Source organism: Pseudomonas sp. ANT_H12B, assembly GCF_008369325.1.
Taxonomy (GTDB): Bacteria; Pseudomonadota; Gammaproteobacteria; order Pseudomonadales; family Pseudomonadaceae; genus Aquipseudomonas.
Genome location: NZ_VOBI01000020.1, coordinates 1 through 56860 on the forward strand (window position 1 = coordinate 1; position 56860 = coordinate 56860).

The following is a 56860-nucleotide window of genomic DNA, read 5'->3' on the forward strand; positions in this document are numbered from 1 at the left end:
AATCACCATGCTGGCTGCACGATGTTTGAACTCGCGGGAAAAGACTCTTCTTTCTTTCATGGAACCTCCAAATTGGCGAAATCATATCGCCCTTAAGAGGTGTCCGGAATTATTAGGCCAGTTCAGCTTGCCCGCGATAGCGGACAGTCAGCCGATACAAATGGTGGATCTGCCGGCCTCTTCGTCGGAACGCCGCCCGGAGCGAGCCCGCTCCCACAAGGTTTTGTATTCAAGCTGAAAACCTGTACAGAATACAACGGCGCTAACGGCTAAAAAGCCGTGCCACGTACGTCTCCTCAAAAATCACAGTGCAAAATAGTATCGATTCAAGTGCGATGGATGATTTGTCTCATCCGCAATTGAAGGCTGTAATCAGTGCACATTCTTCCTGCCATGGAAGACACAAAAACAATAACTGTCCTTCTGTTACCCACGGGGTGCAGAAAAGGAGTGCACGATGCAACCTTCTGTAAAAGCTCTGCTTGCCCTCACTTGCATGACCCTCAGTAGCGTCAGCCTTGGCGCCCAGACCCTGACCATCGCCACCGTCAATAACAGCGACATGATCCGCATGCAAAAGCTCTCGAAAACCTTCGAGGCCGAGCACCCGGACATCAAGCTCAATTGGGTGGTGCTCGAAGAAAACGTCCTGCGTCAACGCCTGACCACCGACATCGCCACTCAAGGTGGCCAGTTCGATGTGCTGACCATAGGCATGTACGAAGCCGCACTCTGGGGCGCAAAAGGCTGGCTTGAGCCGATGAAGGATTTGCCGGCCAGTTACGCCCTCGACGACGTCTTCCCTTCGGTACGCGAAGGCCTGTCGGTCAAGGGTTCGCTCTACGCGCTGCCGTTCTACGCCGAAAGCTCCATCACCTATTACCGCACCGACCTGTTCAAGGACGCAGGGCTGACCATGCCCGAACGCCCGACCTGGACTCAGATCGCCGAATTCGCCAGCAAACTCACCAATAAGGACAAAGAACAGTACGGCATTTGCCTGCGCGGAAAGGCCGGCTGGGGCGAGAACATGGCGCTGATCACCACCGTCGCCAATGCCTATGGCGCGCGCTGGTTTGATGAGCAGTGGAAGCCTGAATTCACCGGTCCCGAATGGAAAAACGCGCTGAACTTCTACGTCAAGACCATGAAAGATTCCGGCCCCCCGGGTGCTTCCAGCAACGGTTTCAACGAAAACCTCGCACTGTTCAACAGTGGCAAATGTGCGATCTGGGTCGATGCCAGCGTCGCCGGCTCCTTCGTCACCGACAAGACTCAAAGCAAGGTCAGCGAGCATGTCGGCTTCACTTACGCACCGCACGAGACCACCGACATGGGCTCGGCCTGGTTGTATTCCTGGGCGCTGGCGATCCCGACCAGCTCCAAAGCCAAGGACGCAGCGAAAACCTTCAGTGCCTGGGCCACTTCCAAGGAATACGGGGCGTTGGTTGCCGAGAAAGACGGCATTGCCAACGTGCCGCCCGGTACCCGCGCATCGACGTACAGCGATGCGTACATGAAGGCTGCGCCGTTCGCCAAAGTGACCCTTGAGTCGCTGAAAGCCGCGGACCCGAGCAAACCGACCCTGAAACCCGTGCCTTACATCGGCATCCAGTTGGTGACCATTCCCGAGTTCCAGGGCATCGGTACGCAGGTCGGCAAATCGTTCTCGGCAGCGCTGATCGGCCAGACCACGGTTGACCAGGCCCTGGCCGCTGCCCAGCAAACCACTGAACGTGAGATGAAGCGTGCCGGTTATCCCAAGTAACCCCGCAACCTGCTCCCGCCTTCTGTGGGAGGGGGCTTGCCCGCGATGACGGCCTCCCATTCAACATTGTGGGTGACTGACACACCGCCATCGCGGGCAAGCCTTCTCCCACAGATCTTCATAGGTCTGCATGAATCGGTTCTTTCGCCATGAATATTTCAACTGCCAAAGCTCAAATGGACATCCCCCAGCCGGTGCGTAAAAGCCGGTTGTCCAACCCCGGCTGGTTTCTGGTCAGCCCTTCGGTCGCCATGTTGCTGCTGTGGATGATCGTGCCGCTGGGCATGACCCTCTACTTCTCGGTGATCCGCTACAACCTGCTCAACCCCGGCGAGAACGAGTTCGTGGGGCTGGAGAACTTCACCTATTTCCTCACCGACTCGGGTTTCATGCCCGGGGCCACCAACACCCTGTTGCTGGTGGGCAGCGTGCTGCTGATCAGCGTGGTGCTCGGGGTGTTGATCAGTGCGCTGCTGGAGGCCAGTGAGTTCCTCGGTCGCGGCATCGTGCGGGTCATGCTGATTTCGCCGTTTTTCATCATGCCCACCGTCGGTGCGCTGATCTGGAAGAACCTGATTTTCCACCCGGTGTCGGGGATTCTTGCCTACGTCTGGAAGCTCTTCGGCGCACAACCGGTGGACTGGCTGGCGCATTACCCGTTGCTGTCGATCATCATCATTGTGTCCTGGCAATGGCTGCCGTTCGCGATCCTGATCCTGATGACCGCCATGCAGTCCCTCGACCAGGAACAGAAAGAAGCCGCGCGCCTCGACGGTGCCGGGCCGGTCGCGATCTTCTGGCACCTGACCCTGCCGCACCTGGCGCGGCCGATTGCGGTGGTGGTGATGATCGAAACCATCTTCCTGCTCTCGGTGTTCGCCGAAATCTTCACCACCACCAACGGCGGCCCCGGATACGCGTCGACCAACCTCGCGTACCTGATCTACAACCAGGCGCTGGTGCAGTTCGACGTCGGCATGGCGTCCGCCGGTGGCTTGATTGCGGTGGTGATCGCCAACATCGCGGCCATCGTGCTGGTACGGATGATCGGCAAAAACCTGACAGACAAAGCCTGAGGCCTGCGCCATGACCCTTCAACAATCCCGCCGCCTGCAAAGCCTGCTGCTCGGCACCCTGGCCTGGGCCATCGCGACCCTGATCTTCTTCCCGATCTTCTGGATGGTGCTGACCAGTTTCAAAACCGAAATCGATGCGTTCGCCACGCCGCCGCAGTTCCTCTTCACGCCGACGCTGGAGAACTACCTGCACATCAACGAGCGCAGCGACTACTTCAGCTTCGCCTGGAACTCGGTAGTGATTTCGTTCAGCGCCACGGCCCTGTGCCTGCTGATCGCGGTGCCGGCGGCGTACTCGATGGCGTTCTACGAAACCCAGCGCACCAAAGGCACGCTGCTGTGGATGCTCTCCACCAAGATGCTGCCGCCAGTGGGCGTGCTGATGCCGATCTACCTGCTGGCCCAGAGTTTTGGCCTGCTCGATACGCGCATCGCGCTGATCGTGATCTACACCCTGGTCAACCTGCCGATCGTGGTCTGGATGATTTACACCTACTTCAAGGACATCCCCAAAGACATCCTCGAAGCCGCACGCCTGGACGGCGCCACACTGTGGCAGGAAATGGTCCGGGTGCTGCTGCCGATCGCCAAGGGTGGTCTGGCTTCCACTGTGCTGCTGTCGCTGATCCTGTGCTGGAACGAAGCGTTCTGGTCCTTGAACCTGACCTCGTCGAAAGCCGCTCCGTTGACCGCATTGATCGCCTCCTACTCAAGTCCCGAAGGTCTGTTCTGGGCCAAGTTGTCGGCGGTGTCGACGCTGGCCTGCGCACCGATCCTGATCTTCGGCTGGATCAGCCAGAAACAACTGGTCCGCGGCCTGTCATTTGGTGCTGTGAAATGATTTACCCAAATCCCTGATCTGACACAAAACCCTGTGGGAGCGGGCTTGCCCGCGATGACGTCGGCACATTCAACGTGGATGTCGGCGGTTAAATCGCCATCGCGGGCAAGCCCCCCCCACAAAAAGCTCGCCGGGCGTAATGAATTAACTCAAGCGGAGGCCCATCACCATGGCCAACCTGAAAATCAAGAATCTGCAAAAAGGCTTCGAGGGCTTTTCCATCATCAAAGGCATCGACCTGGAAGTGAATGACAAGGAATTCGTGGTGTTCGTCGGCCCGTCGGGCTGCGGAAAATCCACGTTGCTGCGCCTGATTGCCGGCCTGGAAGAAGTCAGCGGCGGCACCATCGAACTTGATGGCCGCGACATCACCGAAGTCAGCCCGGCCAAGCGTGACCTGGCAATGGTGTTCCAGACCTATGCCTTGTACCCGCACATGAGTGTGCGTAAGAACATGTCGTTCGCCCTCGATCTGGCGGGCGTACCGAAAGCCGAAGTCGAGAAGAAAGTCGGCGAAGCGGCGCGTATTCTCGAGCTCGGGCCGATGCTGGAACGCAAACCGAAGCAACTCTCGGGCGGCCAACGCCAACGTGTGGCCATCGGCCGCGCCATCGTGCGCAACCCGAAAATCTTCCTGTTCGACGAACCGCTGTCCAACCTCGACGCCGCCCTGCGGGTGCAGATGCGTCTGGAACTGTTGCGGCTGCACAAAGAACTGCAAGCCACCATGATTTACGTGACCCACGACCAGGTCGAAGCCATGACCATGGCCGACAAAGTGGTCGTACTCAATGGCGGCAAAGTCGAACAAGTCGGCTCCCCGCTGGACCTGTATCACCAGCCTGCCAATCTGTTCGTAGCCGGATTTTTGGGCACGCCAAAAATGGGCTTCCTCAAGGGTAAAGTCACCCGCGTCGAAAGCCAGAGCTGCGAAGTGCTGCTGGACGCCGGCACCCGCATCACCCTGCCCTTGAGCGGTGCCAACCTGAGCGTCGGTGGCGCGGTCACCCTGGGGATTCGCCCGGAACACCTCAATCTCGCACAACCCGACGACTGCACATTGCAAGTCACCGCCGACGTCAGCGAACGCCTGGGCAGCGACACCTTCTGCCACGTGGTGACCTCCTCCGGTGAGGCACTGACCATGCGCGTGCGCGGTGACCTGGCGAGCCGTTTTGGCGAGACCTTGAGCCTGCACCTGGACGCCGAACACTGCCATTTATTCGATGCCGACGGCGTGGCGCTGACCCGCCCGTTGCGCGTTGCGGCCTGATTTTAGAGAGCCTGTGATGAAACTCAATAAATACAACCTCAACCGCCTCGCCCCCGAGGTGGTGCTGCCCGCCTACGCGCTGAGCGATACGCGCCAAGGCATCGCGCACATCGGCATCGGCGGTTTCCATCGGGCGCATCAGGCCTACTACACCGATGCGCTGATGAATACCGGCGAAGGCCTGGACTGGGCCATTTGCGGCGTCGGCCTGCGCGCCGAAGACCGCCGCGCCCGGGACGATCTCAAAGAGCAGGATTACCTCTTCACTCTGTTCGAACTGGGTGATACCGACGACACCGAAGTCCGGGTGATCGGCGCGATCCGCGACATGCTGCTGGCCGAAGACGGCGCGCAGACGCTGATCGACAAACTCGCCAGCCCTGAGATCCGCATCGTTTCGCTGACCATTACCGAAGGCGGCTATTGCATCGACGACAGCAACGGCGAGTTCATGGCCCAGCTGCCGCAGATCCAGCACGACCTGGCGCACCCGAACACACCAAAAACCGTGTTCGGTTTCCTCTGCGCGGCGCTGGCTAAACGCCGCGCCGCCGGTACGCCAGCGTTCACCTTGATGTCCTGCGATAACCTGCCGCACAACGGCGCGGTCACTCGCAAAGCGTTACTGGCTTTCGCCGCTCTGCGCGATGCCGATCTGCGGGACTGGATCGCCACTAACGTGAGTTTCCCCAACGCGATGGTCGATCGCATCACGCCGATGACCAGCACCCAACACAAGCTGCAACTGCACGACAAACACGCCATCGACGACGCCTGGCCGGTGGTGTGCGAACCCTTTGTGCAATGGGTGTTGGAAGACAAGTTCGTTAACGGTCGTCCAGCCTGGGAAAAGGTCGGCGTGCAGTTCACTGACGACGTCACGCCTTATGAAGAGATGAAGATCAAACTGCTCAACGGCAGTCACCTCGCACTCACTTATCTGGGGTTTTTGAAGGGTTACCGCTTCGTTCACGAAACCATGAACGACCCGCTGTTCGTGCGCTACATGCGTGCTTACATGGACCTGGACGTGACCCCGCAGTTGTCACCCGTGCCGGGGATTGACCTGACCGAGTACAAAAACACGCTGGAGACGCGCTTCTCCAACCAGGCGATTGCCGATCAGCTGGAGCGCGTGTGTTCGGACGGTTCGTCGAAGTTTCCGAAGTTTACGGTGCCGACGATTAACCGCTTGATTGCCGACGGTCGGGAGACCAAGCGTGCGGCGCTGGTTGTAGCGGCGTGGGCGTTGTACTTGAAAGGCGTCGATGAGAATGGCGATACCTACACCATTCCAGATCCGCGGGCGGCGTTCTGTCAGGCGCTGGTGGCGGATGATGCGTTGATCACGCAACGGTTGCTGGCGGTTGAGGAGGTTTTTGGTACGGCGATCCCGCATTCGCCCGAGTTTGTGGCGGCGTTTGAGTGGTGCTGTAACAGCTTGCGTGATGTCGGCGTAACAACAACCCTCGAACGAGTACTCGTCAACTGATCGTTCCCGATCTTCGGCAGGTGTATCCATGACAAACCAACATTTATTCCTCGGCATCGACTGCGGCACCCAAGGCACCAAAGCCATCGTCCTCGACGCCGTCAGCGGTCAGGTGCTGGGCCAGGGTGCCGCCGCGCACAGCCTGATCAGCGGTGCCAATGGTCGTCGCGAACAAGACACCAATCAATGGCTGGAAGCCTTTACCCTCGCCACCCGCCGTGCGCTGATCGCGGCGAATGTCGACGGTCAGCAGATCCTCGGCATCGGCGTCTCCGGCCAGCAACATGGCCTGGTGCTGCTCGATGATCAGGGTCAGGTCCTGCGGCCGGCCAAGCTCTGGTGCGACACCGAATCCACTGCAGAGAACGACCGACTGCTGACTCATCTGGGCGGTGAAAAAGGCTCCCTGGAACGCCTCGGCGTGGTGATTGCGCCGGGCTACACCGTCTCCAAACTGCTTTGGACCAAAGAACAACACCCACACATTTTCGCTCGAATCGCCCGCATTCTGCTGCCCCATGACTACCTCAACCATTGGCTCACCGGCCGCAGTTGCAGCGAGTACGGTGACGCGTCGGGCACCGGCTATTTCAACGTACGCACCCGCCAGTGGGACCTGCAGTTGCTGCGCGACATCGATCCCACCGGGCGCCTGCAAACCGCGCTGCCGGAGCTGATCGATGCCCATCAAGCGGTCGGCACAATCTTGCCGAGTATCGCCTTGCACCTGGGTATCAACCCTCGGGCGCTGGTGTCCAGCGGCGGTGGCGACAACATGATGGGAGCCATTGGCACCGGCAATATAAAGCCCGGCGCGATCACCATGAGCCTCGGCTCCTCCGGGACGGTCTACGGCTATGCCGACCAACCGACAGTCAGCCCGGATGCATCAGTGGCGACGTTCTGTTCTTCCAGCGGCGGTTGGCTGCCACTGATCTGCACCATGAACCTGACCAATGCCACCGGGGTGATTCGCGAGTTGTTCGAACTGGATATCGAGCCGTTCAACGACCTCGTTGCGCAAGCGCCAATCGGTGCCGAAGGCGTGAGCATGCTGCCGTTTCTCAATGGTGAACGCGTGCCTGCCCTGCCCCATGCCACCGGCAGCCTGCTGGGGCTGAACATGACCAACCTGACCCGGGCCAATCTGTGTCGCGCGGTGGTGGAAGGCACGACCTTCGGTTTGCGTTATGGGCTGGACCTGTTGCGCCACAATGGCTTACAAAGCCTGCGCATCTGCCTGATTGGTGGCGGCTCGAAAAGTCAGGTGTGGCGGCAGATCGTCGCCGACATCATGAACACGCCGGTGATCTGTACCGAACAGAGCGAAGCCGCAGCCTTGGGCGCGGCGATTCAGGCCGCGTGGTGCACGTCCTGGGCAAATGGCCAGGAAGACAGTCTTGCGGATCTTTGCGAGCGCTGTGTGAAGCTCGATCTGGCCAGTGAAACCTTGCCGATTGCAGAAAATGTGGCGGCCTGTCAGCAGGCCTATGAACGCTATCAGCAGCATGTCGCAACCCTTTAAAGAGCGAACAACTATGTATCTGGTGTGTGGCGAAGCGCTGTTCGACTTCTTCAGTGAGGACGACGCCAGCGGCCTGGCTTCAAAAGTGAATTTCAAAGCGATTGCCGGCGGTTCGCCGTTCAACGTGGCAGTGGGTTTGCGTCGATTGGGCGTGGAGGCGGCATTGTTTGCCGGGCTGTCCACCGACTACCTTGGCCGGCGCTTGCAACAGGTGCTGCAGGACGAAGGCGTGCGAGCCGACTATCTGGTGGATTTTGCCGCGCCTACGACCCTGGCAATGGTCGCGGTGGGTGCCAATGGCTCGCCCCACTACAGCTTTCGGGGTGAAGGTTGCGCAGATCGACAGCTGAAACTGGAGCATCTGCCGGAGCTGGGGCCTGAGGTGCGCGGTTTGCATGTCGGGTCGTTTTCGCTGGTGGTGCAGCCGATTGCCGATACCCTTCTGGCGTTGGTACGCCGCGAGAGCGGTAAACGCCTGATCAGCCTTGACCCGAATGTACGTCTCAACCCTGAACCGAATATCGAACTGTGGCGTTCGCGGATAGCGACCCTCATCGAGCTTGCCGACCTGATCAAGGTCAGCGATGAGGATTTGAGCCTGTTGTATCCCGAGCAGGATCCGCAGCGAGTGATTGAAGGCTGGCTGCAGCATCGCTGTGAGTTAGTGTTCCTGACCCGTGGTGGCGAGGGTGCGACTGTGTTCAGTCGGGTTCACGGTTCGTGGTCGGTGCCGGCCTGTTCGGTGAAGATTGCCGACACCGTGGGGGCTGGCGATACGTTCCAGGCGGCGCTGATCACTTGGCTGACGGAGCAGCAGCTGGATTCGGTTGAGGGCTTGAAACGGCTGAGCCAGATGCAGATCGATGCGATGCTCAAGTTTGCAGTCAGTGCCGCGGCGTTGACATGCAGCAAAACCGGGCCGGATTTGCCCTATCGGCAGCAACTGGCCTAACTGATCGTTCCCACGCAGAGCGTGAGAACGATCAGTGTGGGAATCACCCAGTATTCATTGGCCGAAACTGTTCGACTAAGGGTTTTGGAGCATCCACGCGGCGCCCTCAAGCGCCACCGCAGCGACTACCGGCAGGCCGAAGGCAAAGGCGACGAGTCGACCCTGGTCAGCACCTCTGTCAGAAACCTCCTCACGACAAGCGGCATGCAGTCGGGTTAACCATCCCTTAACCGCGCGGTCCAAAACTTTACTGGACCGCACGCCCTCAGACTTCTCTGATGCCCAGTGCGGCAGGTTCGGCGCCTATACGTCGAGCTGACTTTTCGCCTGCACCGGAGACTCTTCATGAACACCCGCACATTGCTACTGACCACTGCCCTCGCCTGCACCGCGTTTGCCGGCCTCGCTCAAGCCAACGACTCCACATCCGCTCAAGCCGTGCCGTATCACTACGGTATGCCGTTGCATATAGCCAAGGTCGTTTCGCTCACCGAACCTACGACCCTGGACTGCAAAGTCATTACGGCTGAAATGAAGTACATCGACACCACGGGCAAACCTGCGGAAATCGCCTACAGAAAACTTTCTGACGCGTGCAGTTATCAAAACTGACTGAAACGTCTGAAATAACACCAGGCGGTATTGCGGTGAGGGATCTGGCGCTATGCTCTAGCGCCTCCCTTACTGCCGCAAGGATTCGCCATGCAGTTGTCGTTTCGCACCTTGTCGACCCTGACTTCTTTTCTGTGTTTTCTATTGGTGCTGGTCTGGGGTTTGACGCCCGACTGGTTGTTGTCGACTTGGAGCATTGAATACTCGTCAGCCACAGGTTTGGTCGCCAGGCGCATTGCGGTGCTGTTCGCGGCATTGGGCGTGATGTTTTTTCTGGTTCGAAACGAGTCGCCGTCAGTAACCCGCGACGCAATGAGCAGCGGTTTCATGATCGGTTGTTTTGGTCTGGCAGCAATGGGCATCGGCGAAATGTGCAGTGGCCATGCCGGTCCGGGCATTTTGCTTGCAGTGGTGGTCGAGCTGGCGCTGGGTCTGGCTTTTCTCCAGACCCAGCGCCTGTCGGTGGAACTCGAAACCGTGGGTTAAAGGGCTTTCCGGTCTGGATGCAGAGTTTGATTAACAGACCCCTCCATGTCGGAGCGCAGTCCAGCGATCAAGTCGTTGATTTCTCGGCAACCATTTAGCTGTTTGGCATTTATTCCGGTCACCATCAAATCGAGGTGATCGGTTTGACGATCGGAATATACCTTTACGGTCATCGACAGGTCCGGCGACAGCGTGCATTGACAACGTTTCGGCAGAAAACTGCTTTCAATGATGTTGCGAAGTTCCAAGGCAGAAAGAAACATGGTGACCCTCTCCTTTATATGAGACTGCCAATCAAACATCAACGCTGACTCAATGAAGTGCCCGGTCAGCTTAAGATCAGCTACAGCATAAAACATGCCTGGGATTTCGCCCTGCAGCTCATCGGTAAATCAACGGTTTAGCAAAATGGTGGGCAAATGGCCTCATGCAATTTGCAAGAAAGGCCAGGGATAGCCCGGCAAATTGCACACCCGCTACGGCGGGTTTGCATTAACCGCTGACGGCAATAAAAATGTTGCCAAACAATTCAGTATCCGCTGCCCCCACTCACAAGCAAGGAGGCATCATGGGTTCATTGACCTTAATCACTACCGTCCGGCTGTTGGTTGCCGGGCTATCGACGATTCAGCAATAGCCGGTTCAGGCCTCATGCCGCGGCGCCGTTCAATGCAGCGCGTTCCGCTACATGCCGCAAACTATCGAAATTGATATTGGCGCCTGAGTCGATCGCCACCAGGGTCTGACCACAGGCGCCGGTTTGTGCTACATATCTTTTGATTCCGGCGACGGCCAGAGCACCGGAGGGTTCGGTGATCGAGCGGGTGTCGTCGTAGATATTCTTGATCGCTGCGCACAGCTCGTCGTTGCTGACCGTCAACACTTCATCGACGCAAAACCGACAGACCTCAAAACCATAAGCACCAATCTGGGCCACAGCCACGCCATCGGCGAAAGTGCCTACGGACGGCAGGACCACGCGTTCGCCCGCTTTTAATGCAGCATACAAACAAGCGGAATGTTCCGATTCGACGCCGATGATGCGCACTTCAGGGCGCAGGTATTTGACGTACGCGGCGATGCCGGCGATCAAGCCACCGCCGCCCACCGGAACGAAAATCGCGTCCAGCGGCCCTTGGTGCTGGCGAAGGATTTCCATGCCCACCGTGCCCTGCCCCGCAATCACGTCCGGGTCATCGAACGGCGAAACAAAGGTTCGGCCGGTTTGCCGGGCCAGGTTCAGCGCATAGTCCAGAGCAAACGGAAAACTATCACCGTGCAGTACGGCATCGGCCCCTCGACTGCGCACGCCAAGCACCTTCAATTCCGGCGTTGTACACGGCATAACGATGGTTGCGGCAATTCCCAGTTCACGCGCCGCCAATGCCACGCCCTGGGCATGGTTGCCCGCCGATGCGGTGATCACGCCGCGAGCCTTTTGCTCATCGCTCAGTTGCACCAGCTTGTTGTAGGCGCCGCGAATCTTGAAGGAAAAGGTCGGTTGCAGATCTTCGCGCTTGAGCAGGATCTGATTGCCCAAGGCCTCGGACAGCGCCGGTGCCGCTTGCAACGGCGTGCGCACCGCCAGCTCGTACACAGGCGCGGCGAGGATCTTTTTCACGTAGTGCTCAAGCAAGGTCTGCTGGGCGTGGGTGCTGCTCATGGTCGTCTCCTGACATTGATCGAGCCCAGGAGACAGAAAATGAAAACCCGCCTCTAGGGCGGGTTGGGTGCTGCAGTCGTGAGCTAGCCCGCCAGATAAGGAATGGCGGTAATAATGCTTGGCTGGCAGCGCAATACGGTGGAAGTCATGGCTGGAAATTAGCCGGGCGCTGGTGGCAAGTCAATGGCCAATTTTCTTTGGAGCCTATAGGCTGGCGATTCTGCTCATCGTCCCAAGGAAGGAAACCATGAAGTCTGTCGCCCTGCCCCTCATTGCCCTGATCGCCTTTGCCGGCTACACCGTTTCGGTGATGCTGCGGGCTGAGCAGTCGTTGATCGATTTCGGCATCAGCCTGATGTCGCGACCGGATACTGCGCAGGTGGTGATTGATCTTTACTTGTTGGCAAGCCTGGCCGGAATCTGTATGTATCGCGATGCACGCAAGCGTGGGCAGTCGAGGTTGTCGGTTGCTCCCTACCTGTTGATTACCGCGATTTTTGTGTCCATCGGGCCGTTGTTGTATCTGGTTGTTCGCAGTTTGCAGGATAGGAAGTTGCGTGCTTGAGATCGCCTTCGCGAGCAAGCTCGCTCCCACATTGGATTTGTGGCGTACGCAAATCCCTTGTGGGAGCGAGCCTGCTCACGAAGGCGGCCTGACAGTCAACACATTCACTTCGCCAACCGCCTCAGCCCAAGCACCATCATTCCAGCCCCCATCATCATCGCCATCAAAAACAACGGATACGAAACCCACCACGGTGCGCCCGCTGTCATCATGCTGAACTCGGACATACCGCCAATACTTGCAATCAAATTCAGCGGCAAAAACACCACATTGATCAATGTCAGTTTGCGCAGCAGGTTGTTCATGCTGTTGTTCATCAAGTTGCCCCGAGCGTCAATCAGCCCGGAGAACACCGTGGAGTAGATTTCCGCCTGTTTGTAGCACTGGTTGTTTTCGATAATCAGGTCGTCGATCAAACCAATGGCCTCGGCGCTGAAGAGCTCCTTTCCAGCATGGTTGCGCAGCCGCGTCAGGACCGCGCCGTTGCTGTGAATCGCATTGATGTAATAGATCAGGCTTTCGCTGAGGTTGAACATCTGGATCAAGTGCTGGTTTTGCATCGACGCGTTGAATTTCTGTTGCAACTCCCGGGCAACCATCTTGATGACTTTCAGATGGCCCAAATAGTGATGGATGTTGTTGAACAGCAAGTCGAGTAACACATCCAGCGGCGAATTCAGCGGCTGCCGCAGGCCCAGACCGCTGAGCGGCGCGTCGTCGGTGGCGATCACTAGAAGGCGATGTTCGCAAAACAATAAGCCGCACGACGACACTTCAAAGGCCAGGCTGCCGGCGCCGGAGTAGTTTTCCGGGCGTTTCCAGATCAGGAACAAGTTGTCGGGATGGAACTCGATGCGCGACACCTCGTCCGGGTCCAGCGCCGAAGCCAAGGCGTGTTCATCAAGCTTGAAATGACTGTGCAGCAGATCCCGCTCGGCCGCATCGGGATTACTGAACAGCATCACGTCGGCATCGATCCGTTCGACCGATTGCAGCGCGCCTTGGGTCAGTTGAAAGCTCTTGATCATCCGCTGCTCACCAGGCCTGGCCGCGACGCTTGAGTTCCAGGCGGCGGACGAACTCTTCCAGCACCAGAGAATACAGATCGTCCTGCAAGTAAGCGTCTTCGATGCCGGCGTCCATGTTCGGGTTGTCGTTGACCTCGATCACCACCACTTTATCGCCGGACTGTTTGAGGTCGACGCCGTAGAGGCCGTCGCCGATCAGGTTGGCGGTCTTCACGGCCAATTCCACCACTGCGCGCGGTGCTTCGTGAACCGCCAGCGTGCGGCATTCTCCGTTGATGTCCTGACCCTTGGCCTTGTGGTTGTAGATCTGCCAGTGGCCCTTGGACATGAAGTACTGGCAGGCAAAGATCGGTTTGCGGTTGAGCACACCGATGCGCCAGTCGTACTCGGTGTAGAAAAATTCCTGGGCCAACAACAGCACCGAATGTTCGAACAGTTCGGCGGTGGCTTCGAGCAAGGCTTGCTGGCTTTCGACCTTGATCACCCCTCGGGAGAAACAGCCATCGGGGATCTTCAACACCAACGGAAAGCCCAGGCGCTCGCCGACCCGCTCGAAATCTTCCGGTCGCTCCTTGTAGAGGATTTCGGTGGCGGGCATGCCCAGTTGATGACTTTTGAGCAGGTCCGTCAGGTAGACCTTGTTGGTGCAGCGCAGGATTGAGGCCGGGTCATCCATCACCACCAACCCTTCGCTTTCAGCCTTTTTGGCGAAACGATAAGTGTGGTTGTCGACGCTGGTGGTCTCGCGAATCAGCAGACCGTCGTATTCGGCGATGCGTGCATAGTCTTTGCGCTCGATGAGCTCCACGTCGATGCCCAACGTTTTGCCGACCCTGACAAAGTTGTCCAGTGCCTTGGCATTCGACGGCGGCAATGCTTCCTGCGGATCGTGCAGAATCGCCAGGTCATAACGGGCCAATCGCCGGGAACGCGGCACGCGCCAAATCTTGCGACTGAAACTGTCGAGCGAGTTGGCAAACTGGTCTTCTTGGTCCTCGCGCAACTTATGCAGCGCACCTGACTTGATGCCTTCGATGTGCCAGCCGTTAGTTCTACGAAACTGAACTAACAAAATCGGACACGGGAACACCTCGAATAACTGGCGCGCCAGATCCTGCAACGGTTCGATATTAGTTTTGCCAAAATAAAGTGTCAGGGTAAAGCCTTCGGTATCACTGTAAAGATGATTACTGAGGGCTTTTTCCAGGGGTTTATCCAGATCGTCCAGAGCCAGGCCGTACAGGGATTTTTTGGTCAATTCGCTGATGGTTCGCACCGAAGGAATGACCTTGTGCCCCCGCGCTTCAGCCAGCAGCGAGCAGTAATAACCGTGCCCCAGGTACTTGTAGCTGCGGCACAGGTTGATCACCTGGACGCGTTTGCCCTGCTCGTTGGCACGAGCCTGCTCGAGGTATTCCTGAGCGCTGACGATGTCTTCACTGGGAAAATAAGAGGCCCAGTCTTCCTTGCGTTCGACGATGATAATCAACTGACTGGAGGTTCTATCCGAGCCACTGAAATAAGTTGCTGCCGGCAAAGTTTGCTCGGATACTTCGCGCCAATGACCTTGTACCGCTGACATAGTGATTGATCCGTTGGAGAACAAGACCTTTCCTATTAAGCACGAACTTTTTTGAAAGTCTCGTTTCGTTACGTAACTTTTACGGCGGTTATATGAATCTTGTCTTTCGGCTGGCGGTAGTTGAAGACTTACCCGCACTGTTGGCCCTTGAACAGCAATGTTTCACCACGGATCGGCTCACCAGTCGCAGTTTTCAATGGATGATCACCCGGGCTCACGGGCAGCTGTTGGTGGCCCAGCGTGGCGAGCAACTGGTCGGTTATGCCGTGGTGCTGTTTCACCGCGGCACTTCGCTAGCGCGCCTCTATTCGATTGCGATTGCCGCCGAGGCGCGCGGTAGCGGGTTGGGCAAACAGTTGTTGCAACGCATCGAATCCTGCGCCGTTGAGCACGATTGCGCCTACTTGCGGCTGGAAGTGCGCATCGACAATCCAGCGGCGATTGCGCTGTATGAGCGCAACGGTTACCAACGTTTCGCGTTGATTCATGACTATTACCAGGACCATGCCGATGCGCTGCGCCTGGAGAAACGCATCCTCGAGCACCGCGACTCACGCAACATCAAGGTGCCCTGGTACCCGCAGACCACCGATTTCACCTGCGGTCCGGCTTGCCTGTTAATGGCTATGGGGGCGTTGCAACAGGATCGAGTGCTGGAGCGCCGCGAGGAACTGCAAATCTGGCGCGAGGCAACGACCGTGTTCATGACTTCCGGCCACGGCGGCTGCAGCCCTCAAGGGCTGGCATTGGCGGCGTGGCGACGGGGGTTTCGAGTACGTCTGCAACTGAGTATGGCCGAGCCGTTGTTCCTCGATGGCGTGCGCGATGAGCATAAAAAAGACGTCATGCGGTTGGTGCACGAGGAGTTTACGACACAGCTACAAGAGACCGATGTGGAGCGAATGATCGGCGGCGCGCTGGACCTGCCTCGGCTACTGGACGAAGGTGGACAACCGCTGGTACTGATCAGCAGTTATCGCCTGACCCGTTCGAAGTCCCCGCACTGGGTGATCGTCACCGATTGCGATGAAGAGTTCGTCTACCTGCACGATCCGGATGTCGATCACAGCCAGCATCGGCAACCCATGGACTGCCAGCACTTGCCGGTCAGTCATGGGGAGTTTGAGAAAATGAGCGGCTTTGGACGGGGCAAATTGAAGGCGACAGTGATTGTGTATGCCCGATCTTCAAACTGATCGTTCCCATGCTCCGCGTGGGAATGATCAGTCGGGAGTGAGTCATTTCAATCCGATTTTGTACAACGCGCCGTCATCTTCATCGGTCAGCACATACAAATACCCATCCGGCCCCTGTCGCACATCGCGAATGCGCTTGTTCAGCTCACCCAGCAATCGCTCTTCGTGCACCACCTTGTCGCCATCAAATTGCAAGCGAATCAACTCCTGGCTCACCAGCGCGCCGATAAACACGTTGTGCTGCCAGGGCTTGAAGCGGTCATCGTCGTAAAAGGCCATGCCGCTGAGGCCGGGGGATTTTTCCCAGACGTGGTGCGGGGCGACGGTGCCTTCGGCGGTCTTGCCGTTGGCTTCCGGAATCGGCTGGCCTGAATAGTTGATGCCATGGGTTGCCATCGGCCAGCCGTAATTCTTGCCCCGCTCGATGATGTTGATTTCATCGCCACCCCGGGGACCGTGTTCGTTTTCCCAGAGAACGCCAGTCCAGGGATTGAGTGCCGCGCCTTGCGGATTGCGCTGACCGTAGGACCAGATCTCCGGACGTACCCCGGACTGACCGACAAAGGGGTTGTCGTCCGGCACCTTGCCGTCCGGGTAGATGCGCACGACCTTGCCTTGCAGTTTGTCAAGATCCTGGGCCGTCGGCCGGTCGTTGTTCTCGCCCAGGGTGATGAACAGATAGCCGTCGCGGTCGAATACCAGCCGTGAGCCGAAATGGTTACCGGCCGACAGCTTGGGCTCCTGACGGAAGATCACTTTGAAATCCTTGAGGGTCTTCAGGTCTTGCGACAAATGCCCACGGCCAACCGCCGTCCCGGCTTTGTCGCCCTTACCACCACCTTCGGCATAAGACAGATACACGGTGCGATCTTGCTTGAAGTCGGGTGACAGCACCACGTCCAGCAAACCACCCTGCCCCTTGGCCCAGACCTTGGGCACGCCATCAATTGGGTCTGACAGTTTGCCGTCGGCGCTGACGACTCGCAGGTTGCCGGGCCGTTCGGTGACCAGTATGCCTTTGCGATCGGGTAGGAACGCCAACGCCCAAGGGTGCTCCAGCCCCTTGGTAATCGTCGTGACCTCGAGGCTGCCCTGTTCGCTTTTCATTTCCTGGGTTGGCGCCGCAAAAACGGGCGCTGCAGCGGTGATCAGTGCGCTGGCGCAGAAGGTAACCAGAAGGGTTTTACGCAACATGCACGATTCCTTTTATCGTTCGAATGGCTGGCAAGAACGCTGTCCTGCCGTTCAACGGTTGCTGGTGTCCTCATCTCGATGAGGTGGATTGGGAATGAATTTCGGTTGACTGGCGGGAGGCGGTCGACCCTGGGGATAGCGGTTGCCGATGCCACCATTATCCAGTGTCGGCGGCCTCGGCACGGGCACGGTGTTCGGCCCGCGGATCGCTGGCGCGCCGGGTTGCGTGCCTTGCATGCTGTTGGGATTCGCCCGGCGTATCGGGCTGTTGTAAGGATTGTTCGAGTTGCCCGTCGGGCTCTGGGCCAATTGCAAGGAAGACGTTGGCGGTGCGGTGTCGGCCTGCGCCAGATTGTTCAGCAAGCCGCTCAGCGCCAATGCAATGCAGCCGAGCACAAATTTGTTCATGGGGAGCCTCTGGAAATCAGCGTGGATAGAATCTTCGATAGCACGCTACGCCCGGGGTTCGGATTTGTTAACTAAAACCTCCTTCACAAGATGTAACACCAGTTGACCACGCCGCCGATCCGCCCGCAGCACCGGGCCGCAGCACCGGGCCGCAACCCGCTGAAACTTTTGCGCAGCGTTACCGGTCACCTGAACATCACTCGCGAGTAGACGACCATGGCACGGGCAATCTGGAAAGGCGCAATCAGTTTCGGTCTGGTGCATATCCCTGTTGCGCTGGTCTCGGCGACGTCTTCTCAAGGGGTTGATTTTGACTGGCTCGACAGTCGCAGCATGGACCCGGTGGGTTACAAACGGGTCAACAAGGTCACGGGCAAAGAAGTCACCAAGGAGCACATCGTCAAAGGTGTGCAGTACGAAAAAGGCCGGTATGTGGTCCTCAGTGAAGAGGAGATCAAGTCGGCGCATCCGTTGTCCACTCAGACCATCGACATCTTTTCCTTCGTCGACAGTGAACAGATTCCTCTACAAAACATCGACACGCCCTACTACCTCGCACCGGATAAACGCGGTGGCAAGGTCTATGCGCTGTTGCGCGAAACCCTTAGCAAAACCAACAAGGTCGCCCTCGCCCACGTGGTCTTGCATACCCGCCAGCACCTGGCTGCGCTGATGCCGCTTGAGTCAGCAATGGTTTTGGTCATGCTGCGCTGGCCAGCAGAAGTACGCAGCCTCGACACGCTTGAGTTGGGTAGCGAGGTGACCAAACCTGTACTGGCCAAGGGTGAACTTGATATGGCCAAACGTCTGGTTCAAGACATGAGCGCCGACTGGAAGCCCGACGATTACCGCGACAGCTTTGAAGACAAGATCATGGCGCTGGTCGAGAAAAAGGCCAATGAAGGAAAAATCGAGGACGTGGAAACGGCGACGGGCGAAGAAGAGCGTAAAACGGCGGATGTTATTGATTTGACCGAGTTGCTCAAGCGTAGTCTTGGGGGCAAGGGGGCCGGTAAAGCCAAACCGGCTGCTAATAAAAAAGCCACGAAGACATCTCGTGGTTGATTGATCGTTTTGCGGTGTTTGTTACGGCCTCATCGCGGGCAAGCCCGCTCCCACAGGGTTCGGTGTGCTACATAGAACCTTGTGGGAGCGGGCTTGCCCGCGATGGCGTTATATGCCGCAAAGCAACATTCAGATCAGAACGAAAAACGCCAACAACCCGCAAAAAATCGCCCACTTTTCGATGTAATAAAGTTTACGGTTACGCTTCTTGAGCGCCTTGCCGCGCAGACGAATCTTGTAGACCTTGGCGAACAAGCGATTGATGCCACCGGTCTTGTCGCCCACATCGTTGGGCGCGCCCGCTGCCGACATCACATTGCGGCTGAACCAGCCATTGAACGCCGCGGCCCAGCGATACTTCATCGGCCGCTCGACATCGCAAAACAGAATGATGCGGTTTTGTTGAGTAGTGTTTTCGGCGTAATGAATGAAGGTTTCATCGAACATCACCGCTTCACCGTCGCGCCAGTGATAGTTCTCGCCATCGACGTTGATGTAGCAACCGGCATCGTTCGGTGTTTCCAGACCCAGGTGATAACGGTAGGAACCGGCGTACGGATCGCGGTGACGGACCAGTTTGGAACCCGGTGGCAGCTCGGCGAACATCGCCGCCTTGATCGAGCCGATGCTCTGCACCAGTTCGGTGGTGCGCGGGCAGAGTTTCATCGCCGAAGGGTGGCTGTCGCCGTACCACTTGAGATAGAAACGCTTCCAGCCAGTTTTGAAGAAGGAGTTGAAGCCAACGTCGTCGTACTGGTTCGACCGCTTGATCTCCCCTGTCCTGAGCAGGCTCTGTCCTTCGGCGCGAATTTCTTCCCAGTGGGCCTGCAACGGGCTCAAGTCGGGGAAATCGGCTGGATCGAGGTAAGGCTTGTTAGGGATTTTCGAGAACAGATAAAGGAAGCAATTGATCGGCGCCAGAAACGTCGAATGGTCGCTCAGTTGACGGCCCAGCTTGTGGCGCACCCGACCGCGCAGGTGGACATACGCGATGGATACAACATAAATAGTGGCAATGATGAGTTTCACAGAATTCGTCACATGTCAGAAGTGAACAAACTGCGCCCCCCGCAGGCCTTTTGGCCCAAGGGGCTTGTGCAGCGTCTGAAAACGAAACAGCGGTCCCGCTGGCACGTCCTTGAGCCTGTGCCGACAGTCGGCGTTTGGTCGATAGATGGCATTTTAATCACTGTTTGTAACCATTTGTTAGCTTTCAGATGTGAAAATCTGTCCTCTGATGCTGCCAAAGCGCCCGTACGGCCCTAACGCCCTATCGTTTAAAGAGCCAGACCAGTACAATCGCCGCCAAACATTACGCGCCCCCCTTGGTTGATGACGGGAATGAACCCGTCTCAGCGCACTTCGACTCGGGCCACGCGCTCCATATGCTGCTGTCCACTTATTGCCAGATGGACCTTCCGCTTCTGACCGGGATGCATTTCCTATGGTTTGAATACCGGAAACGGGTACTGAATCGGTACTGCCGCAACCCTAGCTACTCTGAATGCTTCGCAGGAAAAACCTTTGATCTCTACAGCTAACATCACGATGCAGTTCGGCGCCAAGCCGCTATTCGAAAACGTTTCGGTCAAATTCGCCGCGGGCAACCGCTACGGCCTGATCGGCGCCAACGGTTGCGGCAAGTCGACTTTCATGAAAATCCTCGGCGACGATCTTGAGCCGTCCGGCGGCCAGGTCATGCTCGAGCCGAACGTGCGTCTGGGTAAATTGCGCCAGGACCAGTTCGCTTACGAAGAATTCACCGTGATCGACACCGTGATCATGGGTCACGAAGAGCTGTGGAAGGTCAAGGCCGAGCGCGACCGTATCTACTCGCTGCCGGAAATGACCGAAGAAGACGGCATGGCCGTGGCCGAGCTGGAAACCGAGTTCGCCGAAATGGACGGCTACACCGCCGAATCCCGCGCTGGCGAATTGCTGCTGGGTCTGGGTATCGGCATCGAGCAGCACTTTGGCCCGATGAGCGAGGTGTCCCCTGGCTGGAAGCTGCGCGTGTTGCTGGCTCAGGCGCTGTTTTCCGATCCTGAAGTGTTGCTGCTCGACGAACCGACCAACCACCTGGACATCAACACCATCCGCTGGCTGGAAAACATCCTGACCCAGCGCTCCAGCCTGATGATCATCATCTCTCACGACCGTCACTTCCTGAACAGCGTGTGCACCCACATGGCTGACCTGGATTACGGCGAGTTGCGTCTGTTCCCGGGCAACTATGACGAATACATGACCGTGGCGACCCAGTCCCGCGAGCAGCTGCTGTCGGACAACGCCAAGAAGAAAGCGCAAATTTCCGAACTGCAATCGTTCGTCAGCCGCTTCTCGGCCAACGCATCGAAAGCCAAGCAGGCCACTTCCCGCGCGAAGGCGATCGACAAGATCCAACTGGCCGAAGTCAAGCCTTCGAGCCGTGTGAGCCCATTCATCCGTTTCGAACAAACCAAAAAGCTGCACCGTCAGGCGGTCATCGTCGAGCGCATGGCCAAAGGCTTCGACGGCAAGACACTGTTCAAGGACTTCAGCTTCCAGGTTGAAGCCGGCGAACGCGTAGCGATCATCGGCCCGAACGGTATCGGCAAAACCACCCTGCTGCGTACCCTGGTCAACGAACTGACCCCGGATGCCGGCACCGTGAAGTGGACCGACGCCGCGGAACTGGGCTACTACGCCCAGGACCATGCGCACGACTTCGAAGACGACTGCAACCTGTTCGACTGGATGGGCCAATGGACCCAGGGCGGCGAGCAGATCGTTCGTGGCACCCTCGGCCGGATGCTGTTCTCCAACGACGAGATCCTCAAGTCGGTCAAGGTCATCTCCGGCGGTGAGCAAGGTCGCATGCTATTCGGCAAGCTGATTTTGCAAAAGCCGAACGTGCTGATCATGGACGAACCGACCAACCACTTGGACATGGAGTCCATCGAGGCGCTGAACCTGGCGCTGGAGAACTACCCGGGCACACTGATCTTCGTCAGCCACGACCGTGAGTTCGTATCGTCCCTGGCCACCCGCATCATCGAGTTGAGCGCCAGCGGCGTGATCGACTTCAGCGGCACCTATGACGATTACCTGCGTAGCCAAGGCGTTGTGTTCTAAATAGCTGCTGAAACTGAAAAGCCCTGTCCATGTGACGGGGCTTTTTGCATTTCGGGGTTGCTGATCGTTCCCACACTCCGCGTGGTAACGCCTCCTGGGACGCAGAGCGTCCAGGGCTGCATTCCTTTGCTGCGCGTGGGAACGATCAGCCTGGGAGAAAGTAGTTAGCCTGCTTTCTTTTAATCCATGCCCACGCCATGATGCAGGTCTCCCACCGCCGCCCGCGAACGAGCCCTCATGTCTGTGCCGCAGCTGCCACCGCAAAGCTCCATGGCGATCACCGTGCAGATCGTCTCCATCGTTTTTTATACCTTTATTGCCTTCCTCTGCATCGGCCTGCCGATTGCGGTGTTACCGGGGTATGTCCACGAACAACTCGGGTTCAGTGCCATCGTGGCCGGGTTGACCATCGGCTCCCAATACCTGGCCACCCTGCTCAGCCGCCCCATGGCCGGGCGCATGTCGGACACCATTGGCACAAAGCGGGCGATTGTTTACGGGCTGTCGGGGATTGTGTTGAGCGGTGTGCTGACGCTGATTTCAACTTTGCTGCAAAGTTTTCCGTTGCTGAGCCTGTTGATCCTGATCGCCGGCCGCCTGTTGCTGGGGATTGCCCAGGGCTTGATCGGGGTCGGCACCATCAGTTGGTGCATGGGGCAGGTGGGCGCGGAGCATACCGCGCGATCAATCTCCTGGAACGGCATCGCCTCCTACGGAGCCATCGCCATTGGTGCGCCGCTGGGCGTGGTGATGGTTGGTGAGCTGGGGTTCGCCAGTCTTGGGATCGCGCTGTCGATGCTGGCCCTGTCGGCGTTGCTGCTGATCCGCAATAAACCCTCGGTGCCGGTGATTCGCGGCGAGCGTCTGCCGTTCTGGGCAGTGTTCGGACGCATTGCGCCGTTCGGCGCGAGCCTGAGCCTGGCCTCCATCGGCTACGGCACCCTGACCACTTTTATCACGTTGTATTACGTCAGTCGTGGCTGGGCGGGCGCAGCCTACTGCCTGACGGTATTCGGCGTTTGTTTCATTCTGGCGCGGATCTTGTTCATCTCGAGCATCAGCCGCTTCGGCGGATTCACCTCGGCGATTGCCTGCATGTGCATTGAAACCGTCGGCCTTGTGCTGTTGTGGCTCGCCCCTTCGACCGGTTATGCGTTGATCGGCGCCGGCCTGACCGGGTTCGGTCTATCGCTGGTGTACCCGGCGCTGGGGGTGGAAGCGATCAAGCAGGTGCCCAACTCAAGTCGCGGGGCGGGTTTGAGTGCTTATGCGGTGTTTTTCGATCTGGCATTGGCGATTGCCGGGCCTTTGATGGGCGCCGTAGCGTTGAACCTGGGGTATTCGTGGATTTTCTTCAGCGCGGCGTTGTTGTCGGTGACTGGACTTGGTTTGACCCTATTGCTGAAACGCCGCGCAATGGCTTAACCGTCCACTATCTTTGGGTTTGTGTTGTTTATTGATCGGCGGTTTGCATGCCGGCGCGGGTGGGTTTGCCCAAGGCGTGGGAGAAGAAGTGCCCGGCTTCGGAAATCATGTTGCGGTGAATGTCTTCGCGGTCGACGCCATCGGCATCGGTACACAGCGCGGGCATGGCGATGATCTGCTCTTCATTGCAAGGCGCCATAAACACGAAGTGCCCAGCGCCTGCCAGTAACTTGAAGTCCGGGGCGATCGGCAGCTTTCGCGCCAGCGCTGCAGCGTTTTTGTCGAACGCCACCAATTTGTCGCCGTCGCCGCTGTAAAGCAGCACCGGCACGTGCACGTCGGCCAAGGTATGACGACCGAACTTCAGGCTTAGTGGCGCCATCAGCAGTAACGCGTGAACACGTGGGTCGGCCACCGGTTGCAAATCCAGCGGGTCGAGAAAGCTCAACTCATGGAAACCGACGCTCCAGTGAGGATGTGGCCCAGGCGCGGCGTGCACTGAATTCAGGCTGCTGAGCAGACACATCAGTAACGTTGCACAAAGACGCGCCATGGGAGGCTCCCGCTGGTTGCAGGACGGGGACGTTAACCCTCGACCGCATAACCCGGACCACAATACGAAACAGTTAGAAATGACCAGAAACAAAAAACTCCGTATCTGGCACTTGCGTGATCAGAATACAGAGTTTTGGGGTGTTGCCCGAGCTGTTTTACGTCTTTACGAAAGCCTTACGCAGCCGCGAACAATTGCTCGCTGATTTGCGTGTGAGCGTCGCTCATGCCTTTGGTACGCACTTCATCACCGTACGCCAGGCCGTGGGCGCGGACGAACTCGACGTCAGTGATACCGATGAAACCGAACAGCACCTTTAGGTACTCTTCGTGAGCAACACCAGTGGCCTGGCCGACATGCAGACCGCCGGAAGTCGAAACGATGACGACTTTCTTGTTGCCGCACAGGCCTTCGGGGCCAGCTTCGGTGTAACGGAAGGTCTGACCGGCAACGGCGATGCGGTCGATCCAGGCCTTGAGTTGGGTCGGGATGGTGAAATTGTACATCGGCGCTGCAATGACCACGGCATCGGCGGACAGGAATTCGGCCAACGTTGAGGCGCTCAGTTCGGCTTCGTGCTGTTGTGCGGCGTTGCGCAGTTCAGCGGTGGTGCCTGCGGCGACCAGGGTGGTGGCAGAGAAATGGCTGATGGCATCGGCAGCCAGGTCGCGGTAGGTCACCACGGCAGCCGGCTCGGCGGTTTGCCAGGCTTTGACGACTTCGCTGCTCAGCTGACGGGAAGCCGAGTTGTCACCAAGAATGCTCGAATCGATATGCAGCAGTTTCATGTGGGATCTCCAGGTGAGGATCGCTGCGAGGCGATCTGATGGGGACAATCCTACAGACGAAACCAATAGCTGATTAGACGGCAACAATGCGATAGTTTGTCTCACTGATAGAACAATCGAGCTCAAACCATGCAAGACCTCAATGATCTCTACTACTTTGCCAAGGTCGTGGAAGCCGGCGGCTTTGCGGCGGCCGGGCGTTTGCTCGGGATTCCCAAGTCGCGATTATCGCGTCGCCTCGCTGAACTGGAAGAACGCCTGGGCGCGCGCCTGCTGCAACGGACCACCCGGCAACTCAAGCTGACCGCCGTGGGCGAGCGATACCTGCGGCACTGTCAGGCCATGCTGCTGGAAGCCGAGATGGCCGATGAAGCCGTCGCCAGCATGTCCAGCGAACCTCGTGGGCGCTTGAGGGTGTCCTGTCCGGTGGGGCTGGCGCATGAGATGTTGCCGACGGTGATCAGCAGATTTCTGGAAAAATTTCCTCAAGTCCAACTGGAAGTCATGCTGCTTAATCGCCGGGTAGACCTGGTGACCGAGGGCGTCGACGTTGCCCTGCGCGTACGTGAGCTGGGCGATGAAGACCCGTTGCTGGTCACCCGCCGCCTGCGCCAGGCGCAAATGGCGATGGTCGCCAGCCCGGCGTTTCTGCACGATCGTGAGATCAACCACCCCGAAGACCTGAAAAACCTGCCCGTACTCGGAGCGCTTGAAGCCGACCGGATGGTTCATATTCGCCTGCTCGATCAACAAGGCAAAAGTTACGAACTGGCGATGGAAGCACGCCTGGGTATCGACGACTTCATCGTGCGCAAAGCCTGCACACTAGCCGGTCAGGGCTTCACGATGCTGCCCATGATGTATTGCGAACAGGAGATGGAAAACGGTTCGCTGGTGCAGTTGCTGCCCGACTGGTCGTTGCCTGGCGGATGGTTGCAAGCGGTCTACCCTCATCGGCGCGGAGTGATGCCGGCCGTACGCGCCTGGATCGACCATTTGGTCGAATCATTCAATGCCTGTGGAGACCGATTGATATGAAGGCTGGACGCATGAGCGAAGAGGCTGTCGCCAAATTCTGTCTTGCGCTGCCCGGTGCGCGGGAAGACTACAAGTGGGGTGGCGTGCGAGTGTTTTCAATTGCCGGGAACAAGATGTTCGCCTTGCAGAACCTGCGTGGTAAGTCCCTCGCGTTCAAGGTCGACAAGGATTTGTTCCTGGGTCATTGCGACCGGCCGGGCATACATCCAGCGCCTTATCTGGCGCGGGCCCAGTGGATCATCATGGAAACGCCCTACCCTTTGGGCACCGAAGAGCTACAAGGGTTGCTGCAACGTTCCCATCAACTGGTGGTGAGCAAGTTGCCCAAGCGCACTCAGATCGGCCTGCTGTTTTAAAACAGCACCAGCAGATTTGCCCCGAGGAACATCTGGTCGATCCAGAAAACTTGATGCAGCAGCACGATCACCCAGAACAGCAGTTGAAACGACAGCTTGCGCGTCTTGTGCCGAAACACCTGCTGCGCCAGCAACGCACCCGGCCAGCCGCCAGCGAATTCCACCGCGTGCAGAACGTTCTCCGGTGTACGCCAACTGTCGGTACGCGCCTTGCGCTTGTCACTCCAATAAAGGAAGAACGCCAACACGCTGACGATGCCGTAGGCGGCCAGGGGAATCAGCGAAATCCCTCGCAACCACAACGACATCGAGCCAAACAGCGGCAGCGCGCACAACATCGCAAACACCAGCAGTTTCAACCGAGGGTTCTGGATCCCTCCCCCGGAACGCCGTCCGGGGTTGTTGCGCGCACTGGCGTCATTCATGGCTTGACCGCGGTCCAGTCGACCCAGCCAAACTGCCAGGTGGCGAGGATGACCAGGCCGAATGCGATGCGATACCAGGCGAATGCCGCGTAGCTGTGGCTACCGATGAATACGAGCAAGGCTCTGACGGCAATCATCGCGAAGATGAATGCGGTGACGAAGCCGATTGCAAACACCGGGAAATCCGCTGGTACGAACAGCTCACGGTATTTGTAGCCCGAGTACACCGCCGCGCCGACCATGGTCGGCATCGCCAGGAAGAACGAGAACTCGGTGGCAGTCTTGCGCGACAAACCGAACAGCAAACCGCCAATGATCGTCGAACCGGAGCGCGAAGTGCCCGGAATCATTGCCAGGCACTGGGCGAAGCCGACTTTGAGGGCATCTTTCCAAGTGATTTCGTCGACGGTGTGGGCATGTACTTCATGTTGACGTTGTTCAGCCCACAGCATGACGATACCGCCCACGACCAGTGCCGTGGCCACGGTGATCGGGTTGAACAGATATTCGTGAATCAGGTCAGCGAATATCACCCCCAATACCACGGCCGGCAGGAAGGCTATCAACAGGTTCGCGGTAAAGCGTCGAGCGCTCGGCTGGGTCGGCAAGCCGATGACCACGTCGAAAATCTTGCGGCGAAACTCCCACACCACCGCCAGGATTGCCCCGAGCTGGATAATGATGTTGAACGCCATCGCCCGCTCACCACCGAAGTTGAGCAAGTCCGCAACGATGATCTGGTGCCCGGTACTTGAAATGGGCAGAAACTCCGTCAGCCCTTCTACAACGCCTAGTATTAATGCCTGAAAGGCGGTCCAAAGATCCATCAATCCCCCAAGAAGCGATGCCCCCAGGCATGCCCCGTTAATATTTTTTAGAACGTTGACTTCGATCAGCGCAACTAACGACCCGAACGCGCAGGATTCACATCCAACAGTAAAAACCCCGTGAAAAACAACTTGGATTCAGGTTTTTCCGTGCGGGGCCGAAATCCTATCAGACAAGGCCGATTAACGCTGCCGCGTTATAAGACTTAGGCCTTCTAGGCCCGATTGGCAAAGTGTGGTGGGATGCTGGCGATCATTTATTACAAGAAAAAGAAACCGGAGTGACAGCGTTATGAACAGCTTGCGCAATATGTCGATCAGCCGACGTTTGTGGCTCATCTTGATCGTGGCCGTCCTGATGCTTTTGACGTTGGGCGTGTTGATGCTCAAGCAGATTCACGAAGACCTGTACCACGCCAAGGTTCAGAAAACCCAGCACGTGGTGCAGACCGCCAGTGGCATTCTGAACTATTACCACGACCTGGAAACCGCCGGCACGTTGACCCGCGACGCCGCGCAAAAACAGGCGCTGACGGTGGTTCGCGGCTTGCGCTATGACCAGAACGACTACTTCTGGATCAACGACCTGACGCCGGTGATGGTCATGCACCCGGCCAACCCGAAACTCGAAGGCCAGAACCTGTCGACGATCCGCGATCCGGATGGTTTTGCACTGTTCAATGAAATGGTCGCCATCGCCAAGGCCAAAGGTGCCGGCATGGTCGACTACCGCTGGCCGAAACCGGGCGCCAGTGCCCCGGTCGCAAAAACGTCCTACGTCAAACTTTTCGAACCCTGGGGATGGGTGATCGGTTCGGGCGTGTACATCGATGACATGCAGGCCGAGTTTTATGCCCAGGTCTGGAAAGCTTCTTTCGTCGGGCTGGTGATCGCCCTGATCATGGCGTTGCTGGTGATCTTGATTGCCCGCAGCATCGTGCGCCCGCTGCAGGAAACCGTGAACGCCATGGCCAATATCGCCAGCGGTGAAAGCGACCTGACCCGCACCCTCGATACCCATGGCCAGGATGAAGTCACGCAACTGGCCCGCCACTTCAACGCCTTTACCGCCAAGCTGCGGCTGGTGATCAGTGAATTGCAGGCGTCTGCCAGCGCTCTTGGCCAGTCTTCCAGCGAGTTGGGCAACGACGCCGCCCAGGCCCAACAACGCAGTCAGCAGCAGTCCCAGCAAATGGAACTGGTGGCCACGGCCATCAATGAAGTGACGTATGGGGTGCAAGACGTCGCCAAGAACGCCGAGCACGCCGCCAGCGAAATGCGTGATGCCGAGTTTCAGGCGCAGCAAGGCCAGGTCAATATCGATAGCAGCCTGCAACAGATCGACAAGTTGTCTTCGACCATCGATCAAGCAGTAGAAGTGATTCGCACCCTGGCCGCCGAAAGTACGCAGATCGGCAGCGTCCTGGAAGTGATCCGCTCCATCGCCGAGCAAACCAACCTGCTGGCGCTCAACGCTGCGATCGAAGCCGCCCGCGCCGGCGAGCAGGGGCGTGGTTTTGCGGTGGTGGCCGATGAAGTGCGGCTGCTGGCCCAGCGTACGCAGAAGTCCACGGCTGAAATACAGTCGATGATCGAACGTCTGCAAAGCCACTCCGAAGCGGCAGTCAAGGTGATCGGCGACAGCAGCCGGGCCTCGCAACTGACCATCGAGCAAGCCGGTCTGGCCGGAGCGAGCCTGAATGCCATTGGCCAGGCGCTGCGTAACCTCAACGGGCTGAACGCTTCGATTGCCAGCGCGACCTTGCAACAGGCTCACGTGGTTGAGGATATTAACCAGAATGTCAGCCAAGCGGCCGGGTTGTCCCACAGCACTGCGGTGGCGGCCGAACAGTCAAGTGTGGCCAGTCTTCGCCTCAAGGGGCTGAGCGAGCAATTGAACGGGCTGCTTAAGCAGTTCCGGGTGTAACAACACTGGGGGAGCATGCCGGTTCTACTTGGCAACGCCTGCCGTTACAATCCGCCCCCTCTTCGACTTCCCCCAAGGAACCTCCATGTCCGGGCTTGAACTGTTTGCCGCCGCCCTCGGTGTCATTGCCGTCTGGTTGACGGTCAAACAGAACCCGTGGTGCTGGCCGATCGGTCTGGTCATGGTGCTGCTTTATAGCTGGATCTTTTTTGAAGTGAAGCTGTATTCGGACATGCTGCTGCAAGTGATCTACGCCGCCTTGCAGCTCTATGGCTGGTGGCAGTGGACTCGCGCGGGTGACGCGCATCAGGGGCGGCAGGTCAGCCTACTAGACAGTCGGTCGGTCGCGTTCGGTCTGACCCTCGGTGCGATAGGCAGTCTGTTGCTGGGCGCCGCAATGGCGCACTGGACCGATGCTGCCCAACCCTGGCTCGATGCCGCGCTGACAGGCTTCAGCCTGGTGGCGCAATGGTGGATGGCGCAAAAACGCGTGCAGTGCTGGCCGCTGTGGATCGTCCTGGACTGTATTTTCGTCGGCCTATTTTTGTACAAGGGGATGTACTTGACGGCTGCCCTGTATGGCTTGTTCACGCTGCTGGCCATTCAAGGCTGGCGCACATGGCGCAGCGATCCGCTGCTGTGCCCATGAAGGTGTTGGTGCTGGCAGGGCCAGAATCCAGCGGCAAAAGCTGGCTTTCGGGTGAGATTCACGCCAATTTTGGCGGCATATTGGTCTGTGAGTACGTTCGGCACTTTATCGAAAGCGAAGCCCGCGAAACCCGCTACGATGACATTACATTGATAGCACAGGGCCAGCTTGCTTGGGAGGATGCAGCACGCGCCAAACAACCGTCACTGCTGATTCTCGATACGCACCTCTTAAGCAATATCCTTTGGAGTCGCACATTGTTTGGCGCTTGTCCGACGTGGATCGAGCAAGCATTGCTGGCACGGCACTACGATCTGCATTTGCTGCTGAGCCCGGAAACCGTGGTCTGGCATGACGACGGGCAGCGTTGCCAACCGCAATTGGCAGAGCGCCAGGCGTTTTTCGAGGCGAGCCGCCAATGGCTTGACTTGCATCACCAACCTTGCCAAGTCCTGCAAGGTGATTGGCAACAACGCAAGGACGCAGCCTTCGAAGCTGTGACGCGCTTGCTCAAGTCCTGATCGGGATTCCCCCAATCAGGGCCGAAAATGTCCATTCCTGAAACACTCCCCCCTGCGCAAACCCGCGAACTAAAGCGGACCGAGCGCTCCCGCAAAAAAATGTTACACCACTGATACAACCTGCCTTAAGTCCCCCTGACGAGCTATGCCGCCGCATGGGCAGCGCTTTGGCGTGGGTCTGTCTCAGTGGCGTTACAATTTTTTTTTGACAACCTCGACAATTAAATCCAACCAATTGTTTTTGAAAGAAAAACAAAAATCGGCACACCTTCTGCTCTCTATCTCCCAACGCTGATAAGGGCCAGCGTTCTACTTACAGAAGGAATTGCCGCTGTGGGGAAATTTGATAAAAGTATCTTCTATAGCCTGCTGCTGATCGGATGCGCACTGGGCTCAAGTCTCAGCCTGCCCGTACAGGCTGACAACGGCATCATTATTATCAAACGGGACGTCCAACCGCGCATGGCAACGCGAGCGCCGGTGATCCCCGACCCCAGCCCCACGACCGTCAATGCCAACCCGTCCCAACACGTTCTCAGACAAACGAACGAGTTGAGCGACGGCGACTTTGCCAACGTCGCCAGTGGTGCAGGCATCTCCCGCCTGGTCACTCAAAACACCAACAACCTGGGCGGCAATATCACCACCCAGAACCAGCTTTCCAACCTCCCCGCCGGACGCTCTGGAAATTCGGGCAATGGCATTGCCAACATGGTCAATTCAAACGTCCAGCAAGGCCTGGGCGCTCTAAAAATCATAACGGGAGACCGTTAAGATGAATCGTTCGCTGCTGATTATCGCCATGTTTTGCAGTGTATCGACCTTTGCCCAACCTCCCGTCATCAACAACGCCAACATTGACGGTTCGGGTATGCAGTACCAGGGCAACCTCACGGTCAACCAGGCGGCGGGCGATCTGCAGCAACAGGCCAACGCTCGGGCCATCGCCATTGGCAACAATGCCAGTGCGACCACCCAGATTCGCCAACGGCTGCGCACCGTTGTCGACCCCACGATCGATGCTCACTCCAGCATTCAAGGCGACTCCTTCAGCCACGGCAACGGCGTACTGGGTGTCAACCAGAGCGCGGGCGCCAGCAACCAGCAAGCCAATGCCCTGCGGATAAGCATCAGTAAACAACCGCAAAGTATCGACGACAGCGTCCTCATGCAACAGAACGTGACGCTGCTCAACAACTCCGATCCGACTGACTCCACGCCAGGCTATCGCCAGGTCGCTACTAGCGATCAGGCCTTCACCGGTAGCCGTGGGGTGATTCAGTTGAATCAGAGCGCCGGGGTGGGAAACCGAATGGCCAACACCCTGAGCGTAAGGGTCACGGATTGACCCAAACAGGTAGAAACAACACTTAACCTAAAATAAGTACGGAGAATCACCATGAAACCTTCGATGGCACTAAAGCCTCTGGTTTTCGCAATTGCTGCGGTCATGGCTGTTGCTGTACAAGCTGGGCAGCGTGACCACCACCACAATAATGGCCACAACAATGGCCATAACAACGGTGGCGGCCAACAAACCCCTCCTCCAAGAATGGTCCCTATCAGCGCGACTGCCAATGCGACGGACAGACAGAACAGTACCGGCAACCGCATCTGGAATGAAGGGGTGCAGAACGAAGCCGAGATGAGTAGTTCGGCCTCGGGCTCCAGCGGCAACGTCGGTGTCAACGTGGCGGCAGGTTCCGGCAACCAACAAGACAACGCCGCCGCCATCGCAAACGCCGCCTCCGACGCCTCCAGCATCGATAACAGCTTTGTGTTCGGCACTGCCACTGCCACCGCTGACGTCAGGCAAACCAGCAACAATAACCGCGTCGACAACTTTGGTGTCACCAACTCTGCTGTGATGAGCGGGTCAGGTAGTGGCAGCAGCGGCAACGTGGGTGTCAACATTGCTGGTGGCGATCTGAACCAGCAGAAAAACACCATGGCCATTGCCAACACCAATGCCCCACTCGGTAGCGCAACCGCCACCGCTTCCGCCAATCAAAACGGTCCCGGCCTGATAGTGAATAACACCGCCGACCGGACATATCGTGTGGATACGATTACCGTGACCAACTCGGCCAGCGGTAGTTTCTCTAAAGATAAGTCATTTGAGGCGAGCGGAAGCCAAAGCGCTTCTTCGAGCTGGAGCAAAGCCGGTTCCAGGAGCGCTGAGGCCAGCGGTTCCAAAAGCGTTGATATAAGCGGCTCTAGCGCCAGTAATGCGAGCGGTTCCAACAGCAGCAATGCCAGCGGTTCCAACAGCAGCAGTGCGAGCGGTTCTTCGAGTGCATCGCTGAATGCTTCCTTGAACGCTACTCTGGACGCTACTGCGGCGGCTTCCAGTTCCACTACCTTCAATAATGGCTTTGGCGATCGCACCCGCAGCAGGTCTTCCGACGCATCGCTTAACGCATCGCTCGACGCGACGCTTGATGCATCGATCGACAGATCGTACGACAGATCCCGCGACTCCTCGTATGACAGATCGCGCGACTCCTCCTACGACAGATCGCGCGATTCCTCGTTCGAAAAATCGTACGATAAATCGTACGAGAAATCGTCCGCCTCCTCGTACGAAAAATCGGGCAGTAAATCGTCCGAGTCTGAGTACGCAAAAGCGAAAAGCTTCAGTGAAAGCAGCTCATATGATTTGAGCAACACCTACTCTTATCAAGTGCTGACTCCAACTGGCTGGGCCAACCCTGTGACCAACACTGCAACCCTGAGCGGTTCGGTGAATGGCGGCAGTGGCAACCTGGGCGTGAACGTGGCTGCTGGTGTGGGCAACCAACAAAGCAACTCGTTGGCCATTTCCAACACTTCGTTCTAACTGCTGTCTCTGGAGGCCCCCTTACGGGGGCCTTTTTCAACCCAACCAGAAGGCACCCCACCATGCGCATTATCGCCTTGGCATTTCTGCTTTGCGTGGCCGGTGTAATCGAGGCTGCACAAATGCCGCTTTCCATCCTGCCAGGTGGCGCGGTGGTGTATAAGCCGATCCAGAGCGTACGCGAGCGTAAGTTTGCCGACCTGGTGCAACAGAAAACTGACTTCAGTTGCGGCGCAGCAGCGCTGGCGACCATCTTGCGCCAGGCCTATTGGCTGGACGTGAATGAAGAACTGGTCATCGAAGGCATGCTGGCACACTCCGATCAAGATCTTGTCCGCGTCCAGGGCTTCTCCATGCTCGACATGAAGCGTTACGTGGAAAGTATCGGCATGCGGGCACGTGGCTACCGGGTATCGCCGGAAACGTTGAGCGACATCAAAATTCCGGTGGTGGTACTGATGGATATCCGTGGCTATAAACATTTTGTAGTCATTCAAAGAGTCCATAACGGCTGGGTATATATCGGAGACCCGGTACTCGGCCATAAACGTTACAAGGTCGACGACTTTGTCAAAGGCTGGAACGGCATCATCTTCGCCGTCATCGGCCAGGGCTACGACAAAACCAATGCCTTGCTCGACCCACCCCTGCCACTGACCGCCAAGAGCGGCATCAACACCTTCCGCCCGGTGCAAGACACAGAGTTGATGGATTTCGGATTCATCCGAAGCGACTTCTTCTAATAACAAGGGAGCACGACGCTCCGGGAGCATTCAATGAAGACTCCAATCTGGCTAGCGGTGGTTTGCCTGGCCGCCAGCCTGCCGACCCAGGCACAAACGTTCAAACCCATTGAACTGAATGATCAGGAATTGTCGGTTCTGCGAGGCCGCTATGTCATGCCGGGACGGGTCATCAGCTTCGGCATTGTCATGACCAGCGCCTGGCAAAATGCCAACGGTGAAGTGATCGGGGCAACTTCCTCGATGCAAATTCAACAATCGACCATCAAGCCACAGTTCTATGTGTCGATGATCAACGAAAAAGGTAATGGTTCAGGGCGTTCGCAAGTCACCGGAACAGGTACCGTCACTGGCGGCAACGGTCTCAACAGCACCGAAGGCGTTACTCAAGTCGTGCGGGCTGCCGGCGACAATAACACTGCCTACAACAACGTTGATATCAACGTCACAAAGGCTAACCAGGCTCCAGTAACGCAACAGCAGGGCCAGGCATTGGCCGCAGGCTCGACGTTGGTCGGCTCCAATGGCGCGGGTTCGATGAGCGTTTCCTCGACGGGTAATGGTGTGCAACTCAACATCGTGGCCAACAACAACCAGGGCAGTACCGTACAACGCCTGGCCCAGGGTGGACTGATGCAGAACACGACGTTGCTCGGCAGTAGCAACCAGGTCCGCAACCTCACTTCCTTCAATGTCGTGCTGCGTGACAATGCGACGACAGCCGGATCGCTGAACGGCAACCTGGACCAGCTCAAAGGTCTTCGCACCATCGGATTCTGATCTACGCTCAGTCTCATCAGATGTAGTCAGAAGGGACGGCTAACCTATGCACCGATCGTTAACGCTCAGAGCTATCGTTTGTTTGAGTAGCCTGACCCCGACCACACTGCTATATGCAGCATCGGACCCCCAGGTTGAAGCACTAAAACAAGAACTCATGGAGTTGAAACAGCGTTACGAAGCACAACAGAATGCGTTGATGGTACTCGAGCAACGCGTTCGCCAAGTTGAGGAAACACCGGCGACACCTGCTCCCAAACGCCTGACCAAATCCCCCGCCGAAACGACCAGGGGTGGCCAGACGGTGGCCGCCGGTGCGCCGGGGACCACAGGCAGTTCATACGGTCAATCGCTCAAGGATGATTCGGCGCCTGCGCAAAGCGTTTCCAACCTGTATGACGAGGCCAGCGGCTTCTTTGGTGGCGGCAAGTTCAGCGTCGAAACCGGCCTGACCTACACGCACTACGATACCCGTGCGCTGACGCTCAATGGCTTCCTGGCACTGGACTCGATTTTCCTCGGCAACATCAACCTCGACCGCATCAAGGCGGATAACTGGACCCTGGACCTGACGGCCCGCTACAACGTCGCACAACGCTGGCAGTTCGACATTAACGTCCCCGTGGTTTATCGCGAATCAACGTATTCCTCCGGTGGCGCTGGGGGCGCCGGCCCGGTGACATCGGATGCAACCGTGACCCGCGACCCGACCATCGGCGATGTAAACGTTGGCGTTGCTTACAAGTTTCTGGATGAGTCGGCCAACCTGCCCGACGCGGTCGTTACATTGCGCGTCAAGGCACCGACCGGTAAAGACCCTTACGGCATCAAGCTGGTCAATGACCCGAACAACGATAACCTCTCGGTACCTGAGGACTTGCCTACTGGTAATGGCGTCTGGTCGATCACCCCGGGGATCTCGCTGGTCAAGACCTTCGACCCGGCCGTGCTGTTCGGCACCCTGGCCTACACCTACAACATGGAAGACTCTTTCAGCGACATCAGCCCTCAGGTCAACTCCAAGGTACGCGGGGACGTGAAACTGGGCGATTCCTGGCAGGTCGGCGCCGGCATTGCATTCGCCTTGAACGAGAAGATGAGTATGTCGTTCTCGTTCACCGATCAGTTTGCCGGCAAGAGCAAGATCAAACCGGACGGTGGCGATTGGCAATCGATTTCCAATAGTGATTACAACTCGGCCAACTTCAACATCGGCATGACCCTGGCAGCATCCGATAACCTGACGATCGTTCCCAACCTGGCCATCGGCCTGACCGACGACTCGCCTGACTTTTCCTTCAGCCTGAAATTCCCGTACTACTTCTAATCCGGCACCCACAAAAAGCCCGCCTTTTCGGCGGGTTTTTTTGTGGGTAGTTGCGGGTTACCAGCGCTTTTATTTGCAGCTCAACGTATCTGATGCTTATGCAACAAACGGTAGAAGGTAGGCCTGGATATCCCCAGTACCTTGGCGGCGATACTCAAATTATCGCTGTGACGGTTAAGTACATCGCTCAAGGCCTGGCGCTCTGCCCGGTGTTTGTAGTCTTCCAGCGTGCCCATCGGCGCGGCAATGGTCTGCTGGCTCATCAGCCCCAAGTCTCGCGCTTCGATCTGCCGACCTTCGGCCAGTACCAACCCGCGACGGACCCGGTTGGCCAGCTCGCGAACATTGCCCGGCCAGTCATGCCTGCCCATGGCAATCAAGGCGTCTTCACTGAAGCTGCGCGGACGGCGGCCGGTTTCATGGCTGTAGAAATGGGAAAAGTGGTTGGCCAGCATCGATAAGTCACCATGGCGCTCACGCAGTGACGCGGTAACAACTTGCAGGACGTTCAGGCGGTAATACAAATCCTCACGAAAGCGTTTCTTCTCGATGGCGGCCTCAAGGTCGACGTGTGTCGCCGCCAAAACGCGCACATCCACCGGAATCGGCTGACTGCCGCCCACTCGCTCGATGTGTTTTTCTTGCAGGAAGCGCAGCAGATTGGCTTGCAGTTCCAGAGGCAGGTCACCGATCTCATCGAGAAACAGCGTTCCGCCATTGGCCGCTTCGATCCGTCCGACCTTGCGTTGATGGGCACCGGTAAAGGCGCCCTTTTCGTGGCCAAACAGTTCGGACTGGATCAAATGTTCGGGGATTGCGCCGCAATTGATGGCGACGAAGGGTTTGCTATGACGCTGGGACTGTCGATGCAACGTTCGGGCGACCAGCTCTTTACCGGTCCCGCTTTCTCCACGAATCAATACCGGAGATTCGGTGGGCGCCAGTTTGCTTAACAGCTTGCGCAGTTCGCGAATAGGTTTGCTGTCGCCGAGCAGTTCGTGTTCAGGCTGATCAATGTGAACCGTGCCCTGCCCGCGCAGGCGCGCCATGCCGAACGCCCGGCCCAGTGTCACCTGAACCCGGGAGACGTCGAAGGGCAAGGTATGAAAGTCAAAAAACCATTCGCAGACAAAGTCCCCGACATTCTGTAGCCGCAGGACTTCCTGATTGAGTACAGCGATCCACTCGGTGCCACTTCGACTGATCAGTTCTTTGACGGCATCCGGGCGTTCGAGGTGATAAGGCTGCAAACGCAACAGTCCGACGTCACAGGTTTTGTCGGCAGCATTTTCCAGGGTGCAACTGTCAACGTCCCAACCCACAGCGCGCAAACCCGGCAGTAAACGATGGCAGTCGTCACAAGGGTCCACTACTAACAGACGTCGTAAGGCAGGCGCTTCGATCATGACTGTTCCTTGGCGCCAAATTTAAGGAAATATTATTAAAAACAGTCGTTTGGCGGACCTGGCTGTAACATTAGCAAGAATTTGACGTGGCCTTGTACCGATTGATTATAGGACGCTCGCGCAATTAGTTATAAGAAGCAACTTTGTTAGTTACCTAACGAGTATTGCCTTTCATTCAGCTTTCAAAACCTGTCTAAACCTTGAGCCAATGAAAGAAAGTTGAAAATACTTTTAATTGTATGTGACCTGCCCCCCGGTTGAGGTCATCAGTACAAGTAACCAGCCGAACGGTAAGCCCAACCGACGGCACATCACTTGATTGGGCATACAGAGAGAAAACCCCATGAACGCCCCGCTCCGTATCAACGAAGCTCTTTTGATTGCCGACCGCGCGTTTAAACCGTTCCAATGTGTGGCCTGGGCTCAACAGGACGGTAATGGCGAACTCAGCCTGACCGTTATAGATCGTACCGATACCCGTCTGCGCCGTACAAAGATCCCATGCAGTGCCTATTCCGACCCCGCGCAACTCGAACACTTGCTGGAACAAGCACGTGCCGAATTGAGCCAGGAAGGTTACACGCTGCAATCGTGGTCGATGCCACACTAAGCATCTTGCGGGTTACTTCACGGTAACCCGCGCCCTCCCCCGACTGTTTATTCGAATTTGCACGCTGCCATTACTTGGCAGGCTTGGCAGTGGTTCGAAAAGTCACTGTTCTGGCACAAGACGACCCTCCGTCTGTTAGTTCAGTCAGTTGTGCATCCAATCATTCAGGGATTGAATGTTTTCCTTATAAGTCGCCACCCCATTCCTGGATCAAGACGACTCGCAAGGAGATGCGTACATGTCAATCCAGACCGTATGTGCCTTACCCTCCGTATTGAATGACGGCGGGGAACTCGATCCAGACTTTTCCGGCAATGGCATAACCCAAGTGTATTTCGCTGGCAGCACTTCAAGCATGGCCAACGGGGTGGCGTTTGATTCACGTGGCCGGTTGTTGGTGGCGGCGAAGGTCGGAACACCGGGCGGAAGCCGCTTTGGTCTGGCTCGCCTGCTTGAGGATGGTTCGGCGGATCTGGCATTTGGCAATCAAGGCAGCGTGATCGGTCAGTTTGAACATGGCTTCGAAGCCATGGCGAGCAAAGTCCACGTCCTGCCCGACGGGCATATTCTGCTGGCCGGTCTGCACTACGAAAATGCGCACCGAACGCTGCCCGCCTTGGCGTTGTTTGATCAACAAGGTCGCTCGATCCAGGATTTTGGTGGCAATGGACGCTGCGTGGTGCGCTTGCCCGGCAATCTTTCCATGGGGATGCGCGACATTTGGCTCCCCCCCGGCGGACCGGGCACCGAAGTCTGTGATGTTTGCGTACAGACGGACGGTCGAATCCTGCTGCAAGCCAATCATCATTTTGAAGTGGCCGACCATGCCGGCATGCTGATACGGCTCAACGTCGACGGCTCACTGGACAGCACGTTCAATGGTCGCGGTTTTGTGGTGGTCAGGCACTTGCTGATGAACACCTGGCTCAGCAGCCTGATGATGCAAAGTGACGGTCGGATCCTGGTGGGCGGCTCGATCAACTTTCCTGAAGAAGGTTTGCTGGCCCGCTATCACAGTGACGGCAGTCTCGACGACAGTTTTGCCGTGGATGGTTTCATGACCTTCCAGGCGCTGGAGCATAGCGCCCGGGTCAACCAGATCGTCCAACATGAAAACGACGATGTGCAATGCTTCGGTAGCAGCCGCGACCCAATGCATTGCCTGACATTGAAAATACACAGTAACGGACGCCCGGACGTTCATTGCAACGGCGGTCAACCTCAACTATTGAAAATCGGTCATAACGGCTGTCAGTGGACCGCCGCCCAGACACTGCCGGACGGCTGTGTATTGGCAGTCGGGGCAACGTTCGGCGGCGTCGAGGCCGATTTCATACTGGCCCGGCACCTGCCTGACGGACAGCTCGATTGCAGCTTCGGCAATGGCACCGGTTGGGTCCGTACCCGCCTGGGTAGAAGTCTGGATACCGCGACTTCTTTAGCCGTGCAGGCCGACGGAAAAATTGTCGTAGGAGGCTATTTGCTGGATGGCAACTATCGGGCGGTCGTCGCACGCTATCTGGGGTAGGCCAAAGTTTTTTTCCTACACTTAATCTTCCCTTCTGCTTACGGCAAGTTGCGCGCTTCTTAATACAAGGAGTAGCCGATGTCCGGTTCAATGGCCCAGGCGTTCGCGCACAACCTTCTCGGGCACTCACCTCGCTGGTACAAGGCGAGCATCGTAGGCTTCCTGATTCTCAATGCCCTGGTGCTATGGACGGTCGGTCCGGTGGCAGCCGGTTGGCTGTTGGTGCTGGAATTCATCTTCACCCTGGCCATTGCTGTCGCTGATGTTCTGTTTTCTGTCGGCGTTTCTGTCGGCGTTTCTCGATGCATTGACCGTGACTGCTGTGATCATCAGTGCGGCCGTGGGCTTTTACTCGGTGTATCACCGCGTTGCCTCGGGCAACGATCCGCGTCAGGACAGCGAGTTTGGCGATGACCAACACCTGGCCACACTCCATCACGCCGATCTCGAACAATTCCGTGCCTTTCTGCGCAGCCGGCTGATGCACGGCGCCGTGGGTACCGCGCTGGGCGGTGTTTGTACCCTGGTCGGTGAACCGCAGAGCCTGCTGATAGGCCACGAGATGGGCTGGCGTTTCACATCGCCGAAGTCGGGCTGATCGGCTTGATGGTGATCGTGCTGATCAGCGCGTTCACCGGCATTATTGATGAGCATCGCATCGGCAACGCGTTCAAGGACGCCATGCCGTTCACGGCACTGCTGGTGGTGTTTTTCGCAGTGGTGGCAGTAATTCACGATCAGCAACTATTCACGCCACTGATCCAGTGGGTGCTGGCCCTGCCGGCGGATCAACAACCGGGCATGCTGTTTATTGCCAACGGTCTGCTGTCGGCCATCAGCGACAACGTGTTCGTCGCGACCATTTACATCACGAAGTGAAACAGGCCTTCCTCTCTGGCCACATGAGTCGAGAGCATCTCGAGACGCTGGCCATTGCGATCAATACCGGCACTAACCTGCCGAGCGTGGCGACGCCAAATGGTCAGGCGGCGTTCCTGTTCCTGCTGACCTCGGCGATTGCGCCGCTGATTCGCCTGTCGTACGGTCGGATGATGTGGATGGCATTGCCGTACACCGTGGTGATGGGTGTGTTGGGTTGGTATGCCGTGAGCTACTGGCTGTAAACACCGCCCAAAAAATGTGGGAGCGAGCCTGCTCGCGAAGAGGCCATGTCAGTCAACATTGATGTTGAATGACACACCGCCTTCGCGAGCAGGCTCGCTCCCACATTGGGTTTGGTGTTGTTAGCGAGGGAGGATGTAGCGCTCGATCGCCTGGGCGGCGCCGTCTTCAGTGTTGGCGCCAGTGACCACATCGGCCTGACGCTTCACCGCTTCTTCCGCCTGCCCCATGGCAATCGACAAGCCTGCGCGATGGAACATCGCCGGGTCGTTGCCACCGTCGCCCAGCGCCGCGGTCTGCTCCAGCGGTACACCGAGAAATTCGGCCAGTGTCGCCAGCGCCTCACCTTTGTTGGCTTTCATCGCGGTCACGTCCAGGTACACCGGTTGAGAACGCGAAACCTGGGCCTGGCCCTCGACCTTGGGCAGCAATTGCGCTTCCAGTTCGATCAACAGTTCAGTGTTGTTGCTGGCCGCGACGATCTTGTCGATGCGCTCCAGATACGGCTCGAAACTCTCGACCGTCACCGGCGGATACCCCAGGCCGTGTTGCTCGCGCGGCACCATGGGGCCGGTCGGGTCCTTCACCAGCCAGTCGCCGCCGCTGAACACCCAGACCTCGATATCTGGCAGATCGGCAAACAACGTCAAAGTGGTCAGCGCCGCCGTTGCCGGCAAGTAATGCGCGACCAGCAAGCTGCCGTCCGGATTGACGATGGTCCCGCCATTGAAGGCTGCCGTCGGCAGATCGACGCCCAACGCTTCAATCTGCTGCAACATGGCTTTGGGGGGACGGCCGGTGGCCAGACTGAACAACACGCCGGCCTCGCGCAAGGAGCGAACCGCGTCGATGGTGCGCTGACTCAGGCTGTGGTCGGGCAACAGCAGCGTGCCGTCCATGTCGCTGAGCAGAAAACGGATGGGATGCAGCGTTGCATCACTCATCCGAGGCCGTGCCAGACGCGACCGTCGCGGGTCAGCAAATCTTCAGCCGCCGTGGGCCCGTCTTCGCCAGCGCGATAGCTTTGCACACTCGAGTCCTGCTGCCAGGCATCGAGGAATGGCTGCACGGCACGCCAGCCGTTCTCGATGTTGTCGGCGCGCTGAAACAGTGTCTGATCGCCGGTCAGGCAGTCGTAGATCAGGGTTTCGTAGCCGGTGGACGGCTGCATTTCAAAGAAATCCTTGTAGGCAAAACCCAGTTCGATATTGGCCATTTTCAAGGCCGGCCCGGGCCGTTTGGCCAACAGGTCGAACCACATGCCTTCGTTGGGCTGAATCTGGATCCGCAGATAGGTCGGCTGCAGCTCATCGACCTCGGTATCGCGGAACTGCGCGTACGGCGCCGGTTTGAAACAGATGACAATCTCGGTGTCGCGCACGCTCATGCGTTTGCCGGTGCGCAGGTAAAACGGCACGCCAACCCAACGCCAGTTGTCGATCATGACTTTGAGCGCGACATAGGTTTCGGTATTGCTGTCGGGCGCGACGTTGTTTTCCTCGCGATAGCCCGGCAACAGCCTGCCATCGACCTCCCCGGCCGCGTATTGGCCGCGAACCGAATTGGCGCGTGCCTCCTCGACCGACCAGGGGCGAATTGCGCCGACCACCTTGGCTTTCTCGCCGCGTACCGCATCGGCGCCAAAGGCGGCCGGTGGTTCCATTGCAACCATTGCCAGCAACTGGAACAGGTGATTGGGCACCATGTCCCGCAGGGCGCCGGTGTGTTCATAAAAACTGCCACGGGTTTCCACGCCGACGGTTTCGGCGGCGGTGATCTGTACGTGGTCGATGTAGTGGTTGTTCCAGAACGCTTCGAACAGGCTGTTGGAAAACCGGCTGATCAAAATGTTCTGCACAGTTTCCTTGCCCAGATAGTGATCGATCCGGTAGATCTGGTTTTCCGTCATCACTTTCAGCAGACAAGCGTTCAAGGCTTCGGCAGTGGGCAGATCGGAACCGAAGGGTTTTTCGATCACCACCCTTCTGAACGCTTCAGGCGTTTCGGCAAGCAACCCGGCGGCACCGAGACGGCGCACCACTTCGCTGAAGAAGCGCGGTGCGGTGGCCAGGTAGAAGACCGCGTTGCCAGTGCCGCTGGCGGCAATTTTTGCCGCCAGCGCTTGATAGGTGCTGTCGTCCAGGAAGTCGCCCTGGACGTAGCTGATGCCTTTGGCCAACTTGGCCCACAAGTCCGGGTCAAGGGTTTGATCGCCCTTGCCGACCTTGGCGGCCACTTCGGTGCGGATAAAGTCTTCGAGTTTTTTTGCAAAGGCTTCATCGCTGATGGCGTTGTGATCAACGCCGATGATCCGCAGTCCATCCCCGAGCAAACCGTCGCGGCTCAGGTTGTACAGCGCCGGCATCAGCAGACGCTTGACCAGATCGCCATGGGCACCGAACAGAAACAGCGTGGTCGGTGGTGCGGGTTCGGCCTTGGATTTATTGCGGATCAAACGAGTCATTTTTTCGGGGTCTCCACGTGGCCGCCAAAGCCGAAGCGCTGGGCTGAGAGAATCTTGTCGCCAAAGGTGCCTTGCCCGCGCGAACGGTAGCGCGAGAACAGCGAGTTGGACAGCACCGGTACCGGCACCGATTGCTCCATGGCGGCTTCGATGGTCCAGCGACCTTCACCGCTATCAGCCACTTCACCTGTGTAACCGTCGAGTTTCGGATCGCTGGCGAGCGCATCGGCGGTCAGGTCGAGCAACCAGGACGACACCACGCTGCCACGGCGCCAGACTTCGGCGATGTCGCCGACGTTCAGGTCGAAACGCTGGTCTTCCGGCAGGTTGGTGCTGGCCTTGGTCTTGAGGATGTCGAAGCCTTCGGCGAAGGCCTGCATCATTCCGTATTCGATGCCGTTGTGGATCATCTTCACGAAATGGCCAGAACCTGCCGGGCCTGCGTGGATGTAACCGCGCTCGGCACGATCATCTTCAGACTTGCGATCCTTGGTCCGCGGGATGTCGCCAATGCCGGGAGCGAGGCTTTCGAACAGCGGATCAAGGCGCTTCACGACATCGGCTTCACCGCCGATCATCATGCAGTAACCGCGCTCCAGCCCCCAGACGCCGCCGGAGGTGCCGACGTCGATGTAGTGCAGGCCTTTTTCCGAAAGGGTTTTCGCCCGGCGGATGTCGTCTTTATAGAAGGTGTTACCGCCGTCGATGATGGTATCGCCAGCTTCGAGCAAGGTGCTCAGGGTGTCGATGGTGTCTTCGGTCGGTGCGCCAGCCGGCAGCATGACCCACACCGCTCGCGGTTTGGCCAGGCCAGCGACCAACGCTGGCAGGTCGGCGACGCCAGTGGCGCCGTCTTCACCCAAGGCATCGACGAAGGCGGTATTGCGGTCGTAAACAACGGTGGTATGCCCATTGAGCATCAGGCGCCGCGCAATATTGCCGCCCATGCGGCCCAGTCCAATAATCCCGAGTTGCATGTGCTGATGCTCCCTACTACAAATAAAGTGTGACAAAGGTTATAGCCCAAGCGCGACTAATGGAGGTTAGTCCAGAGCGCTGGCACATAGTTTCCGGGCATTGTGCCCGATCTTGATTGATAACGTCGGTAATCGCACCGAAGACACAACGACCATGAAAAATAAAAAAGTTCCCTTCTGGGGCAAAAGAAATCAAAATTGGCGCCGATAGTAAATCAGCATCCGAAATCGAAGCGGATTTACAGTTGAGACAGCCATGCGAGGTGAGCAATGGGCACAGTATTAGCAGCACGGCCAGCACAAACCCTTTACGTCACGATCCGTCGCGATGAATTACGTCAGTTGAAGGACGAGCGCGACCAGTTGAAGCTGGAAGTCGAGCAATTGCGCTTGCTGACACAAGACTATCAGGCCCAGCCCTTACCCATCACCCACGGTGCCCCTCACGCCTGATCCCCGCGCTTGAACCGGAAGCAGCCCGCGCTGCTTCCCATACGTCACGCCCCTCGGCCAATCCTGGCAACTCACGAAGTTTTCACATCGGCTTGTTGATACTCCGGCGCATTATGGCCGTTCGGTATCCGCACGGCACTCGTTCGTCGGCGATATTTCGAGTCCCGGCGATGGAAGTGATTACTCGCTGGAGCGCTGAATGGCTTTGTTTAAACGCAGCAATACGTCTGCGAACGGTTTCGATTGGACAGGTTTCCTCTGGTTGTTCCTGTTCTTCTGGTATTTTTCCGGCATCACCCAGCTACTGATCCAGCTGACCGGCACCTCCGGTTTTACCGGGTTCCGCCAGGCGTTTGTGATGAGTGCCATATGGCTGGCGCCGATGCTGCTGTTCCCTAGGCAAACACGCGTATTGGCCGCGCTGATCGGCGTGGTGCTGTGGGCCTGCTCGATGGCGAGCCTGGGTTATTTCTTCATCTATCAGCAGGAATTTTCCCAAAGCGTCATCTTCATCATGTTCGAGTCGAACGTGTCGGAAGCCGGCGAGTACATGACGCAATACTTTGCCTGGTGGATGGTGCCGGCGTTCCTCGCCCACACCGCTTTCAGCTATTTCCTATGGACGCGCTTGCGCCCGGTCTACCTGCCTCGCGGGCAGGCACTGGTCGCAGCGACGGCGATCCTGGTGGCCGTGATCGGTTATCCCATGATCAAACAAACCTTGCGCACCGGCAGTCTGGCCGGCGGTTTCGAGAAATTCGAAACCCGCATCGAGCCCGCGGTGCCTTGGCAGATGGCCGTGGCGTATCACCGCTACCTGGACACCCTGGCCGGCATGCAAGACATGCTCAATAGCGCCAGCAAAATCCCGCCGCTGCATAATCTCAAAGACGCGACGGCCAATCAGCCGGCGACGCTGGTGCTGGTGATCGGCGAGTCCACTAACCGTCAGCGCATGAGCCTTTACGGCTACCCTCGGGAAACCACCCCGGAGCTGGATAAACTCAAGGACCAAATGGCGGTCTTCGACAACGTCATCACCCCACGCCCCTACACCATCGAGGCGTTGCAGCAGGTACTGACCTTCGCTGACGAAGAAAACCCGGACCTGTACCTGTCGACCCCATCGCTGGTCAGCATGATGAAACAGGCGGGTTACAAAACCTTCTGGATCACCAACCAGCAGACCATGACCAAGCGCAACACCATGCTGACGACCTTCTCCGAGCAGGCCGATGAGCAGGTGTACCTGAACAACAACCGCAATCAGAACGCCGCTCAGTACGATGGCGACGTGATCGCGCCGTTCAACAAGGCCTTGGCCGATGCTGCGCCGCGCAAGCTGATCGTCGTGCATTTGCTTGGCACGCACATGAGCTACCAATACCGTTACCCATCGACCTTCGATAAGTTCAAGGACCGCAAAGGCGTTCCGGACGGTGTGCGCGACGATCAGGTGCCGACCTACAACAGCTATGACAACGCGGTGCTGTACAACGACTTCGTGGTGTCGAGCCTGATCAAGGACTACGCCAAGTCTGATCCGAACGGGTTCCTGATGTACCTCTCCGACCACGGTGAAGACGTTTTCGACTCGCCTGGCCACAGCACCCTTGGCCGCAACGAAAGCAAACCGACGGCGCCGATGTACACCATTCCGTTCATGGCTTGGGCCTCGCCGAAATGGCGCGAAAACCATGACTGGAGTTTTGCCGGTGATCTGGGGCGGCCTTACAGCAGCTCGCATCTGATCCATACCTGGGCTGATCTGGCGGGTCTTAGCTTCGATGAGCTGGATCGCAGCAAGAGCCTGGTCAGCGACAGTTTCAAGCCACGGCCATTGATGATCGGCAATCCTTATGAGCGCCAGCAAAAGGCATTGATCGACTTCAGCCTGATCAAACCCAAGACGCTGCCAGGCTCGCCGGAAGTCGTTCAGAAGTAATCCTTTCAGGGGCCGGTTCCGGCCCCTTTTTCACTGCGCTTATGGCGCGATTGCATTGTCCGAAACATTTACAAATAACAATAATTCTCGTTAATCGCTAAATCCCGCCTTCCCTCTTCGTCTTTGAACAAACGGAATTTTTCCCTCGAAGACAAGGAGTCGGCTGCGATGTTCGCGCCAATCACCCGTTCCATGACCTTTACCCTGGGCCTGTGCAGTGCCGCCCTGTGCCCCGACCTGCTGGCTGAAACCAGCCCTGATCAAGAGCCCGGCCGCACCCTCGAACTGGGCGCCACCAATGTGACCGCCCAAGGTTTGGGCAGCACCACCGAAAACACCGAGTCGTACACCACCGGCGCCATGAGCACGGCCACTCGCCTGAACCTGTCGATCAAGGAAACGCCGCAATCGGTGTCCGTGGTCACGCGCCAGCAAATGGACGATTTCAAACTCGGTACGCTGTCCGAAGCCATGGGCCAGACCACCGGCGTGGTGGTTCAGCACAACGATTCGGATCGGGTGAGCTATTCGTCCCGGGGTTACACGATCAGAAATTTCCAGGTCGATGGCATGCTGAACACCTTCAGCTACATGAAGTCCGACTCGGACACCATCATCTACGACCGCATCGAAGTGGTTCGCGGTGCCACGGGGCTGACCACTGGCGCGGGCGATCCGTCGGCCACCATCAACATGGTGCGTAAACGGCCGACGTCGCAGTGGCAAGTCCAGACCGGTGTCAGCGGCGGCAGTTATGACGACTACTACAGTTATCTGGATGTCGGAGGTCCATTGGCTTTCGACGGACGCCTGCGCGGACGCAGCGTGCTGGCCTATCGCGACAGCGATTCGTTCCGCGACAAGTACCAGCAACAAAGGGAGGTCGGCTACGGCATTCTCGAAGCCGATTTGACCGATGACACCGTATTGGCCGTGGGTTACGACTATCAGAACAAACACGTCCGGGGCTCCTCCTATGGCACCACGCCCTACTGGAATTCTGACGGAGGCAAAGCGAACCTCGGACGCTCCACCAACATGGCCACGTCCTGGAGTTCCTGGCCGTTAAAGGACAAGACAGCGTTCGCCACTCTGGACCAACAACTGGGCGCCGGCTGGCACTTCAAAGCGGCCTACACTCACCGCGAAAGCGATACGGATGGCAAGTTGTATTACGGCGGTGGCGGCTTCCCGAATGAGGACCGCAGTGGCATGAGCGCCTACTTGGGCCACATGCTTGGGACGCAGAAAATGAAGGCGTACGACTTTAACGTGGCGGGCCCCTACTCGCTGTTCGGTCGGGAACACGAAATGATGTTCGGGTATGGCGAAGCCGAACGCAGTGAAGAAAGCCCCTACCTGGATGAGGGCGCACAGCCGTCGGGTTACTTGAACATCCCCGACTGGAAGTACATGGGCGGCATCGCCAAGTATTCCGACACCGTCACCAACCTTGCAGGTTCAAAAGACAGTACCCGCCAGAAGGCCGGCTATCTGGCCACTCGCCTGAGTCTGACGGATGACCTGCATGCCGTGCTCGGCAGTCGTTATGGCAGTTGGAAAGCGTCGAACACGACCAACAGCTACGACGACAACCTGCAGCTGAGCAGCGTCGATGCTACCCGCCAGCAACACAACGACATCTGGACGCCATACGCCGGCCTGCTTTACGACCTCACGCCCGAATACACCGTGTATGTCAGCTATACCGACATTTTCAATCCACAGTCCAACCGCGACAGCAATCGCAAATACCTCGAGCCGGTGGTGGGCAGCAACTATGAACTGGGACTCAAGGGCAGCCTGCTTGAAGAACGTCTGAACCTCGCCACCGCGCTGTTCTGGAGCAAACAGGACAACGTAGCCGAACGCGACGACTCGGTACCGCCGGACCCGGCCACCCGTGAGGAGTTCTTCAAGTCAGGCGGTAAAGGCAACAAGGTTCAGGGCTTCGAAGCCGAGGTCTCGGGCGAGGTCATGGCGGGCTGGAACATGACGGCCGGCTACACCTACACCCACTCGGCCAACGGTGAAAAGAAACGCGCCAATACCAACCAGCCGCTGAATATGTTCCGGCTCTCCACGGCCTATCGCCTGCCCGGCGATTGGCAGGCACTGACAGTGGGTGGCGCGGTGAATTGGCAGAGCGACGTTTTTGGCAACTCCAAACGCCCGGTCGGGCGCAACGCTAATGGCACGCTGATCACCGAAAGCGCGAAGATCCGGCAGGAGGCCTACACCGTGGTCAAACTGATGTCGCGGTATGAGTTCGACAAGCACCTGTCGGCCTCGTTGAACGTCGATAACCTGTTCGACAAGAAGTACTACGACAACGTCGGGTTCTACAACGGCAACTTCTGGGGCGACCCGCGCACGGTGACCTTGAGCCTGGACTGGAAACTCTAGGTTTTGTTAATTCCCGCTTAACGAAATCGGCGGCTAATGAGGGCTCGAAATTGATTCATTGATTCATGGACGAAAGGCATCCGACATCCGTAGTGGGAGGCAACCATGAAACCTACACCCCTGATCATTGCCGGCCTGATGACGTTCGTCTCGGCCAGTGCTTTTGCCGAAGGTGGAGCTGAGCGCATGAGGTATTACTTCGCGAACTTCCCGGTAGGCCAACAGCAAGACCAAAGCAGGGCCAACGAGAGCAAAAGTCTTGAACTGCGGGTTCCGGACGATCAAACCGCACAAGTGACCGAACGCTACAGACCGTAATGGCCGAAGGGCGTCCTGGTGGACGCCCTTTTTTTTCGCCCGAAATTAAAGCGCCTTGGTCCAGAACAGCATCCGACCGTGCGCCGGGTCGAACATGCCGGCGGCAAATCCGAATTTGCCGTAGGACGCCTGCGCCACCGCGTTGCCTTCCAGCACTTCCAGCGTGATTTTGCAGCAGCCGCGCTGACGGGCGATATCCTCGACCTTTTGCAGCATTTTCTGGCTCAACCCCAACCCGCGAAACTTCTCCACCACTGCCACATCGTGCACGTTGACCAACGGCCGACAGGCGAAGGTCGAGAATCCTTCAAAGCAATTGACCAACCCGGCCGGCTCGCCGCCGACAAAGGCCAGCACACTGAACGCGTGGGGACGCTTGGCCAATTCCGCCGGCAGTTGCTCCAGCACGTCGGCCGGCAATGAGTGGCCGCCGCCCATCGGGTCTTCAGCGTAAGCATTCAATACCAGCCCAATCGCCTGGGCATGCACTGCGTTGGTGTAGCTGGCCTGAAGCACAAGAATTTCTGCGGATTCCATTTCCATCCTCGATCACACATGAAGTAACCCCAGCGCGCACCTCGCACTGGAGGTGCCGACCGACGATATCGCGAGCGCTGCTCTTGCTGCAATCTTTGCGCTCAAGCGCCCCAGATCAACGTTTCGGTCCATCCCAGCTCGGCAAAATCCTCGGCCCTCAAGCCCGATTCACCGGCACTGAAAAACTCGTCCAGCTGCGGCGGCTTGACCGAGGTGCCGCTGAGCATGGCGTGAACCTGCCCGCGATGATGGATCTGGTGCCCGAACAGATGGGACACCATGCGCAAGCGGCTGTCATGTTGCGGTGTGTCCCGGGCAATGGTCACGATTTTGCCCAGGTCCACGTCACGCATTTGTTCGCAGTAGGCAATCAGTCGCCGGTCCACCAGGGCTTGTTCGCGTTTGAGGTCCACGGCTTGCGTGAAAGGCTCGTCTTCGTTGAAGAACACATAGCAATCGAGATGCGGGTCATCGCCGCGCAACTCCCGCTCCAGCGCATCCACGTAGAACCAGTCGCAGGTCAGGATGTGATTAAGGGTAGCGCTGAGGCTAGGAAAAAAACTGACCCGCGGTGCCGCAAGCTCCGCCGGGCTCAGCTGGCTCCAGGCCTTGGCGAGTCGATGATTGGCCCAGGCGTTCTGATAGGCCATGGTCAGCAAATGGTGGGACAAAGGCTGATTCATGTTTGCTCCTCCCAGAGATCAAACTTCGGCAAACCGTTGTAGCTGCATTTCCTGTAAGCGGCTGAGCGTGCGGCGAAACGGGAATTGCAGATAACCCTCGGTGTAGAGCGATGCCATGGGCACCTGCGCTTCGAGGTACAACGGCACTTTGCGGTCGTAACACTCGTCCACCAGGGCGATAAAACGCCGTACACCGTCGTCATGCACCGACAATTGCGGCAACTCGCGATCACCCGCCGCCACCCGCTCGACGCCGTCTTCAGTGCCGCGTGCGATGCGCCCCTGGCGTTTCTGAGCGCTGAGATCGGGCACGTCACTCAAAAGAATAGCCTTGAAGGTGTCGCACAGCGTCATGAAATCCATGGCGGCAAAGGGCTGTTCGCAGAGATCGGCATATCGGGTCCAGAGCACGGTTTCACTGGTCTGCACGACGTTGAGCGACCGATAGCCGACGTTGATCGGGGCGCTGGTCACCGACCGGCCGACAGTCAACGCCTTGAATACTTCACCCAATGCACCGGGCTGGTCGGGCTCGGCCACCCAATAACGTTGCAAACCGGCGCCTGGGTGCAGGCGATGATCTTCGCCGCCATCCACCGCAATCACCTGCATGTGCTTTTTGATCGCCTCGATGGCAGGCACGAAGCGGTCGCGGTTGAAACCATCGGCGTACAGCTGATCCGGCGGCTGATTGGAGGTGCAGACCACCACCACGCCCTGTTCGAACATCACCTGAAACAAGCGCCCGAGAATAATGGCGTCGCCGATGTCGTTGACGAACAGTTCATCGAAACACAGGACACGCACTTCCTCGCTCAGTTCGTGGGCCAGCGCCTGCAAAGGGTCGGCAGTGCCCGTCAGCTGAAACGAACGCTGGTGCACCCAGCCCATGAAATGGTGAAAGTGTTGGCGGCGAGCCGGGACCTTGAGGCTTTGGTAAAACTGGTCCATCAGCCAGGTCTTGCCGCGCCCGACCGGCCCCCAGAGGTACACGCCGGTGATCGGCGTGCGGCCTTCGTGCAAGGCTTCATAGCATTTTTGCAGCGCCCAGACGGCATGTTCCTGGGCTTCGTCCTGGACGAAGCCCTTCTGTTCGATGGCGTGTTGCCAGGCGCTGAGGGGGGAGTCGACATTCATGCGCGGCAGTATGCCACTGTGCAACGACGGCTACAGTGAAATGTCCAGCCGGGCGATCTTGCCCTGTTCATTCAGGCGGAACATGTAGCGCAACTGCAAAGGGCTGCCCGGAAAAGTCCCGGAGATCAGGTTATGCACCAGCACCTTGCCAGTGCGCAGCTGAACATCGAGCACTTCGACCCGCGGCTGGTAACGCTGGGCGGTGTCTTCCATCCATTGGGCTATCGCCTGGGTGCCGACCCGGTGCTGGCCTTCATCGAACACATTGGCATCCTCAGCGAAAAAACGGGTGACGCTCGACGTGTCCCAGGCATTGGCGGCAGCAATGTAGGCGGCGATGGCGGGTGCCAGTGAAGAGGCTGGATTGGACATGTTTACGGCTCCTTGTTTGTTGATTCTGGAGCCATGCTAAAACAAGCCTGTGTCAGTTTTTGTCAGGAATGAAACGCCCTGCTTCATCCAGTTGCATCTGCTTGCGCCAGGTGCGCAACAGGTCGCTGCGCCGCCCCGGATAACGCTCGTCCAGCTCGCTGGCCTTTGATATCCGGTCGGTACGAAAAGTCCGATAGGCACTGCGCAATTCACACCAGGCGACGATGATTCGTACCTCGTTGAGAAACCCCAGGGCCAGCGGCCAGATCAGCCGTTGGCTGGGCACCTGATTAGCGTCGGCGTAGTCGATGTGCAGCTTGGCCTGCGTACGGATAGCCTGACGAAACACATTCAGTGGCACCGCGTTAGGTGCAAAACCATAACCGCGCGGGCCCGGCATGACCGTCGGGTTACGTAACGCGTCTAGCGCTTCGGGTGCCAATACCGCAGCAATCTTGGCCAGCGCATCGGCCGCGGCTTTGCTCAAAACTTCATCCCCTCGCTGATCCACATAGCGCAACCCCAGCACGATGGCTTCGGTTTCATCGGGATTGAGCATCAAGGGCGGCAGGAACAAACCACTGCGCAGCACGTAGCCGATCCCCGCCTCGCCATAGATTGGCGCGCCAAGGGCGGTGAGTTCGGCGATGTCGCGGTACAGCGTGCGCTCGGAAATCTCTAATTCACTGGCAAGCGTCGCCGCCGTCACTGGCCGACTTTTGCCGCGCAGCACTTGCAACAAGGTCAGTAAACGAGAGGTACGCGACATGATCGGCAGGCTCTGTCTGGAAAAGTCGTCGGAGCTTAGCAGAGGATCCTGTCAGAAAGTGGCAGCAGCCTCTCGCCCGGTTGTCGGCCCTTTACCCGTTTATGAAAATGAGCCTTGACGCTAAATATTACTCACATCATATTAAATACATGTCGCTAGACATCTATATTCAAAGCCCAACGCCTTTTCCTTCAGGAGCCACCCCATGCATTACAAAGTCTTTGGCCGCAAAACCGGCTTGCGGGTTTCAGAACTGGCGCTGGGTGCCGGTAATTTCGGCACCGGTTGGGGGCATGGCGCCGAACGCGACGAAGCCAGGCGTATCTTCGATGGTTACCTGGAGGCCGGCGGCAATTTCATCGACACCGCCAATGGTTATCAAGCCGGCCAGTCGGAAGCCATGCTCGGCGAATTCATCGCCGCAGAACGGGATCGCCTGGTCATCGCCAGCAAATACACCTTGGGGACCACACCGGCGGCGGGCATTTCCCACACCGGCAACAACCGCAAGAACATGGTTCGCGCGGTGGAAGAAAGCCTGACGCGACTCAAAACCGATCACCTCGACCTGTTCTGGGCGCACATGAGCGACGGCGTAACGCCGATGGAAGAGATCCTGCGGGGTTTCGATGATCTGGTACGCGCCGGCAAGATTCACTATGCCGGCCTGTCGAACTTCCCGGCGTGGCGCATTGCTCGCGCCGACCTGCTGGCCGAGATTCGCGGCTTTGCACCGATTGCGGCCATCCAGGTGGAATACAGCCTCGCCGAACGCACCGCCGAACGTGAACAGCTGCCCATGGCCGAAGCTTTGGGATTGGCCGCAACGTTATGGTCGCCGCTGGGCGGCGGGTTCCTCACCGGCAAGTACCGCACGAGCGAAGCGGACAACCGCGCAACCAAACTCGGCATGCTGGTCCATGCCGAGAAAAGTGCCCGTGAAACCGCCCTGCTCGACACCTTGCTGGCCGTCGCCGTGGAACTGGTCGCCAGCCCGACTCACGTGGCCATTGCCTGGCTGCGGGAAAAAGCCAAACGTTCGACGACGGCGCTGATTCCGATTCTCGGCTCTCGTACCCGCGAACAATTGGACGCGACATTGGGTGCTTTGGATGTGCAATTGAGTGCTGATCAGTTGTTGCGGCTTGATGGTGTCAGCGCTGTGGCGATGGGTGTGCCGCATGAATCGATTGCCGGGTCGACGGTGCGGTTTTCCGGGGCTGAAACTTTGGACTTGCCAAAAATCCCTGTCGCCTGAAAAAGCATCGCGGGCAAGCCGGCTCCCACAGGGATTGTGCTGGGCATCTGACTCCATCGCTCGCCACACATTAGTCTTTCTGGCATCCTGCGCCTCCATTTTCTGACCCTGCCCGCCTTCTGGCACGCACACAACCATGACCGCCTCTGAAAAAGCCCCTGTCCCGCGCAACAACGACCTGATTTACGGCCTCAATGATCGCCCGCATCTGAGCGCCACTGTCTTCGCCGCCTTGCAACACGTACTCGCCAGTTTCGTCGGCATCATCACCCCGACGCTGATCATGGGCAGCGCCCTGGGCCTGCAAAGCGAAGTGCCTTACCTGATCAGCATGGCGCTGTTCGTCTCGGGCCTGGGCACGTTCGTCCAGGCGCGGCGATTCGGCCCGGTCGGTTCGGGACTGCTGTGCCTGCAAGGCACCAGCTTCTCGTTTATCAGCGTGATCCTCAGCGCCGGGTTCATGGTCAAGGCCCGAGGCGGCGGTACTGATGAAATTCTCTCGACGATCTTTGGTGTGTGCTTTTTTGCGGCGTTCATCGAAGTGGTCCTCAGCCAGTTCATCGGCAAACTGCGGATGCTGATCACCCCGGTGGTGACCGGTACGATCATCACGCTGATGGGCCTGTCGCTGATCAAGGTTGCCATGACCGACATCGCCGGCGGTTTCGGTGCGGCGGACCTCGGCGCGGCCAGTCATCTGGCCCTGGCGGCACTGGTGCTCGGGACCATCGTGGTGTTGAACCGGGTTGATGTGCGGTTCCTGCGCCTCGGTGCGATCGTCATTGGCCTGACCCTCGGCTATGTCGTCGCCTGGCTCATGGGTGATGTCAATTTTTCAAGCATTCCCGATGTACCGTTGATGAGCGTGCCGGTGCCGTTTAAGTACGGCTTCAATTTCGATTGGGTGGCGTTTGTGCCGGTGGCGGTGATTTTCCTGGTGTCGCCGCTGGAGGCTGCCGGAGACCTGACGGCCAACTCGATGATTTCCCGGCAACCGGTCAAGGGCCCGATCTACATTCGCCGGATCAAGTCCGGGCTGCTGGCCGACGGGCTCAACTCAGCCATGGCGGCGGTGTTCAACAGCATGCCGATGGTGACCTTTGCCCAGAACAATGGCGTGATTCAACTCACCGGCGTGGCCAGCCGTTACGTGGCGTTTTTCATTGCCGGTCTGTTGGTGCTGCTGGGGCTGTTCCCGATGATTGGTGCAGTACTGCAACTGATGCCAAAACCAGTGCTCGGCGGCGCTGAACTGGTGATGTTCGGCACCGTCGCGGTGGCCGGGATCAAGATCCTCGCCGAAGCTGGCCTGCATCGGCGCAACGATGCTGATCGTGGCGATTTCCCTCGGTATGGGCCTGGGTGTCGCGGCCGTGCCGGAAGTGCTGCGTGAATTGCCAAAAGCGCTGCACAACATTTTCGAGTCGCCGATCACCGTCGGTGCGCTGTGCGCGATTGTGCTGAATATCTTTCTGCCCGAGGAATTCATCGAGCTTGAAGAGGATGATTTTGACCCCGAAGCGTCGATCCTCCAGGTCATGGAGAATCCTCCGGCCACTGAAGCAGCAGCGAGCCTGAACCGCTGAAAGGGACCGTGATACATTCGCTGCGACTCCGTTTGGCAGAAGGTTGACCGCACGTTGAACAAGAAGACCGGCATCCGGGCCGCTCAGGCCCAACAGACCCGAACACGGATTCTCGAAGCAGCGGTGAAAGTGTTCACCCGCGACGGCTATTCCGGGGGGCGGGTCGAGAGTATTTCCAGGGAGGCCGAGTCCAATGACCGCATGCTCTATTACTACTTCGGTAGCAAAGAGCAGTTGTTCATTTGCGTGCTGGAACACACTTACGAGCAGTTCAACAAAGCCGAAAGCCGGCTCAAGCTCGACCTGGCTCAGCCGTTGATGGCGTTGCAGGATCTGGTGGCGTTCGTCTGGAACTACTACGTCGAACACCCCGAATTCGTCGCCATCCTGAGCAACGAGAACCTGCACAACGGCAAGCACGCTCAACAATCCAGCGAGCTGCGCAGGCTGTCGGGGGAAGCCGTCGGGGTGTTGCGGCCGATCATCGAGGCGGGCCAGGCTCAGGGGTTGTTTCGCCAGGAACTGGACATCAAGCATGTGTATTTGATGATTGCCTCGCTTTGTTACTTCTATAACTCCAACCGGCATACGCTCAGTTCGTTTTTGGGCGAGGATCTGGCGGATAAGGGGCAGCGGGAGGATTGGCTGGGGTTTATCAAGGATCTGGTGGTGCGTGGGGTTATGAGGTTGCCCGATCAGGTTTATGGGTGACTTGGCCGGCCCCATCGCGGGCAAGCCCGCTCCCACAGGTTTTGGGTCGAGCCCCAATCAAACGATCGACACACAAACTTGTGGGAGCGGGCTTGCCCGCGAAGCTTTTAATGGCTACCGGGATTCGCCCGGAGGTGCGCAACCTTCTGCTCCAGTCCTTCCCACCCCGGCGCATTTGAAGCAAACCGATTACGCAAATACGCCGCCAGTTCCGCCACCTGAGTATTGGACAAACTGTCCTTGAAACCGGGCATGTAGCCCAGGTCCTTGGTGGCCGGAGCATTGATGCCTTGCAGGATGACCTTGATCAGGTTGTCCGGCTGATCGCTGTGCACATTGGTATTGCTCGCCAACGAGGGGCTCACGCCGAACAGTTTCGGCCCCAGGCCATCGGCGTGACAGGCCTTGCACGAGCCTTCGAATACACGCTGGCCGTTGCTCAATGACAGGCTCGCAACCGGCGTCGGTCGGGTGGCTTTCTCCACCACTTGCGCTTCAGCCTGCGCGTTGTTGAGAGACGCGAGGTACACCGCCATCGCC

Annotated in this window: 53 protein-coding genes and 4 pseudogenes (1 of these 57 cut by a window edge); 35 read left to right on the forward strand and 22 right to left on the reverse strand. The window is 57.9% G+C overall.

Going from position 1 to position 56860, the window contains the following annotated elements:
• The 10 genes from FQ185_RS30370 to FQ185_RS24855 form a co-directional block, all read left to right on the forward strand.
• Positions 1-238 (forward strand): hypothetical protein (locus FQ185_RS30370; RefSeq protein ID WP_218575897.1); only part of this gene is annotated, 238 nt, incomplete at its 5' end.
• A 219-nt stretch (positions 239-457) separates the two neighbouring features.
• A complete protein-coding gene (locus FQ185_RS24810; RefSeq protein WP_149419726.1) occupies positions 458-1768 on the forward strand; it encodes a sugar ABC transporter substrate-binding protein in 1311 nt (436 codons plus the stop codon).
• A 176-nt stretch (positions 1769-1944) separates the two neighbouring features.
• Entirely contained in the window at positions 1945-2844 is a 900-nt protein-coding gene (locus FQ185_RS24820) for a carbohydrate ABC transporter permease (RefSeq protein ID WP_256730498.1), read from the forward strand.
• Positions 2845-2854: 10 nt separating this feature from the next.
• A complete protein-coding gene (locus FQ185_RS24825; protein WP_149419728.1) occupies positions 2855-3685 on the forward strand; it encodes a carbohydrate ABC transporter permease in 831 nt (276 codons plus the stop codon).
• A gap of 169 nt (positions 3686-3854) precedes the next feature.
• A complete protein-coding gene (locus FQ185_RS24830) occupies positions 3855-4958 on the forward strand; it encodes an ABC transporter ATP-binding protein (RefSeq protein WP_149419729.1) in 1104 nt (367 codons plus the stop codon).
• Between the two features lie 16 nt (positions 4959-4974).
• Entirely contained in the window at positions 4975-6450 is a 1476-nt protein-coding gene (locus tag FQ185_RS24835; protein WP_149419730.1) for a mannitol dehydrogenase family protein, read from the forward strand.
• Positions 6451-6478: 28 nt separating this feature from the next.
• On the forward strand, positions 6479-7975 hold the full coding sequence (gene xylB / locus FQ185_RS24840; protein WP_149419731.1) for a xylulokinase: 1497 nt from the start codon (positions 6479-6481) through the stop codon (positions 7973-7975).
• Between the two features lie 13 nt (positions 7976-7988).
• Entirely contained in the window at positions 7989-8927 is a 939-nt protein-coding gene (locus FQ185_RS24845) for a carbohydrate kinase (RefSeq protein WP_149419732.1), read from the forward strand.
• 345 nt (positions 8928-9272) lie between these two features.
• Entirely contained in the window at positions 9273-9539 is a 267-nt protein-coding gene (locus FQ185_RS24850; protein WP_149419733.1) for a DUF2790 domain-containing protein, read from the forward strand.
• A gap of 90 nt (positions 9540-9629) precedes the next feature.
• Positions 9630-10025, forward strand: a complete 396-nt coding sequence (locus FQ185_RS24855) for a hypothetical protein (RefSeq protein WP_149419734.1) — start codon at positions 9630-9632, stop codon at positions 10023-10025.
• Here FQ185_RS24855 and FQ185_RS24860 read toward each other — a convergent pair.
• Positions 10022-10288 (reverse strand): DUF1652 domain-containing protein, encoded by a 267-nt coding sequence (locus FQ185_RS24860; RefSeq protein WP_149419735.1) that lies wholly within the window; start codon positions 10286-10288, stop codon positions 10022-10024. The genes FQ185_RS24855 and FQ185_RS24860 overlap by 4 nt on opposite strands.
• Positions 10289-10692: 404 nt before the next feature.
• Positions 10693-11688, reverse strand: a pseudogene (ilvA, locus tag FQ185_RS24865) (threonine ammonia-lyase, biosynthetic); the annotation flags it as partial.
• Between the two features lie 247 nt (positions 11689-11935).
• Here ilvA and FQ185_RS24870 point away from each other — a divergent pair.
• On the forward strand, positions 11936-12253 hold the full coding sequence (locus FQ185_RS24870) for a DUF2834 domain-containing protein (RefSeq protein WP_149419737.1): 318 nt from the start codon (positions 11936-11938) through the stop codon (positions 12251-12253).
• A gap of 104 nt (positions 12254-12357) precedes the next feature.
• On the opposite strand, the gene FQ185_RS24880 is transcribed toward FQ185_RS24870, so the two are convergent.
• Both FQ185_RS24880 and FQ185_RS24885 read right to left on the reverse strand, forming a co-directional pair.
• Positions 12358-13281, reverse strand: coding sequence for a magnesium transporter CorA family protein (locus FQ185_RS24880; RefSeq protein ID WP_149419739.1), 924 nt, complete (start codon positions 13279-13281; stop codon positions 12358-12360).
• 7 nt (positions 13282-13288) lie between these two features.
• The gene (locus tag FQ185_RS24885; RefSeq protein WP_149419740.1) at positions 13289-14863 is read right to left on the reverse strand and encodes a RimK family protein; all 1575 of its coding nucleotides are present in this window, start codon (positions 14861-14863) and stop codon (positions 13289-13291) included.
• A gap of 92 nt (positions 14864-14955) precedes the next feature.
• On the opposite strand from FQ185_RS24885, the gene rimI reads away from it, so the two are divergent.
• Positions 14956-16059 (forward strand): ribosomal protein S18-alanine N-acetyltransferase, encoded by a 1104-nt coding sequence (gene rimI / locus FQ185_RS24890; RefSeq protein ID WP_149419741.1) that lies wholly within the window; start codon positions 14956-14958, stop codon positions 16057-16059.
• Between the two features lie 42 nt (positions 16060-16101).
• Here rimI and FQ185_RS24895 read toward each other — a convergent pair whose 3' ends face one another.
• Both FQ185_RS24895 and FQ185_RS24900 read right to left on the reverse strand, forming a co-directional pair.
• On the reverse strand, positions 16102-17253 hold the full coding sequence (locus tag FQ185_RS24895; RefSeq protein ID WP_149419742.1) for a PQQ-dependent sugar dehydrogenase: 1152 nt from the start codon (positions 17251-17253) through the stop codon (positions 16102-16104).
• A 51-nt stretch (positions 17254-17304) separates the two neighbouring features.
• On the reverse strand, positions 17305-17661 hold the full coding sequence (locus FQ185_RS24900; RefSeq protein ID WP_149419743.1) for a hypothetical protein: 357 nt from the start codon (positions 17659-17661) through the stop codon (positions 17305-17307).
• Between the two features lie 216 nt (positions 17662-17877).
• On the opposite strand from FQ185_RS24900, the gene FQ185_RS24905 reads away from it, so the two are divergent.
• Positions 17878-18726, forward strand: a complete 849-nt coding sequence (locus FQ185_RS24905) for a Ku protein (RefSeq protein ID WP_149419744.1) — start codon at positions 17878-17880, stop codon at positions 18724-18726.
• Positions 18727-18855: 129 nt separating this feature from the next.
• Here FQ185_RS24905 and lpxO read toward each other — a convergent pair whose 3' ends face one another.
• A complete protein-coding gene (gene lpxO / locus FQ185_RS24915; RefSeq protein ID WP_149419746.1) occupies positions 18856-19755 on the reverse strand; it encodes a lipid A hydroxylase LpxO in 900 nt (299 codons plus the stop codon).
• A 495-nt stretch (positions 19756-20250) separates the two neighbouring features.
• On the opposite strand from lpxO, the gene FQ185_RS24920 reads away from it, so the two are divergent.
• The gene (locus tag FQ185_RS24920; RefSeq protein WP_149419747.1) at positions 20251-21840 is read left to right on the forward strand and encodes an ABC-F family ATPase; all 1590 of its coding nucleotides are present in this window, start codon (positions 20251-20253) and stop codon (positions 21838-21840) included.
• Positions 21841-22077: 237 nt separating this feature from the next.
• Positions 22078-23265, forward strand: a complete 1188-nt coding sequence (locus FQ185_RS24925) for an MFS transporter (RefSeq protein ID WP_149419748.1) — start codon at positions 22078-22080, stop codon at positions 23263-23265.
• A 28-nt stretch (positions 23266-23293) separates the two neighbouring features.
• On the opposite strand, the gene FQ185_RS24930 is transcribed toward FQ185_RS24925, so the two are convergent.
• The gene (locus FQ185_RS24930) at positions 23294-23818 is read right to left on the reverse strand and encodes a hypothetical protein (RefSeq protein ID WP_149419749.1); all 525 of its coding nucleotides are present in this window, start codon (positions 23816-23818) and stop codon (positions 23294-23296) included.
• Between the two features lie 176 nt (positions 23819-23994).
• Positions 23995-24606 carry an FMN-dependent NADH-azoreductase gene (locus tag FQ185_RS24935; protein WP_149419750.1) on the reverse strand — a complete coding sequence of 204 codons (612 nt, stop codon included), beginning with the start codon at positions 24604-24606 and terminating at the stop codon, positions 23995-23997.
• A gap of 129 nt (positions 24607-24735) precedes the next feature.
• On the opposite strand from FQ185_RS24935, the gene FQ185_RS24940 reads away from it, so the two are divergent.
• Positions 24736-25644 (forward strand): LysR substrate-binding domain-containing protein, encoded by a 909-nt coding sequence (locus FQ185_RS24940; protein ID WP_149419751.1) that lies wholly within the window; start codon positions 24736-24738, stop codon positions 25642-25644.
• The gene (locus FQ185_RS24945; protein WP_149419752.1) at positions 25641-26000 is read left to right on the forward strand and encodes an MmcQ/YjbR family DNA-binding protein; all 360 of its coding nucleotides are present in this window, start codon (positions 25641-25643) and stop codon (positions 25998-26000) included. The genes FQ185_RS24940 and FQ185_RS24945 overlap by 4 nt, the downstream gene beginning before the upstream one ends.
• Here FQ185_RS24945 and FQ185_RS24950 read toward each other — a convergent pair.
• Both FQ185_RS24950 and FQ185_RS24955 read right to left on the reverse strand, forming a co-directional pair.
• Positions 25997-26425, reverse strand: coding sequence for a DUF1294 domain-containing protein (locus tag FQ185_RS24950; RefSeq protein WP_149419753.1), 429 nt, complete (start codon positions 26423-26425; stop codon positions 25997-25999). The two genes, FQ185_RS24945 and FQ185_RS24950, sit on opposite strands and share 4 nt — an antisense overlap.
• A complete protein-coding gene (locus FQ185_RS24955) occupies positions 26422-27252 on the reverse strand; it encodes an undecaprenyl-diphosphate phosphatase (RefSeq protein WP_149419754.1) in 831 nt (276 codons plus the stop codon). Before FQ185_RS24955 ends, FQ185_RS24950 begins: the two co-directional genes overlap by 4 nt.
• A 292-nt stretch (positions 27253-27544) precedes the next feature.
• Between FQ185_RS24955 and FQ185_RS24960 the strand changes: the two genes are divergently transcribed.
• The 5 genes from FQ185_RS24960 (at position 27545) to FQ185_RS30260 (ending at position 31697) form a co-directional block, all read left to right on the forward strand.
• Positions 27545-29179 carry a methyl-accepting chemotaxis protein gene (locus tag FQ185_RS24960; protein ID WP_149419755.1) on the forward strand — a complete coding sequence of 545 codons (1635 nt, stop codon included), beginning with the start codon at positions 27545-27547 and terminating at the stop codon, positions 29177-29179.
• Between the two features lie 85 nt (positions 29180-29264).
• Positions 29265-29828, forward strand: coding sequence for a nicotinamide riboside transporter PnuC (gene pnuC, locus FQ185_RS24965; protein ID WP_149419756.1), 564 nt, complete (start codon positions 29265-29267; stop codon positions 29826-29828).
• On the forward strand, positions 29825-30349 hold the full coding sequence (locus FQ185_RS24970; protein ID WP_149419828.1) for an AAA family ATPase: 525 nt from the start codon (positions 29825-29827) through the stop codon (positions 30347-30349). The genes pnuC and FQ185_RS24970 overlap by 4 nt, the downstream gene beginning before the upstream one ends.
• A gap of 333 nt (positions 30350-30682) precedes the next feature.
• The gene (locus tag FQ185_RS24975) at positions 30683-31123 is read left to right on the forward strand and encodes a hypothetical protein (protein ID WP_149419757.1); all 441 of its coding nucleotides are present in this window, start codon (positions 30683-30685) and stop codon (positions 31121-31123) included.
• A gap of 1 nt (position 31124) precedes the next feature.
• On the forward strand, positions 31125-31697 hold the full coding sequence (locus tag FQ185_RS30260; protein WP_178113596.1) for an adhesin: 573 nt from the start codon (positions 31125-31127) through the stop codon (positions 31695-31697).
• A gap of 639 nt (positions 31698-32336) precedes the next feature.
• Here FQ185_RS30260 and FQ185_RS31195 read toward each other — a convergent pair.
• Positions 32337-32447 (reverse strand): annotated as a pseudogene (locus FQ185_RS31195) (hypothetical protein); the annotation flags it as partial.
• 803 nt (positions 32448-33250) lie between these two features.
• Between FQ185_RS31195 and FQ185_RS24995 the strand changes: the two are divergent.
• From FQ185_RS24995 to FQ185_RS25005, 3 genes are read left to right on the forward strand one after another with little or no spacing between them, the layout of a single operon-like run.
• Positions 33251-33931: a C39 family peptidase gene (locus FQ185_RS24995; protein WP_149419761.1), complete on the forward strand. Its 681-nt coding sequence runs from the start codon at positions 33251-33253 to the stop codon at positions 33929-33931.
• A 33-nt stretch (positions 33932-33964) separates the two neighbouring features.
• Positions 33965-34711, forward strand: coding sequence for a hypothetical protein (locus tag FQ185_RS25000; protein WP_149419762.1), 747 nt, complete (start codon positions 33965-33967; stop codon positions 34709-34711).
• A gap of 46 nt (positions 34712-34757) precedes the next feature.
• A complete protein-coding gene (locus tag FQ185_RS25005) occupies positions 34758-36038 on the forward strand; it encodes a transporter (RefSeq protein WP_149419763.1) in 1281 nt (426 codons plus the stop codon).
• An 80-nt stretch (positions 36039-36118) separates the two neighbouring features.
• Here FQ185_RS25005 and FQ185_RS25010 read toward each other — a convergent pair whose 3' ends face one another.
• Entirely contained in the window at positions 36119-37444 is a 1326-nt protein-coding gene (locus FQ185_RS25010; protein WP_149419764.1) for a sigma-54 dependent transcriptional regulator, read from the reverse strand.
• 343 nt (positions 37445-37787) lie between these two features.
• Between FQ185_RS25010 and FQ185_RS25015 the strand changes: the two genes are divergently transcribed.
• From FQ185_RS25015 to FQ185_RS25025, 3 genes and pseudogenes are all read left to right on the forward strand, one after another.
• Positions 37788-38054, forward strand: a complete 267-nt coding sequence (locus FQ185_RS25015; RefSeq protein WP_149419765.1) for a hypothetical protein — start codon at positions 37788-37790, stop codon at positions 38052-38054.
• 238 nt (positions 38055-38292) lie between these two features.
• The gene (locus FQ185_RS25020; protein WP_149419766.1) at positions 38293-39582 is read left to right on the forward strand and encodes a hypothetical protein; all 1290 of its coding nucleotides are present in this window, start codon (positions 38293-38295) and stop codon (positions 39580-39582) included.
• A 78-nt stretch (positions 39583-39660) separates the two neighbouring features.
• Positions 39661-40706 (forward strand): annotated as a pseudogene (locus FQ185_RS25025) (hypothetical protein).
• Between the two features lie 120 nt (positions 40707-40826).
• Here the strand turns inward: FQ185_RS25025 and FQ185_RS25030 are convergent.
• From FQ185_RS25030 to gnd, 3 genes are read right to left on the reverse strand one after another with little or no spacing between them, the layout of a single operon-like run.
• On the reverse strand, positions 40827-41648 hold the full coding sequence (locus FQ185_RS25030) for an HAD family hydrolase (RefSeq protein WP_149419767.1): 822 nt from the start codon (positions 41646-41648) through the stop codon (positions 40827-40829).
• Positions 41645-43168, reverse strand: coding sequence for a glucose-6-phosphate dehydrogenase (zwf, locus tag FQ185_RS25035; RefSeq protein WP_149419768.1), 1524 nt, complete (start codon positions 43166-43168; stop codon positions 41645-41647). The genes FQ185_RS25030 and zwf overlap by 4 nt, the downstream gene beginning before the upstream one ends.
• Entirely contained in the window at positions 43165-44145 is a 981-nt protein-coding gene (gnd, locus tag FQ185_RS25040) for a phosphogluconate dehydrogenase (NAD(+)-dependent, decarboxylating) (RefSeq protein ID WP_149419769.1), read from the reverse strand. The genes zwf and gnd overlap by 4 nt, the downstream gene beginning before the upstream one ends.
• Positions 44146-44415: 270 nt before the next feature.
• Between gnd and FQ185_RS25045 the strand changes: the two genes are divergently transcribed.
• The 4 genes from FQ185_RS25045 (at position 44416) to FQ185_RS25060 (ending at position 49267) form a co-directional block, all read left to right on the forward strand.
• Positions 44416-44598, forward strand: coding sequence for a DUF6026 family protein (locus FQ185_RS25045; protein ID WP_149419770.1), 183 nt, complete (start codon positions 44416-44418; stop codon positions 44596-44598).
• Positions 44599-44797: 199 nt separating this feature from the next.
• Positions 44798-46543, forward strand: coding sequence for a phosphoethanolamine transferase CptA (locus tag FQ185_RS25050; RefSeq protein ID WP_149419771.1), 1746 nt, complete (start codon positions 44798-44800; stop codon positions 46541-46543).
• A 168-nt stretch (positions 46544-46711) separates the two neighbouring features.
• Positions 46712-48949 carry a TonB-dependent siderophore receptor gene (locus tag FQ185_RS25055; protein ID WP_149419772.1) on the forward strand — a complete coding sequence of 746 codons (2238 nt, stop codon included), beginning with the start codon at positions 46712-46714 and terminating at the stop codon, positions 48947-48949.
• A 105-nt stretch (positions 48950-49054) separates the two neighbouring features.
• Positions 49055-49267 carry a hypothetical protein gene (locus tag FQ185_RS25060; RefSeq protein WP_149419773.1) on the forward strand — a complete coding sequence of 71 codons (213 nt, stop codon included), beginning with the start codon at positions 49055-49057 and terminating at the stop codon, positions 49265-49267.
• Positions 49268-49312: 45 nt separating this feature from the next.
• Here the strand turns inward: FQ185_RS25060 and FQ185_RS25065 are convergent, their stop codons facing one another.
• The 5 genes from FQ185_RS25065 to FQ185_RS25085 form a co-directional block, all read right to left on the reverse strand.
• A complete protein-coding gene (locus tag FQ185_RS25065) occupies positions 49313-49804 on the reverse strand; it encodes a GNAT family N-acetyltransferase (RefSeq protein WP_149419774.1) in 492 nt (163 codons plus the stop codon).
• Positions 49805-49905: 101 nt separating this feature from the next.
• Positions 49906-50487, reverse strand: coding sequence for a DinB family protein (locus FQ185_RS25070; RefSeq protein ID WP_149419775.1), 582 nt, complete (start codon positions 50485-50487; stop codon positions 49906-49908).
• Positions 50488-50505: 18 nt separating this feature from the next.
• Positions 50506-51624: a cell division protein ZapE gene (gene zapE / locus FQ185_RS25075; RefSeq protein ID WP_149419776.1), complete on the reverse strand. Its 1119-nt coding sequence runs from the start codon at positions 51622-51624 to the stop codon at positions 50506-50508.
• Between the two features lie 30 nt (positions 51625-51654).
• A complete protein-coding gene (locus FQ185_RS25080; protein WP_149419777.1) occupies positions 51655-51996 on the reverse strand; it encodes a nuclear transport factor 2 family protein in 342 nt (113 codons plus the stop codon).
• Between the two features lie 52 nt (positions 51997-52048).
• The gene (locus FQ185_RS25085; RefSeq protein WP_149419778.1) at positions 52049-52765 is read right to left on the reverse strand and encodes a YafY family protein; all 717 of its coding nucleotides are present in this window, start codon (positions 52763-52765) and stop codon (positions 52049-52051) included.
• A 205-nt stretch (positions 52766-52970) separates the two neighbouring features.
• Here FQ185_RS25085 and FQ185_RS25090 point away from each other — a divergent pair, with 205 nt between their 5' ends.
• The 3 genes and pseudogenes from FQ185_RS25090 (at position 52971) to FQ185_RS25100 (ending at position 56320) form a co-directional block, all read left to right on the forward strand.
• A complete protein-coding gene (locus tag FQ185_RS25090) occupies positions 52971-54023 on the forward strand; it encodes an aldo/keto reductase (RefSeq protein ID WP_149419779.1) in 1053 nt (350 codons plus the stop codon).
• 136 nt (positions 54024-54159) lie between these two features.
• Positions 54160-55609: pseudogene (locus tag FQ185_RS25095) on the forward strand (nucleobase:cation symporter-2 family protein).
• 54 nt (positions 55610-55663) lie between these two features.
• Positions 55664-56320 (forward strand): TetR/AcrR family transcriptional regulator, encoded by a 657-nt coding sequence (locus FQ185_RS25100; RefSeq protein ID WP_149419780.1) that lies wholly within the window; start codon positions 55664-55666, stop codon positions 56318-56320.
• Between the two features lie 107 nt (positions 56321-56427).
• On the opposite strand, the gene FQ185_RS25105 is transcribed toward FQ185_RS25100, so the two are convergent.
• Positions 56428-56860, reverse strand: partial view of a molybdopterin cofactor-binding domain-containing protein gene (locus FQ185_RS25105; protein ID WP_178113597.1) — the final stretch only. Its footprint extends 3122 nt past the window's final position; only the last 433 of its 3555 coding nucleotides appear in the window; the start codon falls outside the window, past its right edge; the stop codon is at positions 56428-56430.

What these genes read in the sequence shown, in the direction of transcription:
- FQ185_RS24810 (WP_149419726.1), top strand. Translation starts at nt 458, where the DNA reads ATGCAACCTTCTGTAAAAGCTCTGCTTGCCCTCACTTGCATGACCCTC.
- FQ185_RS24820 (WP_256730498.1), top strand. Translation starts at nt 1,945, where the DNA reads ATGGACATCCCCCAGCCGGTGCGTAAAAGCCGGTTGTCCAACCCCGGC.
- FQ185_RS24825 (WP_149419728.1), top strand. Translation starts at nt 2,855, where the DNA reads ATGACCCTTCAACAATCCCGCCGCCTGCAAAGCCTGCTGCTCGGCACC.
- FQ185_RS24830 (WP_149419729.1), top strand. Translation starts at nt 3,855, where the DNA reads ATGGCCAACCTGAAAATCAAGAATCTGCAAAAAGGCTTCGAGGGCTTT.
- FQ185_RS24835 (WP_149419730.1), top strand. Translation starts at nt 4,975, where the DNA reads ATGAAACTCAATAAATACAACCTCAACCGCCTCGCCCCCGAGGTGGTG.
- xylB (WP_149419731.1), top strand. Translation starts at nt 6,479, where the DNA reads ATGACAAACCAACATTTATTCCTCGGCATCGACTGCGGCACCCAAGGC.
- FQ185_RS24845 (WP_149419732.1), top strand. Translation starts at nt 7,989, where the DNA reads ATGTATCTGGTGTGTGGCGAAGCGCTGTTCGACTTCTTCAGTGAGGAC.
- FQ185_RS24850 (WP_149419733.1), top strand. Translation starts at nt 9,273, where the DNA reads ATGAACACCCGCACATTGCTACTGACCACTGCCCTCGCCTGCACCGCG.
- FQ185_RS24855 (WP_149419734.1), top strand. Translation starts at nt 9,630, where the DNA reads ATGCAGTTGTCGTTTCGCACCTTGTCGACCCTGACTTCTTTTCTGTGT.
- FQ185_RS24860 (WP_149419735.1), bottom strand. Translation starts at nt 10,288, where the DNA reads ATGTTTCTTTCTGCCTTGGAACTTCGCAACATCATTGAAAGCAGTTTT.
- FQ185_RS24870 (WP_149419737.1), top strand. Translation starts at nt 11,936, where the DNA reads ATGAAGTCTGTCGCCCTGCCCCTCATTGCCCTGATCGCCTTTGCCGGC.
- FQ185_RS24880 (WP_149419739.1), bottom strand. Translation starts at nt 13,281, where the DNA reads ATGATCAAGAGCTTTCAACTGACCCAAGGCGCGCTGCAATCGGTCGAA.
- FQ185_RS24885 (WP_149419740.1), bottom strand. Translation starts at nt 14,863, where the DNA reads ATGTCAGCGGTACAAGGTCATTGGCGCGAAGTATCCGAGCAAACTTTG.
- rimI (WP_149419741.1), top strand. Translation starts at nt 14,956, where the DNA reads ATGAATCTTGTCTTTCGGCTGGCGGTAGTTGAAGACTTACCCGCACTG.
- FQ185_RS24895 (WP_149419742.1), bottom strand. Translation starts at nt 17,253, where the DNA reads ATGTTGCGTAAAACCCTTCTGGTTACCTTCTGCGCCAGCGCACTGATC.
- FQ185_RS24900 (WP_149419743.1), bottom strand. Translation starts at nt 17,661, where the DNA reads ATGAACAAATTTGTGCTCGGCTGCATTGCATTGGCGCTGAGCGGCTTG.
- FQ185_RS24905 (WP_149419744.1), top strand. Translation starts at nt 17,878, where the DNA reads ATGGCACGGGCAATCTGGAAAGGCGCAATCAGTTTCGGTCTGGTGCAT.
- FQ185_RS24925 (WP_149419748.1), top strand. Translation starts at nt 22,078, where the DNA reads ATGTCTGTGCCGCAGCTGCCACCGCAAAGCTCCATGGCGATCACCGTG.
- FQ185_RS24930 (WP_149419749.1), bottom strand. Translation starts at nt 23,818, where the DNA reads ATGGCGCGTCTTTGTGCAACGTTACTGATGTGTCTGCTCAGCAGCCTG.
- FQ185_RS24935 (WP_149419750.1), bottom strand. Translation starts at nt 24,606, where the DNA reads ATGAAACTGCTGCATATCGATTCGAGCATTCTTGGTGACAACTCGGCT.
- FQ185_RS24940 (WP_149419751.1), top strand. Translation starts at nt 24,736, where the DNA reads ATGCAAGACCTCAATGATCTCTACTACTTTGCCAAGGTCGTGGAAGCC.
- FQ185_RS24945 (WP_149419752.1), top strand. Translation starts at nt 25,641, where the DNA reads ATGAAGGCTGGACGCATGAGCGAAGAGGCTGTCGCCAAATTCTGTCTT.
- FQ185_RS24950 (WP_149419753.1), bottom strand. Translation starts at nt 26,425, where the DNA reads ATGAATGACGCCAGTGCGCGCAACAACCCCGGACGGCGTTCCGGGGGA.
- FQ185_RS24955 (WP_149419754.1), bottom strand. Translation starts at nt 27,252, where the DNA reads ATGGATCTTTGGACCGCCTTTCAGGCATTAATACTAGGCGTTGTAGAA.
- FQ185_RS24960 (WP_149419755.1), top strand. Translation starts at nt 27,545, where the DNA reads ATGAACAGCTTGCGCAATATGTCGATCAGCCGACGTTTGTGGCTCATC.
- pnuC (WP_149419756.1), top strand. Translation starts at nt 29,265, where the DNA reads ATGTCCGGGCTTGAACTGTTTGCCGCCGCCCTCGGTGTCATTGCCGTC.
- FQ185_RS24970 (WP_149419828.1), top strand. Translation starts at nt 29,825, where the DNA reads ATGAAGGTGTTGGTGCTGGCAGGGCCAGAATCCAGCGGCAAAAGCTGG.
- FQ185_RS30260 (WP_178113596.1), top strand. Translation starts at nt 31,125, where the DNA reads ATGAATCGTTCGCTGCTGATTATCGCCATGTTTTGCAGTGTATCGACC.
- FQ185_RS24995 (WP_149419761.1), top strand. Translation starts at nt 33,251, where the DNA reads ATGCGCATTATCGCCTTGGCATTTCTGCTTTGCGTGGCCGGTGTAATC.
- FQ185_RS25000 (WP_149419762.1), top strand. Translation starts at nt 33,965, where the DNA reads ATGAAGACTCCAATCTGGCTAGCGGTGGTTTGCCTGGCCGCCAGCCTG.
- FQ185_RS25005 (WP_149419763.1), top strand. Translation starts at nt 34,758, where the DNA reads ATGCACCGATCGTTAACGCTCAGAGCTATCGTTTGTTTGAGTAGCCTG.
- FQ185_RS25010 (WP_149419764.1), bottom strand. Translation starts at nt 37,444, where the DNA reads ATGATCGAAGCGCCTGCCTTACGACGTCTGTTAGTAGTGGACCCTTGT.
- FQ185_RS25015 (WP_149419765.1), top strand. Translation starts at nt 37,788, where the DNA reads ATGAACGCCCCGCTCCGTATCAACGAAGCTCTTTTGATTGCCGACCGC.
- FQ185_RS25020 (WP_149419766.1), top strand. Translation starts at nt 38,293, where the DNA reads ATGTCAATCCAGACCGTATGTGCCTTACCCTCCGTATTGAATGACGGC.
- FQ185_RS25030 (WP_149419767.1), bottom strand. Translation starts at nt 41,648, where the DNA reads ATGAGTGATGCAACGCTGCATCCCATCCGTTTTCTGCTCAGCGACATG.
- zwf (WP_149419768.1), bottom strand. Translation starts at nt 43,168, where the DNA reads ATGACTCGTTTGATCCGCAATAAATCCAAGGCCGAACCCGCACCACCG.
- gnd (WP_149419769.1), bottom strand. Translation starts at nt 44,145, where the DNA reads ATGCAACTCGGGATTATTGGACTGGGCCGCATGGGCGGCAATATTGCG.
- FQ185_RS25045 (WP_149419770.1), top strand. Translation starts at nt 44,416, where the DNA reads ATGGGCACAGTATTAGCAGCACGGCCAGCACAAACCCTTTACGTCACG.
- FQ185_RS25050 (WP_149419771.1), top strand. Translation starts at nt 44,798, where the DNA reads ATGGCTTTGTTTAAACGCAGCAATACGTCTGCGAACGGTTTCGATTGG.
- FQ185_RS25055 (WP_149419772.1), top strand. Translation starts at nt 46,712, where the DNA reads ATGTTCGCGCCAATCACCCGTTCCATGACCTTTACCCTGGGCCTGTGC.
- FQ185_RS25060 (WP_149419773.1), top strand. Translation starts at nt 49,055, where the DNA reads ATGAAACCTACACCCCTGATCATTGCCGGCCTGATGACGTTCGTCTCG.
- FQ185_RS25065 (WP_149419774.1), bottom strand. Translation starts at nt 49,804, where the DNA reads ATGGAATCCGCAGAAATTCTTGTGCTTCAGGCCAGCTACACCAACGCA.
- FQ185_RS25070 (WP_149419775.1), bottom strand. Translation starts at nt 50,487, where the DNA reads ATGAATCAGCCTTTGTCCCACCATTTGCTGACCATGGCCTATCAGAAC.
- zapE (WP_149419776.1), bottom strand. Translation starts at nt 51,624, where the DNA reads ATGAATGTCGACTCCCCCCTCAGCGCCTGGCAACACGCCATCGAACAG.
- FQ185_RS25080 (WP_149419777.1), bottom strand. Translation starts at nt 51,996, where the DNA reads ATGTCCAATCCAGCCTCTTCACTGGCACCCGCCATCGCCGCCTACATT.
- FQ185_RS25085 (WP_149419778.1), bottom strand. Translation starts at nt 52,765, where the DNA reads ATGTCGCGTACCTCTCGTTTACTGACCTTGTTGCAAGTGCTGCGCGGC.
- FQ185_RS25090 (WP_149419779.1), top strand. Translation starts at nt 52,971, where the DNA reads ATGCATTACAAAGTCTTTGGCCGCAAAACCGGCTTGCGGGTTTCAGAA.